At 59.2% G+C, this 56,604-nt stretch carries 53 protein-coding genes, 2 tRNA genes, 3 rRNA genes and 1 riboswitch (2 of these 59 cut by a window edge); of the genes, 16 read left to right on the forward strand and 42 right to left on the reverse strand.

What is annotated here, in order from left to right:
* From EKL02_RS17080 to thiC, 7 genes are all read right to left on the reverse strand, one after another.
* On the reverse strand, positions 1-963 hold the start of the coding sequence (locus EKL02_RS17080; protein ID WP_128903153.1) for a UvrD-helicase domain-containing protein. It extends 1,323 nt beyond the left edge of the window; 963 of the gene's 2,286 nt are visible here — the first part of the coding sequence; its start codon is at positions 961-963; its stop codon lies off the left edge, out of view.
* Positions 964-1,092: 129 nt separating this feature from the next.
* Complete coding sequence (locus EKL02_RS17085; protein ID WP_128903154.1) at positions 1,093-1,635, reverse strand: isochorismatase family protein; 543 nt, start codon at positions 1,633-1,635, stop codon at positions 1,093-1,095.
* A gap of 26 nt (positions 1,636-1,661) precedes the next feature.
* Entirely contained in the window at positions 1,662-2,273 is a 612-nt protein-coding gene (thiE, locus tag EKL02_RS17090; protein WP_128903570.1) for a thiamine phosphate synthase, read from the reverse strand.
* On the reverse strand, positions 2,273-3,067 hold the full coding sequence (locus EKL02_RS17095) for a hydroxymethylpyrimidine/phosphomethylpyrimidine kinase (RefSeq protein WP_128903155.1): 795 nt from the start codon (positions 3,065-3,067) through the stop codon (positions 2,273-2,275). Before EKL02_RS17095 ends, thiE begins: the two co-directional genes overlap by 1 nt.
* Entirely contained in the window at positions 3,064-3,873 is an 810-nt protein-coding gene (locus EKL02_RS17100; RefSeq protein ID WP_128903156.1) for a thiazole synthase, read from the reverse strand. The genes EKL02_RS17095 and EKL02_RS17100 overlap by 4 nt, the downstream gene beginning before the upstream one ends.
* 38 nt (positions 3,874-3,911) lie before the next feature.
* On the reverse strand, positions 3,912-4,112 hold the full coding sequence (gene thiS / locus EKL02_RS17105) for a sulfur carrier protein ThiS (protein ID WP_128903157.1): 201 nt from the start codon (positions 4,110-4,112) through the stop codon (positions 3,912-3,914).
* An 11-nt stretch (positions 4,113-4,123) separates the two neighbouring features.
* Positions 4,124-6,037 carry a phosphomethylpyrimidine synthase ThiC gene (thiC, locus tag EKL02_RS17110; RefSeq protein ID WP_128903158.1) on the reverse strand — a complete coding sequence of 638 codons (1,914 nt, stop codon included), beginning with the start codon at positions 6,035-6,037 and terminating at the stop codon, positions 4,124-4,126.
* A gap of 89 nt (positions 6,038-6,126) precedes the next feature.
* Positions 6,127-6,248, reverse strand: a riboswitch (TPP riboswitch).
* Between the two features lie 92 nt (positions 6,249-6,340).
* Between thiC and EKL02_RS17115 the strand changes: the two genes are divergently transcribed.
* The 3 genes from EKL02_RS17115 (at position 6,341) to EKL02_RS17125 (ending at position 10,563) form a co-directional block, all read left to right on the forward strand.
* A complete protein-coding gene (locus EKL02_RS17115) occupies positions 6,341-9,145 on the forward strand; it encodes a valine--tRNA ligase (RefSeq protein ID WP_128903159.1) in 2,805 nt (934 codons plus the stop codon).
* A gap of 72 nt (positions 9,146-9,217) precedes the next feature.
* Positions 9,218-10,045: a class I SAM-dependent methyltransferase gene (locus EKL02_RS17120; RefSeq protein ID WP_128903160.1), complete on the forward strand. Its 828-nt coding sequence runs from the start codon at positions 9,218-9,220 to the stop codon at positions 10,043-10,045.
* 74 nt (positions 10,046-10,119) lie between these two features.
* Positions 10,120-10,563, forward strand: coding sequence for a DUF2147 domain-containing protein (locus EKL02_RS17125; RefSeq protein ID WP_128903161.1), 444 nt, complete (start codon positions 10,120-10,122; stop codon positions 10,561-10,563).
* Positions 10,564-10,568: 5 nt separating this feature from the next.
* Here the strand turns inward: EKL02_RS17125 and EKL02_RS17130 are convergent, their stop codons facing one another.
* From EKL02_RS17130 to ruvA, 3 genes are all read right to left on the reverse strand, one after another.
* Positions 10,569-11,411 (reverse strand): 4-oxalocrotonate decarboxylase, encoded by an 843-nt coding sequence (locus EKL02_RS17130; RefSeq protein WP_206732419.1) that lies wholly within the window; start codon positions 11,409-11,411, stop codon positions 10,569-10,571.
* A gap of 88 nt (positions 11,412-11,499) precedes the next feature.
* Complete coding sequence (ruvB, locus tag EKL02_RS17135) at positions 11,500-12,552, reverse strand: Holliday junction branch migration DNA helicase RuvB (RefSeq protein WP_128903162.1); 1,053 nt, start codon at positions 12,550-12,552, stop codon at positions 11,500-11,502.
* A 1-nt stretch (position 12,553) separates the two neighbouring features.
* Positions 12,554-13,132 carry a Holliday junction branch migration protein RuvA gene (gene ruvA, locus EKL02_RS17140; RefSeq protein ID WP_128903163.1) on the reverse strand — a complete coding sequence of 193 codons (579 nt, stop codon included), beginning with the start codon at positions 13,130-13,132 and terminating at the stop codon, positions 12,554-12,556.
* 55 nt (positions 13,133-13,187) lie between these two features.
* On the opposite strand from ruvA, the gene EKL02_RS17145 reads away from it, so the two are divergent.
* The gene (locus EKL02_RS17145; RefSeq protein ID WP_128903164.1) at positions 13,188-13,649 is read left to right on the forward strand and encodes a hypothetical protein; all 462 of its coding nucleotides are present in this window, start codon (positions 13,188-13,190) and stop codon (positions 13,647-13,649) included.
* Positions 13,650-13,658: 9 nt separating this feature from the next.
* On the opposite strand, the gene ruvC is transcribed toward EKL02_RS17145, so the two are convergent.
* From ruvC to tyrS, 8 genes are all read right to left on the reverse strand, one after another.
* Entirely contained in the window at positions 13,659-14,201 is a 543-nt protein-coding gene (gene ruvC / locus EKL02_RS17150) for a crossover junction endodeoxyribonuclease RuvC (protein ID WP_128903165.1), read from the reverse strand.
* 41 nt (positions 14,202-14,242) lie between these two features.
* Positions 14,243-15,808 carry a bifunctional phosphoribosylaminoimidazolecarboxamide formyltransferase/IMP cyclohydrolase gene (gene purH / locus EKL02_RS17155; RefSeq protein ID WP_128903166.1) on the reverse strand — a complete coding sequence of 522 codons (1,566 nt, stop codon included), beginning with the start codon at positions 15,806-15,808 and terminating at the stop codon, positions 14,243-14,245.
* A gap of 27 nt (positions 15,809-15,835) precedes the next feature.
* Positions 15,836-16,069: a Fis family transcriptional regulator gene (locus EKL02_RS17160; RefSeq protein WP_128903167.1), complete on the reverse strand. Its 234-nt coding sequence runs from the start codon at positions 16,067-16,069 to the stop codon at positions 15,836-15,838.
* A 31-nt stretch (positions 16,070-16,100) separates the two neighbouring features.
* Positions 16,101-17,117: a tRNA dihydrouridine synthase DusB gene (gene dusB / locus EKL02_RS17165; protein WP_128903168.1), complete on the reverse strand. Its 1,017-nt coding sequence runs from the start codon at positions 17,115-17,117 to the stop codon at positions 16,101-16,103.
* A 114-nt stretch (positions 17,118-17,231) separates the two neighbouring features.
* Complete coding sequence (locus EKL02_RS17170; RefSeq protein WP_128903169.1) at positions 17,232-17,879, reverse strand: histidine phosphatase family protein; 648 nt, start codon at positions 17,877-17,879, stop codon at positions 17,232-17,234.
* A gap of 5 nt (positions 17,880-17,884) precedes the next feature.
* Entirely contained in the window at positions 17,885-18,526 is a 642-nt protein-coding gene (locus EKL02_RS17175) for a YbhB/YbcL family Raf kinase inhibitor-like protein (RefSeq protein WP_128903170.1), read from the reverse strand.
* 159 nt (positions 18,527-18,685) lie between these two features.
* Positions 18,686-19,141, reverse strand: coding sequence for a D-aminoacyl-tRNA deacylase (gene dtd, locus EKL02_RS17180; protein WP_128903171.1), 456 nt, complete (start codon positions 19,139-19,141; stop codon positions 18,686-18,688).
* Between the two features lie 10 nt (positions 19,142-19,151).
* Complete coding sequence (gene tyrS / locus EKL02_RS17185) at positions 19,152-20,390, reverse strand: tyrosine--tRNA ligase (RefSeq protein WP_206732420.1); 1,239 nt, start codon at positions 20,388-20,390, stop codon at positions 19,152-19,154.
* Between the two features lie 158 nt (positions 20,391-20,548).
* Between tyrS and EKL02_RS17190 the strand changes: the two genes are divergently transcribed.
* Together EKL02_RS17190 and EKL02_RS17195 are read left to right on the forward strand one after the other, a co-directional pair.
* Complete coding sequence (locus tag EKL02_RS17190; protein ID WP_128903173.1) at positions 20,549-21,916, forward strand: M23 family metallopeptidase; 1,368 nt, start codon at positions 20,549-20,551, stop codon at positions 21,914-21,916.
* Positions 21,917-22,002: 86 nt separating this feature from the next.
* A complete protein-coding gene (locus EKL02_RS17195; RefSeq protein WP_128903174.1) occupies positions 22,003-23,178 on the forward strand; it encodes an anhydro-N-acetylmuramic acid kinase in 1,176 nt (391 codons plus the stop codon).
* Between the two features lie 105 nt (positions 23,179-23,283).
* On the opposite strand, the gene erpA is transcribed toward EKL02_RS17195, so the two are convergent.
* The 6 genes from erpA to EKL02_RS17225 all read right to left on the reverse strand — a co-directional run bounded on the left by erpA (position 23,284) and on the right by EKL02_RS17225 (position 29,661).
* A complete protein-coding gene (erpA, locus tag EKL02_RS17200; protein WP_128903175.1) occupies positions 23,284-23,634 on the reverse strand; it encodes an iron-sulfur cluster insertion protein ErpA in 351 nt (116 codons plus the stop codon).
* A 58-nt stretch (positions 23,635-23,692) separates the two neighbouring features.
* Positions 23,693-24,100, reverse strand: a complete 408-nt coding sequence (locus tag EKL02_RS17205; protein ID WP_128903176.1) for a polymer-forming cytoskeletal protein — start codon at positions 24,098-24,100, stop codon at positions 23,693-23,695.
* Between the two features lie 22 nt (positions 24,101-24,122).
* Entirely contained in the window at positions 24,123-24,878 is a 756-nt protein-coding gene (locus tag EKL02_RS17210; protein ID WP_241687752.1) for a DUF6776 family protein, read from the reverse strand.
* 24 nt (positions 24,879-24,902) lie between these two features.
* Entirely contained in the window at positions 24,903-25,946 is a 1,044-nt protein-coding gene (gene argC, locus EKL02_RS17215) for an N-acetyl-gamma-glutamyl-phosphate reductase (protein WP_128903177.1), read from the reverse strand.
* Positions 25,947-26,065: 119 nt separating this feature from the next.
* Positions 26,066-28,300 carry a tetratricopeptide repeat protein gene (locus EKL02_RS17220; RefSeq protein WP_128903178.1) on the reverse strand — a complete coding sequence of 745 codons (2,235 nt, stop codon included), beginning with the start codon at positions 28,298-28,300 and terminating at the stop codon, positions 26,066-26,068.
* Positions 28,301-28,518: 218 nt separating this feature from the next.
* Positions 28,519-29,661: a porin gene (locus tag EKL02_RS17225; protein WP_164932060.1), complete on the reverse strand. Its 1,143-nt coding sequence runs from the start codon at positions 29,659-29,661 to the stop codon at positions 28,519-28,521.
* Between the two features lie 253 nt (positions 29,662-29,914).
* On the opposite strand from EKL02_RS17225, the gene coq7 reads away from it, so the two are divergent.
* Positions 29,915-30,541, forward strand: a complete 627-nt coding sequence (coq7, locus tag EKL02_RS17230; RefSeq protein WP_128903180.1) for a 2-polyprenyl-3-methyl-6-methoxy-1,4-benzoquinone monooxygenase — start codon at positions 29,915-29,917, stop codon at positions 30,539-30,541.
* Positions 30,542-30,550: 9 nt separating this feature from the next.
* Here the strand turns inward: coq7 and EKL02_RS17235 are convergent, their stop codons facing one another.
* Positions 30,551-30,994 (reverse strand): OsmC family protein, encoded by a 444-nt coding sequence (locus EKL02_RS17235; protein WP_128903181.1) that lies wholly within the window; start codon positions 30,992-30,994, stop codon positions 30,551-30,553.
* Positions 30,995-31,554: 560 nt separating this feature from the next.
* Between EKL02_RS17235 and rplM the strand changes: the two genes are divergently transcribed.
* Both rplM and rpsI read left to right on the forward strand, forming a co-directional pair.
* A complete protein-coding gene (rplM, locus tag EKL02_RS17240; protein WP_119785718.1) occupies positions 31,555-31,983 on the forward strand; it encodes a 50S ribosomal protein L13 in 429 nt (142 codons plus the stop codon).
* A gap of 9 nt (positions 31,984-31,992) precedes the next feature.
* Entirely contained in the window at positions 31,993-32,385 is a 393-nt protein-coding gene (gene rpsI, locus EKL02_RS17245; protein ID WP_128903182.1) for a 30S ribosomal protein S9, read from the forward strand.
* 52 nt (positions 32,386-32,437) lie between these two features.
* Here the strand turns inward: rpsI and EKL02_RS17250 are convergent, their stop codons facing one another.
* From EKL02_RS17250 to EKL02_RS17265, 4 genes are all read right to left on the reverse strand, one after another.
* Positions 32,438-33,250 carry a DUF3025 domain-containing protein gene (locus EKL02_RS17250; RefSeq protein ID WP_128903183.1) on the reverse strand — a complete coding sequence of 271 codons (813 nt, stop codon included), beginning with the start codon at positions 33,248-33,250 and terminating at the stop codon, positions 32,438-32,440.
* 17 nt (positions 33,251-33,267) lie between these two features.
* Entirely contained in the window at positions 33,268-34,320 is a 1,053-nt protein-coding gene (pyrC, locus tag EKL02_RS17255; protein ID WP_128903184.1) for a dihydroorotase, read from the reverse strand.
* Between the two features lie 45 nt (positions 34,321-34,365).
* A complete protein-coding gene (locus EKL02_RS17260; protein WP_128903185.1) occupies positions 34,366-35,652 on the reverse strand; it encodes a Glu/Leu/Phe/Val dehydrogenase in 1,287 nt (428 codons plus the stop codon).
* A gap of 110 nt (positions 35,653-35,762) precedes the next feature.
* Complete coding sequence (locus tag EKL02_RS17265; RefSeq protein WP_128903186.1) at positions 35,763-37,625, reverse strand: ABC transporter ATP-binding protein/permease; 1,863 nt, start codon at positions 37,623-37,625, stop codon at positions 35,763-35,765.
* Positions 37,626-37,750: 125 nt separating this feature from the next.
* Here EKL02_RS17265 and EKL02_RS17270 point away from each other — a divergent pair, with 125 nt between their 5' ends.
* On the forward strand, positions 37,751-38,182 hold the full coding sequence (locus tag EKL02_RS17270) for an acyl-CoA thioesterase (protein ID WP_128903187.1): 432 nt from the start codon (positions 37,751-37,753) through the stop codon (positions 38,180-38,182).
* A 63-nt stretch (positions 38,183-38,245) separates the two neighbouring features.
* On the opposite strand, the gene EKL02_RS17275 is transcribed toward EKL02_RS17270, so the two are convergent.
* Positions 38,246-39,928, reverse strand: coding sequence for a long-chain-fatty-acid--CoA ligase (locus EKL02_RS17275; RefSeq protein WP_128903188.1), 1,683 nt, complete (start codon positions 39,926-39,928; stop codon positions 38,246-38,248).
* 166 nt (positions 39,929-40,094) lie between these two features.
* The gene (locus EKL02_RS17280; protein WP_241687753.1) at positions 40,095-41,192 is read right to left on the reverse strand and encodes an aminopeptidase; all 1,098 of its coding nucleotides are present in this window, start codon (positions 41,190-41,192) and stop codon (positions 40,095-40,097) included.
* Between the two features lie 251 nt (positions 41,193-41,443).
* Here EKL02_RS17280 and EKL02_RS17285 point away from each other — a divergent pair, with 251 nt between their 5' ends.
* Positions 41,444-42,637 (forward strand): M20 aminoacylase family protein, encoded by a 1,194-nt coding sequence (locus EKL02_RS17285; protein ID WP_128903574.1) that lies wholly within the window; start codon positions 41,444-41,446, stop codon positions 42,635-42,637.
* A 23-nt stretch (positions 42,638-42,660) separates the two neighbouring features.
* Here the strand turns inward: EKL02_RS17285 and EKL02_RS17290 are convergent, their stop codons facing one another.
* Together EKL02_RS17290 and EKL02_RS17295 are read right to left on the reverse strand one after the other, a co-directional pair.
* Complete coding sequence (locus tag EKL02_RS17290; RefSeq protein WP_128903189.1) at positions 42,661-43,437, reverse strand: DUF3047 domain-containing protein; 777 nt, start codon at positions 43,435-43,437, stop codon at positions 42,661-42,663.
* A 37-nt stretch (positions 43,438-43,474) separates the two neighbouring features.
* On the reverse strand, positions 43,475-44,383 hold the full coding sequence (locus tag EKL02_RS17295) for an NAD(P)-dependent oxidoreductase (protein ID WP_241687889.1): 909 nt from the start codon (positions 44,381-44,383) through the stop codon (positions 43,475-43,477).
* 157 nt (positions 44,384-44,540) lie between these two features.
* Between EKL02_RS17295 and glpK the strand changes: the two genes are divergently transcribed.
* Both glpK and EKL02_RS17305 read left to right on the forward strand, forming a co-directional pair.
* Complete coding sequence (gene glpK / locus EKL02_RS17300) at positions 44,541-46,034, forward strand: glycerol kinase GlpK (protein WP_128903191.1); 1,494 nt, start codon at positions 44,541-44,543, stop codon at positions 46,032-46,034.
* Positions 46,035-46,126: 92 nt separating this feature from the next.
* The gene (locus EKL02_RS17305; RefSeq protein WP_164932061.1) at positions 46,127-46,813 is read left to right on the forward strand and encodes an acyloxyacyl hydrolase; all 687 of its coding nucleotides are present in this window, start codon (positions 46,127-46,129) and stop codon (positions 46,811-46,813) included.
* Positions 46,814-47,039: 226 nt separating this feature from the next.
* Here EKL02_RS17305 and rrf read toward each other — a convergent pair.
* The 7 genes from rrf to EKL02_RS17340 form a co-directional block, all read right to left on the reverse strand.
* Positions 47,040-47,152: ribosomal RNA gene (gene rrf, locus EKL02_RS17310) — 5S ribosomal RNA — on the reverse strand.
* A gap of 163 nt (positions 47,153-47,315) precedes the next feature.
* Positions 47,316-50,190: ribosomal RNA gene (locus EKL02_RS17315) — 23S ribosomal RNA — on the reverse strand.
* A 294-nt stretch (positions 50,191-50,484) separates the two neighbouring features.
* Positions 50,485-50,560, reverse strand: a tRNA-Ala gene (locus EKL02_RS17320).
* Between the two features lie 7 nt (positions 50,561-50,567).
* Positions 50,568-50,644: transfer RNA gene (locus EKL02_RS17325), tRNA-Ile, on the reverse strand.
* 104 nt (positions 50,645-50,748) lie between these two features.
* Positions 50,749-52,279 (reverse strand): 16S ribosomal RNA (locus EKL02_RS17330).
* The 16S, 23S and 5S rRNA genes sit together here with 2 tRNA genes alongside, the layout of an rRNA operon.
* 181 nt (positions 52,280-52,460) lie before the next feature.
* Positions 52,461-52,646 (reverse strand): hypothetical protein, encoded by a 186-nt coding sequence (locus tag EKL02_RS17335; protein WP_128903193.1) that lies wholly within the window; start codon positions 52,644-52,646, stop codon positions 52,461-52,463.
* A 20-nt stretch (positions 52,647-52,666) separates the two neighbouring features.
* The gene (locus tag EKL02_RS17340) at positions 52,667-53,443 is read right to left on the reverse strand and encodes an enoyl-CoA hydratase (protein WP_128903194.1); all 777 of its coding nucleotides are present in this window, start codon (positions 53,441-53,443) and stop codon (positions 52,667-52,669) included.
* A gap of 240 nt (positions 53,444-53,683) precedes the next feature.
* On the opposite strand from EKL02_RS17340, the gene EKL02_RS17345 reads away from it, so the two are divergent.
* Positions 53,684-54,082 (forward strand): hemerythrin domain-containing protein, encoded by a 399-nt coding sequence (locus tag EKL02_RS17345; protein ID WP_128903195.1) that lies wholly within the window; start codon positions 53,684-53,686, stop codon positions 54,080-54,082.
* Positions 54,083-54,102: 20 nt separating this feature from the next.
* On the opposite strand, the gene EKL02_RS17350 is transcribed toward EKL02_RS17345, so the two are convergent.
* Positions 54,103-55,278 (reverse strand): murein transglycosylase A, encoded by a 1,176-nt coding sequence (locus tag EKL02_RS17350; protein ID WP_128903196.1) that lies wholly within the window; start codon positions 55,276-55,278, stop codon positions 54,103-54,105.
* Positions 55,279-55,291: 13 nt separating this feature from the next.
* On the opposite strand from EKL02_RS17350, the gene EKL02_RS18310 reads away from it, so the two are divergent.
* The gene (locus tag EKL02_RS18310; RefSeq protein ID WP_164932062.1) at positions 55,292-55,435 is read left to right on the forward strand and encodes a hypothetical protein; all 144 of its coding nucleotides are present in this window, start codon (positions 55,292-55,294) and stop codon (positions 55,433-55,435) included.
* Here EKL02_RS18310 and apaG read toward each other — a convergent pair whose 3' ends face one another.
* On the reverse strand, positions 55,436-55,810 hold the full coding sequence (apaG, locus tag EKL02_RS17355) for a Co2+/Mg2+ efflux protein ApaG (protein WP_128903197.1): 375 nt from the start codon (positions 55,808-55,810) through the stop codon (positions 55,436-55,438).
* Between the two features lie 163 nt (positions 55,811-55,973).
* On the opposite strand from apaG, the gene rpe reads away from it, so the two are divergent.
* Positions 55,974-56,604, forward strand: partial view of a ribulose-phosphate 3-epimerase gene (gene rpe, locus EKL02_RS17360; protein ID WP_128903198.1) — the 5' portion only. It continues 35 nt past the right edge of the window; 631 of the gene's 666 nt are visible here — the first part of the coding sequence; it begins with the start codon at positions 55,974-55,976; its stop codon lies beyond the right edge, outside the window.

Genomic DNA, 56,604 nt, shown 5'->3' on the forward strand with positions numbered 1-56,604 from the left:
GGACGCTTCCTGCACTCGCAATTGCTCGCCATGGCCGGCGTCGGTGCGCAGGTTCTTGCCTAGCCGCTTGCTGTTATTGGCAATCAGGGTATTGGCGCAATCCAGGATATGCCCGTGCGAGCGGTAATTCTGTTCCAGCTTGATCAGGTTTTGCACCTGGAAGTCGCGCTCGAACGCCATCATGTTGCCGACATTGGCGCCGCGGAAGGCGTAGATGCTCTGGTCATCGTCGCCCACCGCAAACACCGCGCCATGCTTGCCGGCCAACAGCTTCAGCCACTTGTATTGCAGGTCGTTGGTATCCTGGAATTCATCGACCAGGATATGCGAAAAGCGGGCCTGGTAATGCTCGCGCAACGGCTGGTTACGGGAAAGCAATTCATAGGTGCGCAACAGCAGTTCGGCAAAATCCACGACCCCTTCGCGCTGGCACTGCTGGTCATACAGTTCATACAACTGCACCAACTTGCGGTTGAAATCGTCATAGGCATCGACTTCGTGCGCACGCAAGCCCTGGTCCTTGGCGCTATTGATGAAATACATCAGATTGCGCGGCGGATATTTCTCATCATCGATATTGTTTGCCTTGAGCAAACGCTTGATGGCCGACAACTGGTCTTGCGAATCGAGAATCTGGAAGGTCTGCGGCAAGGCAGCATCGCGGTAATGCGCGCGCAGCAGGCGGTTGCACAAGCCGTGGAATGTGCCGATCCACATGCCGCGTGTATTGATCGGCAACATGGCCGACAGGCGCGCCTGCATTTCCTTGGCGGCCTTGTTGGTAAATGTCACCGCCAGGATGCCATTCGGCGCCACTTGGCCGGTCTGGATCAGCCAGGCGATGCGGGTCGTCAGCACGCGCGTCTTGCCGGAACCGGCCCCCGCCAGGATCATTGCCGATTGGGCTGGCAGGGTAACGGCGGCGAGTTGCTCGGGATTGAGGTTGTGGAGAAGATTTTGCATCCCGAGATTATAGTCCTGCAGGGATGATGGCGGCGGCTTCCCCCACCGCATTGCAAGCGAAACATCATCTGCAACCGATATTTACCATCGTCAAGTTGCCGCTTGCTCACGCAATACGCGCGGCCTTCGTCAGCGGAGAAATGTGCGATTGATTTCGCGAAACAATTCGGTGCCTGCGCGGTGCAGCCATTCGTAGGCCACCATTTCGCGCGACACGATGCGGCACCCTTCCTGGCGCAGCCGTTCCAGCGCCAGCAAGCGGTTTTCCGCGCGACGGGACCCGACCGCATCGGCCACGACAAAAACCTCCTTGCCAGCCGACAGCAGATCCAGCGCAGTCTGCAAGACGCACACATGCGCTTCCGTGCCGGTCAGGATGATCTGGGGCCGGGAAAAATCCGCCAGTTGCGGCAAGCAGCCATCCGCCACGGCGGAAAAATGGATTTTTTCCACGATGTTGCAAGGAGCGACATGGGCGGCAAGCTCGGGCAGCATGGCGCCCAAGCCGGCAGGATACTGAACGGTTGCGGCGACCGGCACAGACAATCGCTGCGCCAGCCGCAGCAACCACAGGTTATGTTGCGCGACCTGTTCCATCTGGTCGATGGCTGGGGCCAGCCGTTCCTGCAAGTCAATCAACAGCAGCAGCGAACGATGCGCGTCGATCAGCATGGCAGGCTAGTGGAAAGCAGGCAAGGCTATGCCGCAAACAAGCCGGCGAAACGGCGCGCCACGGCCTGAGGGTCGGCGGCCAGATAGACGCTGCTGATCGCGGCCACCATGTCGGCGCCAGCCGCCACAAGCGGCGTGGCATTCTCGACCGTCATGCCGCCGATGACAACCACCGGCAAGGCAATGTCGGCCTGAGACAGGCCAATGATGGACGGCGTCGTGGTCACCGGATATTTCTTCACGCGCGACGGGTAAAATCCGCCAAAGGCGACGTAGCTGGCGCCGGCGGCATGGGCCTTGTGCGCCAGTTGCAGGTCGCCGTAACAGGAAGCGCCGACGATCTTGCCGGGCCCGAGCGCAGCGCGCACTTCGGCCACCGCCGCATCGGTGCCGCCGACATGCACGCCATCGGCATCGAGGGCCAGGCACAGATCGACGAAATCATTGATGACCAGGGGCCGGCCGTACGTGCGGCACAGGGCCAGCAGGCACTCCGCCTGTTCGCGGCGCAAGCCGGCATTCGCCGTCTTGTGGCGGTATTGCACCAGTGCCGCGCCGCCTTTCAGGGCCAGCTCGGTAATCTCCAGCAGTTTTTGCGTGTCGTCCCAATCCGGGGTGACGAGATACAAACCCTTCATCATGCCGCTTTCATATAAGGCCGCGGCCGGCTGGGAATCATTTGGCCGTCGGCGATCGCATACGCGTGTTCCAGGGCCTGGTGGCAGTAGGCCTGGCCATCTTCGATGGCATCGGCCATGGACTTGCCATTCGCCAGCAATGCGGCAATCGCCGAAGCCAGCGTGCAGCCGCTGCCATGGAAAGCGCCCGGCAGGCGCGGCCAGGCCCATGAACGGAACTCGCCGGCCGTAAACCAGCGGTTGACGACCTTGTCGTCATGCGCATGGCCGCCCTTGATGAACACGTGCTGGCAACCCTGCGCCAGCAGCGCATCGGCTTGCGAATCGGTGCGGCGGTCGCCGCCGGAGAGGACGGTGGCTTCCGGCAGGTTGGGCGTGACCAGGGTCGCCAGCGCCATCAGCGGCGCCAGCGTGCCGACCGCATCTTCCAGCGCCAGCGCATCGCCGTGGCCGCTGGCCAGCACCGGGTCCAGCACCACCGGCAAATCGGGGCGGGATTGCCGCAACTGCTGCACGATGGCGGCAATCGCCTCGGCATTGGCACGGTTGCCGACGATGCCGATCTTGATGGCAGCCACCTCGATTTTTTCCATCAGTACCTGCGCCTGCTGCATCAGCAAGGCGGCAGGCACCGGATGCACCGCATACACGCGGTCGTTGTCCTGCACCGTCAGCGATGTCACCACCGACAGCGGGTGCGCGCCGAGCGCGGCAATGGCCTGGACGTCAGCCTGCATGCCGGCGCCGCCGCTCGGATCTGAACCGGAGAACACCAACACGCTGGGGCGAATCATAGGGGACGTCCTTCCATGGGTGAGGAGGGTGCTGCGACAAATTTTTTCGGTATGCGGCCCGCCAGGTACGCGGCGCGGCCGGCTTCGACCGCCAGGCGCATCGCATGCGCCATGCGGATGGGGTCGCGCGCGCCGGCAATCGCCGTATTCATCAGCACGCCGTCGCAACCGAGTTCCATCGCGATGGCCGCATCCGACGCCGTGCCAACGCCGGCATCCACCAGCACGGGCACTTTAGCACGCTCGATGATCAGTGACAGGTTCCAGGGATTCAGGATGCCCATGCCCGAGCCGATCAATGACGCCAGCGGCATGACGGCGGCGCAGCCGATTTCTTCCAGCATTTTCGCCTGAATCGGATCGTCGCTGCAATACACCATCACGTCAAAACCATCCTTGACGAGGATTTCCGCGGCTTTCAGGGTTTCCGGCATGTTGGGGAAGAGGCTTTTTTCATCGCCCAGCACTTCCAGCTTGACCAGCTTGTGACCATTTAACAATTCGCGCGCCAGTTGCAGGGTATAGATGGCATCTTCGGCGTTGTAGCAGCCCGCCGAATTGGGCAGGATGGTGAATTCCGAGGGCGGCACCACGTCCAGCAGGCTGGGGGCGTTGGGGTCCTGGCCGATGTTGACGCGGCGAATCGCCACGGTAATGATGTCGGCGCCGCTGGCCACCGTGGCTGCCCGGGTTTCCGGCAAATCGCGGTATTTGCCGCTGCCCACCAGCAGGCGCGAACGATAGGTCTTGCCGGCAATGGTCAGGCCCGAGTCTTCCTGGAGGGCGCTACGGTCAATTGCATTCATGTCTGTTTTCCTTTAGTACAGCGTGTACTGCAGTCCATTCATCCGCCGCCGATGGCGCGCACGATATCGACGCGGTCGCCGGGCGCAAGCATGCGCTCGCCCCACGACTGGCGCGGCACGATCTGGCGGTTGACCGCCACCGCCAGCGACTTGTTGACCAGGTCGAGGGCGGCGATCAAGTCCTGCACGTTCTGGTTGTCGGCGAGCGCATGCGGCGCGCCGTTCAGTTCGATTTCCATGCGCGCACCACTTACTGCTTGCGGTAGATCTCGGCGCCGTTCTTGACGAATTCCACTGCCTTGACTTCCATGCCTTTCTGCAGCGCCTGCTCGTCCGAGATCCCCTGGGCGGCGGCGTAATCGCGCACATCCTGGGTAATCTTCATGGAGCAGAAGTGCGGGCCGCACATGGAACAGAAATGCGCCACCTTGGCCGAATCCTTGGGCAGGGTCTCGTCATGGAATTCACGCGCCTTGTCCGGGTCCAGACCGATGTTGAACTGGTCTTCCCAGCGGAACTCAAAACGCGCTTTCGACAAGGCATTGTCGCGGATCTGCGCGCCGGGATGGCCCTTGGCGAGATCGGCCGCATGCGCTGCGAGTTTATACGTGATGATGCCTTCCTTGACGTCCGCCTTGTTCGGCAAGCCCAGGTGCTCTTTCGGCGTGACATAGCACAGCATCGCCGTGCCGTACCAGCCGATCATGGCCGCGCCGATGCCGGACGTGATGTGGTCGTAGCCCGGCGCGATATCGGTGGTCAAGGGCCCCAGCGTATAGAACGGCGCTTCGTGGCACTGTTCCAGCTGCAGGTCCATGTTTTCCTTGATCAAGTGCATCGGCACGTGGCCCGGGCCTTCGATCATCACTTGCACGTCGTGCTTCCAGGCGATCTGGGTCAGCTCGCCCAGGGTCTTCAGTTCGCCCAGCTGCGCTTCATCGTTGGCGTCGTAGATGGAACCCGGACGCAAGCCATCGCCCAGCGAGAAGGACACGTCATACGCCTTCATGATTTCGCAGATGTCTTCGAAGTGCGTGTACAGGAAGGATTCCTTGTGGTGCGCCAGGCACCACTTGGCCATGATCGAACCGCCGCGCGAGACGATGCCGGTCATGCGCTTGGCCGTCAGCGGCACGTATTGCAGGCGTACACCGGCATGGATGGTGAAGTAATCGACGCCCTGCTCGGCTTGCTCGATCAAGGTGTCGCGGAAGATTTCCCAGGTCAGATCTTCGGCCTTGCCATTGACCTTTTCCAGCGCCTGGTAAATCGGCACGGTGCCGATCGGCACGGGCGAATTGCGGATGATCCATTCGCGGGTTTCGTGGATGTGCTTGCCGGTGGACAGGTCCATCACGGTATCGCCGCCCCAGCGGATCGCCCAGGTCATTTTCTCGACCTCTTCGCCGATCGACGAGGTCACCGCCGAGTTGCCGATATTGGCATTGATCTTCACCAGGAAGTTGCGGCCGATAATCATCGGCTCGATTTCCGGGTGATTGATATTCATCGGGATGATGGCGCGGCCGCGCGCGACTTCCTCGCGCACGAATTCCGGCGTGATTTCAGCCGGAATGGCGGCGCCGAAATTCTGCCCCGGATGCTGGCGGCCCATCAGGTCGGCCAGCTTGGCACCCAGCGGACCGGACGTCTTCAGGTTTTCCAGGTATTCGCGGCGCTGCATGTTTTCGCGGATGGCGACATATTCCATCTCGGGCGTGACGATGCCCTGGCGCGCATAGTGCATTTGCGACACGTTCTTGCCGGCCTTGGCGCGGCGCGGCTTGCGGTGCAGGTTGAAGCGCAACTCGGCCAGTTTCGCATCGTTCAGGCGCTCGATGCCGTAGGCCGAGCTGGGGCCGGACAATTCCTCGGTATCGTCACGCTCGGCAATCCAGCCGGCGCGCAAGGCTTCCAGACCGGAACGGATATCGATTTTCGCTGCCGGATCGCTGTACGGGCCGGAAGTGTCATAGACGAAGATGGGCGGGTTTTTTTCCGCGCCCATCGATGCCGGCGTATCGCTCTGGCTGATTTCGCGCATCGGCACGCGGATATCCGGGCGCGAGCCCGCAACGTAAATCTTGCGCGAATTCGGCAAGGGCTGGATGGCGGCCTCGTCGACCGTGGCGGTAGCAGCCAGGAATTGGGGATTGGCGTTCATGTCTTCCTTCGCTCTTGCAGGGACGGGGCAGCATGCTGCCCCGCAAATTAATCAAATCGCGAAGGAAAGGTGGAATGTGGTAAAAAAACAATACCTTCCAGCTGCTTCCCTTCGCTGGCATTATCCAGATCAGGTTCGAGGGTATGTCTCACCCGGCCGCGCAGTACGAGCACTTGAACACTGCGGCAAGCCAGGACCCCTAGCATCGACCGATTGCACGGTCTGCGGGAATTATACTCCGCTCGCGGCCATTCGGTGACGCGTCCCTTATAATGTTAGGTTTCGCAAAAGACACTTCAAATCATGGAATTAGCCAAATCTTTCGAGCCCGCCGAAATCGAAAAGCACTGGCGTGCCGAATGGGAACAGCGCGGCTACTACACCGCCACCACGGACGCCGGCAAGCCTGCCTTCAGCATTCAGTTGCCGCCGCCCAATGTGACCGGCACCCTGCACATGGGCCATGCCTTCAACCAGACCATCATGGATGGCCTGACGCGCTATTACCGCATGCGCGGCCACAACACTGCCTGGATCCCCGGCACCGACCATGCCGGCATCGCCACGCAAATCGTGGTCGAGCGCCAGCTCGATGCGCAGAAAGTCACGCGCCATGATCTGGGGCGCGAAAAATTCCTCGAAAAAGTCTGGGAATGGAAAGAGCATTCCGGCTCGACCATCACCGGCCAGATGCGCCGCATGGGCGCCTCGACCGACTGGAGCCGCGAATACTTCACCATGGACGCCAAAATGTCCAAGGCGGTGACCGAAGTCTTCGTGCGCCTGTACGAGCAAGGCCTGATTTACCGCGGCAAGCGCCTGGTCAACTGGGACCCGAAACTGCACACGGCCGTTTCCGATCTCGAAGTGGTGTCGGAAGAAGAAGACGGCTCGATGTGGCATATCCGCTATCCGCTCGTTGATGGTTCCGGCGCACTCACGGTGGCCACCACCCGCCCGGAAACCCTGCTGGGCGACGTTGCCGTTGCGGTCGACCCGACCGATGAGCGTTATGCCCATCTGCTTGGCAAGTTGCTGGAGCTGCCGCTGACCGGCCGCCAGATCCCCATCATTGCCGATGAATATGTCGACAAGGAATTCGGCACCGGTTGCGTCAAGATCACGCCGGCGCATGACTTCAACGATTACGCCGTCGGTCAGCGCCATAACCTCGGGCAAATCAATATCTTTACGCTCGACGCCAAGATCAATGAAAACGGCCCGGAAAAATACCAGGGCCTGGACCGCTTCGAGGCGCGCAAGCAAATTGTCGCCGACCTCGAGGCGCAAGGACTATTGGAAGCAGTCAAGCCGCACAAGCTGATGGTGCCGCGCGGCGACCGCACGGGCGTCGTGATCGAGCCGATGCTGACCGACCAGTGGTTCGTCGCCATGAGCAAGGCCGCGCCGGAAGGCACGCACTTCCCCGGCAAGTCGATCGCCGAAGTGGCGCTGGAAAAAGTCGCCGATGGCTCGGTCAAGTTCATCCCGGAAAACTGGACCACCACCTACAACCAGTGGCTGAACAATATCCAGGACTGGTGCATCTCGCGCCAGCTCTGGTGGGGCCACCAGATTCCCGCCTGGTACGACGACGACGGCAAGATCTACGTCGCCCGCAACGAGGAAGAGGCGAAAGCCCAGGCCGGTGGCAAGACTGTGCGTCGCGACGAGGATGTGCTCGACACCTGGTTCTCCTCGGCGCTGGTGCCCTTCTCTTCGCTGGGCTGGCCGGAAGAAACCCCGGACTACAAGATGTTTTTGCCATCGTCCGTGCTGGTGACGGGCTTTGACATCATTTTCTTCTGGGTGGCGCGCATGGTCATGATGACCACGCACTTCACCGGCCAGGTCCCCTTCGAGACCGTATACGTGCATGGCCTGGTGCGCGACGCCGCCGGCCAGAAAATGTCCAAGTCCAAGGGCAATACGCTGGACCCGATCGATCTGATCGATGGCATCGAACTGGACAAGCTGGTCGGCAAGCGCACCACCGGCCTGATGAACCCGAAGGATGCATCCAAGATTGAAAAGGCGACCCGCAAGGAATTCCCTGCCGGCATCCAGGCGTATGGCACGGATGCCCTGCGCTTCACCATGGCCAGCTATGCCTCGCTGGGCCGCAACATCAACTTCGACCTGAACCGCTGCGAAGGCTACCGCAACTTCTGCAACAAGCTGTGGAATGCCACCCGCTTCGTGCTGATGAATACCGAAGGCAAGGATTGCGGTTTCGATCCTGCCACCTGCCATGAGGGCGCGCGCGATTTCTCCCAAGCCGACCGCTGGATCGTTTCGCTCCTGCAGCGCGTTGAAACCGAAGTGGAAAAAGGCTTTGCCGATTACCGCTTCGATAATATTGCCTCGGCCATTTACAAGTTCATCTGGGATGAATATTGCGACTGGTACCTGGAAGTAGCCAAAGTGCAAATCCAGAATGGCACCGAAGCCCAGCAGCGCGCCACCCGCCGCACGCTCTTGCGCGTGCTGGAAACCATCCTGCGCCTGGCGCACCCGGTGATCCCGTTCATCACCGAGCAACTGTGGCAAACGGTTGCGCCGATGACTGGCCGCACGCTGGATGCGGCTGGCGAATCCATCATGCGCCAGCCCTATCCGCTGGCCAATCCGGAAAAACTGGATGAAACGGCCGAAGCCTGGATGGCGCAATTGAAGTCGCTCACCGATGCCTGCCGCAACTTGCGTGGCGAAATGCAATTGTCGCCGGCCCTGCGCGTGCCGCTGATTATCGAAACCAGCGGCGACCAGGCGCAAGCCCAAGCCTTTGCGCCTTACCTGCAAGCCCTGGCCAAGCTATCGGAAGTCCAGGTCGTCGATAGCCTGCCGCAATCGCCTGCGCCCGTCTCCATCGTCGGCGAGATTAAATTGATGCTGAAAGTGGAAATCGATGTCACCGCAGAGCGTGAAAGGCTGTCTAAGGAAGTCACGCGCCTGGAAGGCGAGATTGCCAAGGTCAATGCAAAACTTGGCAATGAAAGCTTTGTTGCACGCGCACCCGCACAAGTGGTCGCCCAGGAAAAGGAACGCCTGCTCAATTTCAGTGCGACCCTGGAAAAAGTGCGGGAGCAATTAGTCAAGCTGCAATAAGCAAGCGCAGCACGCTACGCCACACACTAAAACGACAGGGGGCAGAATGGCATCGAAAGGCGAGGACTTGCCATGAAACCGATTTCCAGCCTGGCGTTTTATTGTTGTGGCGTGCGCATGCAGGATGCGGCGAGCGCCCACCCCGTCTGCGCGGACCGCTATGCCCGCCTCTTCATGTGCGACTATGGCCGGGGCATCTTCGACCTCTTCAAGGATGAAGAGAATTGCAATGCCAGCATGCTGGTGCGGCATCGCGTCATCGACGAACTCCTGAAGGAAAAACTGCGCACGCATCCCGACAGCTGCATCGTCACCATCGGCGCCGGCTTTGACAGCCGCCCGTATCGCCTGGCCGGCGGCACCTGGTTCGAGCTGGACGAGCCGCAAGTGGTCGCCTGGAAAAACGAGCGCTTGCCCGTGCAGGAATGTGCCAACCCGCTGCAGCGGATTGCCATCGATTTTTCCAGCGAAGCCCTGGCGGACAAGCTGGCGGCCATTGCGCCGGCAGGCCAGGTGACCGTGGTGGTCGAAGGCGTGTATATCTACCTGTCCGAAGCACAAATCCTGGAATCCCTTGCCGCGTTCCAGCTGCGCTTTCCCGACCATCAGGTCATTTGCGACCTGGTCAGCAGCGACATGGTGGCCCATTACGGCCGCAGCCTGCAGGGAAAAATCCAGGCGCTTGGCGCGCGCTTCCAGGCAGTCGAGCGCCCGGAAACCGTGTTCACGCTCAATGGCTACTGCGCCCGCGAAAGCATCTCCGTCATCGAACGTGCCGTCGATTTTGGCATCAACAAGATTCCCAAGCTGATGCTCCCCTTCGTTTTCAACGCCGATGTCATGGGCAATGCCGTCTATGTTTTCGAGCCGGCCGATCCTTACGAAGACCTGGTGATTTAAGTTAAGCATTCGGCGCGTTCGCCGCCTGCTGTTTTTGCTACACTGCTTCTGTAGAAAAATAACAGGAGACACGCATGAAAATCTCTTCGCTTTGGCTATTGGCAGCAGGCTTTGGCACTTGCCTGGCAGCTTGGGCCCAAGCCTCGCCGGCGGGCCTCTGGAAAACAATCGATGATGAAACCGGCAAGCCGCGCGCCCTCGTGCGCATTTCGGAAAGTGGCGGCGAATTCCGCGGCAAGATCGAAAAATTGTTCCGCACGCCCGAACAAGACCCCAACCCGAAATGCGACAAATGCGAAGGCAGCAACAGGGACCAGCCCAAGATCGGCATGACCGTGATCAGCGGCATGCGCCTGGACGGCAGCGAATATACCGGCGGGCAAATCCTGGATACGGAAAGCGGCAAGGTTTACAAAAGCAAGATGTCGCTGCAGGACGACGGCAAGAAACTCAATGTCCGGGGCTATATTGGCATGCCCATGTTTGGCCGTTCCCAGACCTGGTTGCGGGAAGAATAAAAAACTTACACAAACGAAATATTAAGGCCCGGCAAGCTTACGCCAGAAAATGCCGTGATCCAGGTTTGCCCCGGCACCACCGGCGAGGCTTCGGCCCAGGCGCCGGTGCTGATGATTTCCCCGGCGGCCAGCGGCGGCGATTGCGGCTGGGTTTCCAGCAAGCGCTGCAGGCGCTTCAGGGCAAACACCGGGCTGCCCAGCACGCTGCTGCCAAAGCCTGCCGCGCACAGGGTATAACCATCGGCATCGCTGCGCGACAGGGAAACGCTGGCATCTGCCAGCACTTGCACCAGGTGATGGCGCGACGCCTGGGACAGCGATTTCGGTTCGCCGATCAGCAAGGCGCCGTGCAGGCCGAATGCGGCAATCGCATCGGGCAAGGCGAAATCCCATCCGGGATAGGGACAGGTCACGATTTCCAGTCCATGCGCCATCCATTCGATGCAATCGGCCAAGCCATCGAGGCTGGCGTGCGGCTCCGGCGTGCGGCCAAGCTTGAACACAATTTCAGGCTGGATGCGCGGCTGCAAGGCACCGTCCAGGCTCTGGATGCCGTGATTGTCTTCAACGTAGCGCACCGTGCCATCGAACAGGGGCGACCACGAAGGCATGCCTTCCGTGCTTGCCAGCCCATGCTGCTCGTTAAATTTACTATTGGCAAATCCGACCTTGCGGCCAACCCAGGTTTCTCCCTGGGCAGTGCGGATATCGGCAATGGTCTTGGCAATCTCGTAGGCATCGTCGATCGACAGGGCAGCCTGGGCCGACAGGCGCGGCAACAGCCGCCCGCGGTTGCGCGCTTCGAGCAACTGGTGGGCGTAGCGATTGGCCTGGGTGGACATCAACATGGCATGCTCATCCTGGAAAGGGTGCTGGATTGGACTCGTTCCCGCCCAAAGGATTCGATTTTATTCCAGCCCCTGCAGGCTGCCCTGATTAATCCCAGAGTTCGCCGCTGGGATTGGTGCGCGGCGCAGTGGCGCCGAAGTGCGCATAGGCGGCCGGGGTCGCGATGCGCCCGCGCGGCGTGCGCTGCAGAAAGCCTTGCTGGATCAGGTAAGGTTCCAGCACATCCTCGATGGTGTCGCGCTCTTCGCCGATGGCTGCGGCCAGGTTATCCAGACCCACCGGGCCGCCGCCGAACTTGAACAGGACTGCTTCGAGCAGCTTGCGGTCCATCAAGTCGAAACCGACCGGATCGACATCCAGCATTTTCAGTGCGGCATCGGCCATTGCCTGGGTAATTTCACCTGTGCCCTTGACCTCGGCGTAGTCGCGCACGCGGCGCAGCAAGCGGTTGGCGATACGCGGCGTGCCGCGGCTGCGGCGGGCGATTTCAAGTGCGCCGGCATCCTGGATGGGCGCGTTCAGCAAGGCCGAACTGCGGCTGACGATGCGGGCGAGTTGCTCGGGCGTATAGAATTCCAGGCGCGCGACGATGCCGAAACGGTCGCGCAGCGGATTGGTCAGCATGCCCGCGCGAGTGGTGGCGCCCACCAGGGTGAACGGTTGCAGGTCAAGCCGCACCGAGCGCGCTGCCGGCCCTTCGCCGATCATGATATCGATCTGGTAATCCTCCAGCGCCGGATAAAGGATTTCCTCGACGACAGGCGACAGGCGGTGAATTTCATCGATGAACAGCACATCGTTGGCTTCAAGGTTGGTCAGCAGCGCCGCCAGGTCGCCGGCGCGTTCGAGCACGGGGCCGGAGGTCTGGCGCAGGTTGACGCCCATTTCACGCGCAATGATGTGCGCCAGCGTGGTCTTGCCCAAACCGGGCGGGCCGAACAGCAGGGTGTGGTCGAGCGCTTCGCGGCGCTTCCGTGCTGCACTGATGAAGATTTCCAGCTGGTCACGGATTTTTTCCTGGCCGACGTATTCATCCAGGTGCTTCGGCCGCAAGGCGCGTTCGAGCGCTTCCTCGTTGGGCGAGACGGGCGTCGCCGCAATGATGCGTTGCTCCGTGAAATTATCGGTCTGGATCGTCATGTCACCCCTTCGACAAGGCTTTCAGTGCCAGCTTGATGCCTTCGGAAACGCCCGTGCCGGCCGGAACCTGTTTCAGCGCCAGCACGGCTTCTTTTTCCGAATAGCCCAGCGCCAGCAAGGCATTCATGATATCGCTGCCGGCATCGCCCTGCGCTGCCGCGCCGGCGGCGCCCAGGTCGGCGCCCAGCTTGCCCTTTAACTCCAGCAACAGGCGCTCCGCCGTTTTCTTGCCAATGCCCGGCACCCGCGTCAGGCGGCCGGATTCCTGCAGGGTGATGGCCTGCACCAGGTCGGCGACCGACATGCCCGACAGGATCGCCAGGGCGGTGCGCGCGCCGACGCCGGAAATCTTGATCAATTCCTTGAAAACATTGCGTTCCTCGGCACTGGCAAAGCCATACAGCAGGTGCGCATCTTCACGCACGGCCAGGTGGGTCAGCAGCACCACTTTTTCGCCCAGGGCAGGCAAATTGTAGAAGGTGCTCATCGGTACGCCGACTTCGTAACCGACGCCATGACAATCGATCAGTAACTGAGGTGGATTTTTCTCAAGCAAGATTCCAGAAAGACGGCCTATCATATCGCTCTATTTTGCAGTAAATTGCATCCATCATACAGGACAACGAGTCAGTCCCATGCGCATTTCCGCCCATTCCACGCCGCACCGGCACTGGCAAATGTTACCTGCGAGAATCGGTATCTTGCTGGGGATTCTGTGGGCCTTGCCACTGACGCTGCTGGGCGCCTTGCTGCTGATGCTGCCGACTTTATTGCTGCGCGGCCGGATCGACGTGGTCATGCGCCCGACCCCGGCGCTGCTGGTGCGCGGCCCGCTGGCCGACCGCATGCTGGAAGGCCATCCTTTCGGCGCCATGTGCGCCATGGCGATCGGCCATATCGTCATCGCACAGCGACAAGGCCTTACCGCGCGCATCCTTACCCATGAACTGGCCCATGTCAGGCAAGCGGCGCACTGGGGCTTTGCCTTTCCGGTGGTCTACCTCGCGGCAAGCATCTGGGCATTCCTGCATGGCGAGGATGCTTACTGGAATAATTGTTTCGAAGTCGCTGCACGTCGCGCAGAACAGGAAAACTAGTTTCCTGCGTCAGCCGACCAGGCGTCCGCCACGCACCCGCAAGCCGCGCCTGGCCAGCGCCGGCGCCAAGCCGCCAAGCACCTCCAGCACATCGCTGTTATTGGCATGGCAGATCGCCACGCCGAGCGCATCGGCGGCATCGGGTCCGGGCGCGCCCGGCAATTGCAGCAGGCGCTGCACCATATCCTGCACCTGCACCTTCTGCGCCTTGCCATGCCCGACCACGGCCTTCTTGACTTGCAGCGCGGTGTATTCCGCCACCAGCAGGTCGGCCGCCACCAGCGCGCAAATGGCAGCGCCACGCGCCTGCCCGAGCAGGAGCGTCGATTGCGGATTGACGTTGACGAAGACTTTCTCGATCGCCGCGCAGTCGGGGCGATAGGTCTGCACCACTTCACCCAGGCTGGCGAGAATGGTTTTCAGGCGCTGCGGCAAGTCGGCATCCGGCGTCCGGATGGTGCCGGAGGCGATGTAGGTAAGCTTGTTGCCCTGCTTGTGGATCACGCCGAAACCGGTGATCCGCAAGCCAGGGTCGATGCCGAGAATTTTCATATTGCCTGCCCCGGCGCGCGCCGGGGCGAACCCTGCCTCGATCAGTGACGGAAATGGCGGGTGCCGGTATACAGCATCACCACGCCGCGCTCATCTGCTGCGTCGATGACTTCCTGGTCGCGCATGGAGCCGCCCGGATGGATGACGCAGGTCGCACCCGCATCGACCACCACATCGAGGCCGTCGCGGAACGGGAAGAACGCATCCGACGCCACCGCCGAACCCACCAGCGACAGGTTGGCATTGTGCGCCTTGATCGAGGCGATGCGGGCGGAATCGATGCGGCTCATCTGGCCGGCGCCAACGCCCAGCGTCATGCCATTGCCGCAGAAGACGATGGCATTCGACTTGACGAACTTGGCCACGCGCCAGGCGAACATCAGGTCTTGCAATTGCTGCGGGGTCGGCTGCTTCTTGCTCACCACGCGCAATTCCGCCGGCAAGACATTCTTGGCATCGGGCGACTGCACCAGCAAGCCGCCGCCGACGCGCTTGAAGTCATACTGGTTGATGCCCTTGCCGAGCGGGATTTCCAGCAGGCGCACATTGGCCTTGGCGGCGAAAATGTGCTTCGCCTCGGCGCTGAACGAAGGCGCGATCAGCACTTCGACGAACTGCTTGGCAATCGCTTCGGCGGTAAAGCCGTCGAGTTCGCAATTGAAGGCAATGATGCCGCCAAAGGCCGAGGTCGGGTCGGTTTGCAGCGCCTTGCTGTAGGCTTCCAGCGGGAAGGTGCCGACGGCCACGCCGCAGGGATTGGCATGCTTGACGATCACGCAGGCAGTGGCGTCGAAGGTTTTCACGCATTCCCAGGCCGCGTCGGCATCGGCGATATTGTTGTACGACAGTTCCTTGCCCTGCAACTGGACATAGTTGGCCAGCGCGCCGGCCACCGGCTGCGCGTCGCGGTAAAAGGCTGCGGACTGGTGCGGGTTTTCACCGTAACGCATTTCCTGCACTTTCAGGAATTGCTGGTTCAGCGTCGCCGGATAAGGGCTACGGGTGGCGTGCGCCTTGTCGGCGCCGAGCGCCGTGAAGTAATTGGTGATGGCGCCGTCGTATGCCGCGGTATGGGCAAAGACTTTCTTGGCCAGGTCAAACTTGGTCTCATAGCTGACTTCGCCGGCGCCAGCCTTCAGCTCGCCCAGCACGCGGGTGTAGTCGGCGGGGTCGCAGATCACCACCACGTCCTTGTGGTTCTTGGCCGAGGAGCGCAGCATGGCCGGGCCGCCGATATCGATATTCTCGATGGCGTCTTCCAGCGTGCACTGGTCTTTCGCCACGGTTTGCTGGAACGGGTACAGGTTGACCACCACCATGTCGATGGTCGGTATGCCGTGCTGGGCGAGTGCCGCCTGGTGTTCCGGGAAATCGCGGCGCGCCAGGATGCCGCCATGCACCTTGGGGTGCAGGGTCTTGACGCGGCCATCCAGCATTTCCGGGAAACCCGTGTAATCGGCCACTTCGGTGACAGCCAGGCCATTGTCGGCCAGGAGCTTGGCCGTGCCGCCGGTGGACAGGAGCTTGACGCCCATGGCCGAGAGTTCACGCGCAAATTCGAGGACACCAGTCTTGTCGGAGACGGAGAGGAGAGCTTGTTTGATCATGATTGCACTTCAATGGATTGGAAATTTTTAAAGCAGGCCGTGCTGCTGCAACTTCTTGCGCAGCGTATTGCGGTTAATGCCCAGCATTTCGGCCGCCTGCGACTGGTTGCCCTCGGCGCGCGCCATCACCGCCTCAAGAACGGGTTTTTCAACGGTGAATACCACCATCTCATAGACGTTCGTCGGTTGCTGTTCGCCCAGGTCCTTGAAATATTTCTCCAGGCTTTTCCTGACGACGTCTTGTATATTATCTTTGCTCATTATGTACAGATCGAAAATTCGCCACCGCCGCTCAAGCGACAAGCCGGTCGGCAGCCAGGCCATATTGTAACCGCTCGCCATACCCCAATTGCTGCTCAAAAAATGCATCCAGCGCCGCGAGCTGGTCGGGGCACTGGTCCAGCAGGTTCATGCGGCGGCGGAATTCTTCCCCTCCCGGCAGCTCGCGCACATACCAGCCGATGTGCTTGCGCGCCGTGCGCACGCCCAGGTAGTCGCCATAAAACGCATAGTGCGCCTGCAGGTGCTCGGCCATCACCCGCCGCGCTTCAGCCACCGTCGGCGCCGGCAGATAGGCGCCGGTCTGCAGGTAATGGGCGATTTCACGAAAAATCCACGGCCGCCCCTGTGCCGCGCGGCCAATCATCACGGCGTCGGCACCGGTTGCGTCCAGCACGTATTTCGCCTTTTCCGGCGTATCGATATCGCCATTGGCCACCACGGGAATGGCCACGGCCGCCTTGACGGCGGCAATCGTCTCGTACTCCGCCTCGCCGCTGTAGCCGTCGGCGCGCGTGCGGCCATGCAGCGTCAGCATGGCGATGCCGCTGTCTTCGGCCATGCGGGCAATCGTCAGGGCATTCTTGTTGGCACGGTCCCAGCCGGTACGAAATTTCAGGGTCACGGGCACATCGACCGCGCCGACAACCGCCTGCAGGATGTCGCGCACCAGTTGCTCGTCCTGCAACAGCGCCGAGCCGCACCAGTTGTTGCACACCTTCTTGACCGGGCAGCCCATGTTGATATCGATGATCTGGGCGCCGCGCGCGACATTGTGGCGGGCGCACTCGGCCAGCATGGCCGGGTCGGCGCCGGCGATCTGCACCGCCTTGGGCTCCATTTCGCCATCATGGTTGGTGCGGCGCGCGCTTTTCTCGGATTGCCACAGGCGCGGGTTGGACGCTGCCATCTCGGAAACCGCATAGCCGGCCCCCAGCTCTTTGCACAATTGCCGGAATGGCCGGTCGGTCACCCCCGCCATGGGGGCGACAAAGACATTGTTGCGCAATGAATAAGGGCCGATGTTCACGACAGGGGGATGGGCGAAGGGGAATCCGCTATTTTATCCTCAAAACGCCGGCTTTCCGCTTGCTTTCGGCATCGGCGCCCAAACTTGCAACGCCGCCCTGCCTTTCCCGGCCCCTCAGCCGCGGTCCACCTCATCCAGCGCATCCTGCTGCAAATGCGCGACATCGCCCCATGCCAGCACCCGCAAGGTATTGCCATTCCAGTGCAAACGATTGATGCTGGCATTACGGATATCGAAGTCGCGCGGCGCAGACCAGCCGAGTCCCCGGGCTTCCCGGCAGATGCATTCCAGCACGCCGCCGTGCGATACCACGGCAATACGCCGCAACTGGTGGGCGACGGCCAATCCCACGACTGCGCCGACCGCGCGCGCGGCAAATTCACGCAAGGTCTCGGCGACTTGAGCGCCCGCCGGCAAAACGGCATCAAGTTCGCGCCCCCGCCACGCCGCGTACTCACGCGGATACCGTTCCTCGATATCAGCATGGCGCAAACCTTCGAACGCGCCATAGCAGCGCTCGCGCAATCCCGGCTCGATCTGTACTTCGAGAGCACGCCCGGCGGCGATCGCCTGGGCGGTTTGCCGCGCGCGCCCGAGGTCGCTGGAAAAAATCGCATCCAGGGTTTCACCGCGCAAGGCGTGCCCCAGCGCCTGCGCCTGGCGCACGCCCTCGGCGTTCAGTGCAATATCCAGATGCCCCTGCAGGCGGCGCTCGGTATTCCAGTCGGTTTCGCCGTGCCGGATCAATAAAATTTCTGTCATGCAGTTCACTTCACCAGGGCGGGATTCAGGGAATAGGTGCCGGTCCATTGCGCCTGCGCCAGGATGTGTCCGGCCATTGCGGCACGCACCTGGGCACCCGAAAACTTGCCCTCGACCGGCAGCCGCTCGACATCCAGCGCAAACAGGGTGAAGACGTAGCGATGCGCGATGGCATCGTTCCAGGGCGGGCACGGGCCATCGTAACCGCAATAATCGCCCGCCATATCCGGGTCGCCGGCAAACCAGCCGGTATAGTCATTAAGGCCATGCCGCGCCTGCGCAAACGCAGGATTGCCGATCTGCGGCCCCGACTTGCCGCGCGGCGTCACCCCACTGCTGGCAGTACCCGCCTCGATGGCCGTCAGGTGCGCCGGCAAATCGACCAGCACCCAATGGAAAAAATCCACGCGCGGCAGGTCGGCCGGCACCGTGCGCCCTTCCTGGTTGACATCGTCGCCGCGCGAAGGCACATCCGGATCGTGGCAGACCAGCACCAGCGAACGGGTGCCGCCTGGCAATTCGCTCCACGCCAGATGCGGGTTCTTATTCGCCGACAAAGTGACATGCGTCGCCGGGTCGATCACGCAAAAGGCGAATTCGCCAGGAATGACGGCGCCGTCCTGAAAGGAATTGCTCCAGAATTTCATGCGGGGCTCCTGAATTGGGAAGGCCTTGAAGGCTTGTTTTCAAAAAACAACCATACCAAAAATTTGCGTGCGGGGTTTTGCGCCATGCGGTCTAGCGGGAAGATTTACAAAATTCAACTGCTCGAAAAATGCGCGACAAACCGTCGCAGCCCGCCGGTCTCAGCGTACCGGCGGCACCTGCAGCCAGAAGGTCACGGGGCCGTCGTTGACCAGCGCCACCTGCATGTGCGCGCCGAACTGCCCGGTTCGCACCCGGTCTTGCCCAAGCCGTTGCTGCGCCTGGCGCACCGCGTAATCGAACAGACGTCGCCCGTCTTCCGGCGCGGCGGCCGGGGTGAATGACGGGCGCGTGCCGGAACGGGTGTCGGCAGCCAGGGTAAATTGCGGCACCAGCAGCAAGCCGCCGCCCACATCGGCCAGGCTGCGGTTCATGCGGCCGGCGTCGTCATTGAACACGCGGTAAGCCGAAAGCTTGGCCAGCAAGGCATCGGCTTCCTTTTCGCTGTCGCCGCGCTCGGCGCACAGCAATACCAGCAGGCCGGCGCCAATCGCGCCGACAAGCTCGCCGTCGACGCTGACACTGGCTTGCGCCACGCGTTGCAGCAAAGCGATCATGCCGCCTGCCTTACGCCAGCGTGACGCGGGCGAACTTGCGTTTGCCGACCTGGACCACAAAGGTTCCCACATCCACCTTCAAGCCCTTGTCGCTGACAGCGGCGCCATCGATGCGCACGCCGCCCTGCTCGACCATGCGCAAGGCTTCCGAAGTTGAAGCGCACAGGTTGGCTTGCTTTAACAACTGCCCAATGCCCAGCGGGGCGCCGGCCAGGCGCACTTCCGGGATCTCGTCGGGAATGCCGCCTTTTGCCCGATTGTCGAAATCGGCCAGGGCATCGGCTGCCGCCTGCGCCGAATGGAAGCGCGTGACGATTTCCTGCGCCAGCAGCACCTTGATGTCGCGCGGATTGCGCCCTTCTTCCGTCGACTTCTTGAATGCGGCGATTTCTTCCAGCGGCCGGAACGACAGCAATTCGTAATAGCGCCACATCATCGTGTCGGAAATACTCATCACCTTGGCAAACATGGTATTGGCCGGCTCGGTGATGCCAATGTAGTTGCCCTTGGACTTGGACATCTTTTCCACGCCATCCAGGCCTTCCAAGAGCGGCATGGTCAGGATGCACTGCGGTTCCTGGCCGCTTTCCTTTTGCAGCTCGCGGCCCACCAGCAAATTGAATTTCTGGTCGGTGCCGCCGAGTTCCAGGTCCGAACGCAGCGCCACCGAGTCGTAGCCCTGCATCAGCGGATACAGCAATTCATGCACCGAGATCGGCGTGCCGGCCTTCAGGCGCTTGGTGAAATCGTCGCGCTCGAGGATGCGCGCCACCGTGTATTTGGCCGCCAGCTGGATCATGCCGGCCGCGCCCAGCGCGTCACACCATTCGGAGTTGTAGCGGATCTCGGTGCGGTCCTTGTCGAGCACCAGGCTGGCTTGGGCGAAGTAGGTGCGGGCATTTTGCTCGATCTGCTCGCGGGTCAGCGGCGGCCGCGTGATATTGCGCCCGGAAGGATCGCCAATCATCGAGGTGAAATCGCCGATCAGGAAAATCACCTGGTGGCCGAGGTCTTGCAGCTGACGCAGCTTGTTCAGCACCACCGTATGGCCGAGATGCAAGTCAGGCGCGGTCGGGTCGAGGCCCAGCTTGATGCGCAAGGGCTTGCCCGTCTGCTCGGCGCGCACCAGTTTCTGGATGTATTCAGATTCGATGAGCAATTCGTCAATGCCGCGCTTGGTCACCGCCAATGCTTGCTTTACAGCATCAGATAATGCTGGCGTTTGCTGCACTGCAGCAGAATCTTTCATTTCCTTATTACTCATCAATTTCAAATTTTCAGTCATCGGTATAAAGTTTGCTTGAGTATCTTCCCTCGGTCGGTATAATTACCGATCCGCTCAACATTGCCGTTAATCAATAAAAGCAAAAACCAGGGAAAGAAAAACGGTTGATTTTAACTGATTGCATGTTCTCTAGAGATAAATTGATCGACCTTGGCGCACGAGGGAAGGCACTGTTCGGTGTCACCCGCAAGTCGCGCGTCGTGTCTTATTCGGCCCTATTCCTCGCCCTGTGCGCCTTTGGCGCGGCAGGCGTGGCGCCCATGGCGCCCGATGCCGCCGACCTGCCGGTGAAAACCGTTGCGCTCGAACTTGCCCTGCCCGACCTGCAAAGCCAGATCGCGGCGCAAGCCGAGAGCACCGCCTATTACGTTCGCGAAGAGAAGGTCCGTCCCGGCGACAGCCTGGCCACCCTGCTCAAACGCCTGGGCGTGGACGATGCCGCCGCTGCCGAATTCATCAAGAATGACCATGCCGCCTACCAGGTGCTGCAGCTCAAGCCGGGCAAGCAGGTGCAGGTCCAGACCGATGCCGATGGCGAACTGCAATGGCTGCGAACCACCCTGGGCAATGGCCGCGACGCCGCCTCGAACCTGCTGATCGAGCGCGACGGCGCGCACTTCAAGGCAAAACAAACACCCGCGGCACTGGAACAGCGTGTCGAAATGCGCAGCGGCGAAATCCGCTCCTCGCTGTTTGCGGCCACCGACCAGGCACTGATCCCGGACAACGTGGCGCTGCAAATCGTCGAGATGTTTTCCACCGATATTGACTTTGCCTCGGACCTGCGCCGTGGCGACCGTTTCAATGTGGTGTATGAAACGCTCTGGCAAAACGGCGAATATGTCCGGGCTGGACGCGTGCTGGCGGCCGAATTCGTCAACGGCGGCCGCTCGTACCAGGCAGTCTGGTTTGAAGACCCCGCCAGCGGCCAGGGCGGCGGCTATTTTGGTTTCGACGGCAAGTCCCTGAAAAAGGCGTTCCTGAAGTCGCCCCTGGAGTTTTCACGGATTTCCTCCGGGTTTTCGATGCGCAAGCATCCGATTTCGGGCAAATGGAAAGCGCACAAAGGCGTTGACTTCGCCGCCGTCACCGGCACCCCGATCCGTGCCGCAGCCGATGGCGTGGTGCACTTTGCCGGCGTCCAGGGTGGCTATGGCAATGTCGTGGAAATCAAGCACTGGAGTAATTATTCCACCGCCTACGCCCACATGAGCCGCTTCGCCAGCGGCTTGCGCAAAGGAATGAAAGTCAGCCAGGGACAATTGATCGGCTATGTCGGCAGCACCGGCTGGTCCACCGGGCCGCACCTGCACTACGAATTCCGCGTCAGCAACGAAGCACGCGATCCCCTGAAGGTCGACATGCCCACGGCCCAGCCGCTGGCCGGCGGTCAGCTGCAGCGCTTCCGCGGCGTCACATCGGACATGCTGCACCGCTTCGCCCTGCTGAACCCGCAAGACCAGAATACCCGCCTGGCGTCGGCCAAATAATTCGCCTGTGGCATCGCGGCCACGGCCGCGGCAAACCGTTCGTGCTGCAAGGCTTGTAGAATCAAGCCTTCACGAACGGTTTTTTTATGCCCGCACAACTATCCTCCCCGCCCCTCTATATCGGCCTGATGTCCGGCACCAGCCTCGACGGTGTCGATGGCGTACTCACGGCGTTTCCAGACAATTACCGTGGCGGACCGGTCCAGACCCTGGCCAGCGCCTATATCGGCTTCCCGCCTGAACTGCGGCGCGACATGCTGGCGCTGCAGGCGGCCGGAGAAGATGAAATCCACCGCGAAGCGCTGCTCGCCAATGCGCTCGCAGGCTACTATGCCGATTGCGTGTCCAGTCTGCTGGCACAAGCCGATGCCAGGCCAGGCCAGATCACCGCCATCGGCGCCCATGGCCAGACCATCCGCCATCGCCCGGAACTTGGCTATACCCGCCAGACCAATAACCCGGCACTGCTGGCCGAACTGACCGGGATTGACGTGGTTGCCGACATCCGCAGCCGCGATATCGCCGCCGGCGGCCAGGGTGCGCCACTGGTACCGGCGTTCCACCAGGCTGTCTTTGCCGCCCCGCACGGCACGCGGGTGGTCGCCAATATCGGCGGCATCAGCAACATCAGCGTATTGCCGGCAACGGATGCGGCTGTGGCGGCAACAGCGCCTGCGGTAACCGGTTTCGACACTGGCCCCGGCAATGTCCTCATGGATGCCTGGATCAGCCGGCACCGGGGCCAGGCTTATGACAGCAATGGCGACTGGGCAGCCAGCGGCAAGGCGCTGCCAGTGCTGCTGGAAGTCTTGCGCGAGGAAGCTTTTTTCAGGATGGCGCCACCGAAAAGTACCGGGCGGGACCTTTTCCATCTGCCCTGGCTGCAGCAAAAGCTGGCGACGGCCGGCATTACGGCAGCGGCCAGCCGTGCCGAAGATGTGCAAGCGACATTGGCGGCATTCACTGCTTCCACGCTGGCTGATGCCATCGTCGCGCACGCGCCCCAGGCGGAGTCTGTGTATGTCTGTGGTGGCGGAGCCTACAATGCTCACCTCATGCGGCAATTGCAAAACGCCCTGGCGCAACACGACACCGGCATCACTGTCGATTCCACCACGGCATTGGGGATTTCCCCCAACCATGTCGAAGCACTGGCCTTTGCCTGGCTGGCACAACGCTTCTGCCTGCGGCTGCCAGGCAACCTGCCGGCAGTGACAGGCGCCCGCGGCGAGCGGATCCTGGGCGCCCTCTATCCTGCCTGAATCCTGCCGTTAGCAGCTCGCAACTACTGACGCCGGCTCAGCCACAAAATTGCAGGCGCAAAAAAAGCGCAGACTCGTCTGCGCTTTTTTCAGGAACCGGAAAAATCAGGCGGAGAACGACGAACCGCAGCCGCACGTACTGGTAGCACCCGGATTCTTGATGACGAATTGCGCGCCTTCCAGGTCATCCTTGTAATCGATTTCGGCGCCCACCAGGTACTGGTAGCTCATCGAATCGATCAGCAGCTGCACGCCATTCTTGGTCATGGTGGTGTCGTCTTCGTTGACGATTTCATCGAAGGTGAAACCGTACTGGAACCCCGAGCAGCCTCCGCCTTGCACGAATACACGCAATTTGAGGTCAGGATTGCCTTCTTCCTCGATCAACTGCGCAACCTTGGAGGCGGCGCTGTCGGTAAAGATAATGGGGGCGGGCATTTCGGTGATGGCATTCATGGATAGCTCCTACTGAAAACAATACGACAGATATAGCATTATAACCCGATATAAATGCTCAGGTATTCGACCCGATCAGCTTGGTCGGCGCTGCCAGCTTCAAGATCGGCTCTTCCACCTGGTCATGCGTCAGTTTGCCCGATACGAGCGCGCCGCCATGCATTTCCAGGGCCTTGTAATTGACGTCACCGGTAATGCGCGCCTTCGGCTGCAATTCCAGCAACTCGCTGCAATAGACCGGCCCATTGATCTGGCCATTGACCACCAGGTGCGCCGCACGGACCTCGCCTTCGATCACGGCATGTTCGGAGATCACCAGCATGCTGGGGAGGGTGGGGTCGGCGATCACATTCCCACGAACATTGCCATCGATACGCAAACCGCCCTTGAAATGCAGGTCGCCCTCGATCCTGGTGGCTAAACCGATGAGGCTGTCGATGGTGCTTTTGCTTTTGCTGCCAAACATGATGGCACTCCTTTGACAATTTTTACAACTTGGCCGACTGTTGCGCGCGCAACTGGCCTTTTTCGAGAATACGTGCCTGCACGGTTTGCACAATTGCGCCTTCCGGCAAGTTCAGCGTACCTTCCATGCGTTGATAATGCTGAAAGGCAAGCTTGAATCGCTCCCCGTCCCCAGTTTTGGCATCGGGAAAAATGATCATAGCACTTTTCCCTTCACGTACAACGCTCACTGCCAATTGCAAGTTTCCAACAAATTCGCGTCCACCTTTACCGCCTTGCATCACTAACAAGCGATATTTCAGTTGATTTGGCGCAATGGATTCCACTGCCAGGCGCTGGATCGAGATTCCTGCCGCACCAGTGCTGGCAGGCAATAAACGTTCGAAAAAGGCCAGGTCTTCCTTCAGGCGGGCATTTTCGGCCAACAGATTTTTGACTTGCGCCGCCATTTGCTGCTGCGCGGTGCGTTCGATCTGCAACTGGCTTTCCGCGGCGTCCACGCCACCTGAAAAGCGGTCCCGCTCGGTAGTGGCCTGGGCGAGACGCTCGTGCAGGTCGCTGACTTGCGCCGGACTGATGGTATTGCCGCGTCCGGTCAGATTGCGCCCCAGGTCATAGGTCGCTAACGCAATCGCCCCGGCCATACCGAGCACAATAGCCACCAGCAACAAGCGCAAGGGCCAGGGCAGGTGATGACGAATGCTGACACGCGGCGCGGCGACCGACAGGCGCCGCCGCCACAGCTTCAGCCGCAGCGACGGGCCAAACAGGTTTTTCAAACTCATGTATTTGCTACGCGCCGCTTAAGGCAATACGGGCACGTGTGCCAGGCCAGCTTTTTCTTCCAGGCCAAACATGATATTCATGCATTGCACGCCTTGGCCCGCCGCGCCCTTGACGAGATTGTCTTCGACCACCAGGATCACAAGTAAATCGCCGCCGCCCGGACGGTGCACGGCAACGCGCAGCATGTTCGAAGCCCGCACCGAGCGGGTTTCAGGGTGGCTGCCGGCGGGCATCACATCGACGAAACGCTCCCCCTTGAAATGGTTTTCGTACAAGGCCTGGAAATCGGTATCGCGCGCTTCCGGCAGGATCGTCGCATACAGGGTCGAATGGATGCCGCGGATCATTGGCACCAGGTGCGGCACGAACGTCAGGCCGACCTTGCGTTGAGCGATTGCCTGCAAGCCCTGCACGGTTTCCGGCAAATGGCGATGGCCCTTGACGCCGTAAGCCTTGAAATTGTCGGCAGCCTCCGCCAGGAGGGTGGAAATCTCGGCCTTGCGGCCAGCCCCCGATACGCCGGACTTGCAATCGGCAATCAGCGCGGCTTCATTGACCAGGGGCTTGCCCTGCGCCAGCAGCGGCGCAAAACCCAATTGCATGGAAGTGGGATAGCAACCCGGCAAGCCGATCAGGCGTGCCGCCTTAATTGCCGCACGATTAACTTCCGGCAAGCCATACACGGCTTCCTCCAGCAAGTCCGGGCAGGAATGCGGCATGCCATACCATCTTTCAAATTCCGCCGTGTCTTTGAGGCGGAAATCCGCCGCCAGGTCGATCACCTTGACACCGGCCGCCAGCAATTCAGGCGCCTGCGCCATGGCGACGCCGTGCGGGGTGGCGAAAAACACCACGTCGCATTCCGTCAGCTTTGCCTTTTCCGGCGATGAAAAAGCCAGCGACACATGACCGCGCAGTGAAGGAAACATGTCAGCCACCGGCAAACCATCTTCCTTGCGCGACGTGATGGCGGCCAGTTCCACATCCGGATGTGCTGCCAGGATGCGCAGCAATTCCACACCGGTGTAGCCGGTACCACCGACAATGCCAACCTTGATCATAGCTTCCTCACTTTTTAACAAGCCCGTATTTTACGGGAAGTCCGCTGCACGGGCATGACCGGATTGTTACAAGCCGTATCCATCCCGACCGCCGGCCGCGCGCTTTGCCACCTCGGAAATCAGGTGCGTTTCCTTACCCAGAACTGGTACATCCCGGCGAAAATTGCCGGATTTTCTTCTTCCACTGTATCCCAGTTGGCCAGAGAATCACAGGCCGGGTTGTCCGGAAAACGCGCCAGGTAGCGGTTTCGGGTTTCCGGATTAGAAAATTCAAAGCCAAGGAATTCCAGCCCGAGCGCATCCAGGCAATCCCGAATTTCCAGCGGCGAATACACATGCTCCTGGACATGGAAGATCAGGTCGCGGCACGCACTGGTGCTGTAAAAATCCGGACTGATGGCGATCACGCCAATATCGATGCCGGCCTCGCCCTGCATGACGTCGCGCCGGAAGCGGCTGATGCCCTCGCGGGTGGCGGGATAATCTTTTTCGGCCACCAGTTGCCGCAGGGCGCTTACTTCCCGCCGCGCGCGCCGGCTGTACAGGCCGATATTCATATAGCCGTCCGGCCGCAGCAAGCCGGTCAGCACGCGCCAGCCGGCGAGCGGATCGCGCATGTGATGCAAGACGCCGCTGCAGACAATCAGGTCGAACCGGCGCTCGAGCGCACCCAGCTCCAGGATATCGCCGTGGCGGAAATCGATATCGGTCACGCCGAATTCGCGCGTGGCACGCATGGCATACGCCAGGCTGGTCTTGCTGATGTCGACGGCGAGGATACCCGCATGCGCGAAGGATTGCGCAACCTGGAAGGCGTCACTGCCGGTGCCGCAGCCGGCCACAAGAATGTCCGGTGCGGCAGGCAACTGTGCCGTGATATCGCGGTGGGGCAAGCGCTGCCGCAGTGCCTCGTCCAGGGGCAAACCGACACCCGCCACACCGCGCCTTTTCCAGCGCGGATAGGGATTTTCCTCGTACTGCTGGCGCACTGCCTGCGACACTGCGTCGGCCACGCCTGTCAGGCCAGGAATCTCCGCCTTCAACGCATCTTCCTGCAACGGCTGACCCAGTTGCCGCTCTAGCAAGGCCTGCACATGGGCCTGAGCCCAGTCCGCCGGCTTGATCCAGGCTGCAAAGGGTTGCCGATACAGGGGTTGATAACAGCCGGCCAGCGCCAGCATGATTGCAGGCACTGGCTGCGACTGGCCGAAGGCGGCCTCCAGGTGATCGGTAAGCGCGGCAATGTGCGCTTCTTCCACTGCCGTAATGGTGTAAATGTATTCGTTAGCGAAGCACTGCAAGGCAAGGCCGCAGGCAAAGCGTTCCACCACAGGCGCTGCCTCAGCTTGCGGCGTGCGCAGCAATGCCGCAAGCAGGGCTTGGCGGACCAGCGCCAGCAATCGTTCCAGGCGGTAGTCGGTGATCAGCGCCTGCTCCAGCAGTGCCAGCAACAGCGGCATTGCCAGCAGCGGTTGCAAGCTGCCATCCGCCACGGCGGCCTCGATCTGCGTACGGCCATTTTCGGCATCGGCAGCAACCAACAGAAAGCCCTGCGCCAGCGGGTCTGCGCACACCATCGCGGTGGCAAGGCGCTCCAGCTTCTGCGGATCCAGCACCTGCTGGCTGAAAGCGTGCAACAGCAACTCCGGATCCACTAGATTCAGCGCCTCGTCGCTCAGCAATTCCAGGATGCTGGCATAGAGGGACCAGTTTCTCGCCATGCCGGGCTGGATTTTCAGCAGCCGCTGACAGCACAACAAGGCTTTCTTGAGTTCGCCCTGGCCTTGCAGTAGCCGGCCCAGTGCAAGCAGTGCATCTGGATATTCGGGCATGAACGTCAGGGCCTGCTGGAATGACGCGACTGCAGCATCCAGCTTGCCTTGCGCATGCAGGCTGAGTCCCAGGTTGTAATGCGCCTGCGCATAGCCTGGCTTGAGCGCAAGTGCCTGGCTGTAGCAAGCCACGGCATTGTCATGCTGCCCCATGGCGCGCCAAGCTTCGCCCAAGTTGGCATGCGCTTCGGCATATTCCGGCTGCAGCGTGAGCGCCTGACCGATCAAGCCTGCCGCCTCGGCGTGCCTGCCAGTCTGGTGGTGCAGGACGCCCGACAGGTGCAAGGCATCGGCGTTGCCCGGATCGAGCGCCAGGACTTGCCGGTAGATTGGCTCTGCCTGCGCAAAGCGGCCAGCCTGGTGGTATTCCAGTGCAGCCTGCAGTGCATGGGGGATGCCGGCGACGCCGGATAACCCGCCTGCGCCGCCAGGCGCCGCCATTGACTGGCGCTGGGCACAGCATTGCTTGTATTTTTTGCCGCTGCCGCAATAGCAGGGATCGTTGCGACCGATATTGTTCAAGTGGATTCCACGGGAATGGTTTGCCTGGATGGGCGCAGAGGGGCGCGCCGCTCAATTGCAAGGCCGGCGCAAAATGCAGTGGCGGCCATCGCTATTGTAGCGCGTCGCTGCCGGGAAGGATAAGGCGGACAGTGGCCGCGGAAATGAAAAACGGGCGCCGAAGCGCCCGTTTCTTGTCAAACTACGACAATCGCATGTCAGGGCAAAGCCCTGGACAATTAGAAGGTGTGTTTCACGCCCAGTGCGAAGGTCGAAGCGGTTTCGCCAGCCAACAGGCCCGAACCGGTGAACGAAGTACCTGCCAGGAACGGCTGGTAGATGCCACGTGCATCGTTGTCCAGACGGCTGTAGAACACGCCGACGTTGGTGCGCTTGGACAGGGCGTGGTCGTAGCCCAGGGTGTACATCTTGGCGCCAGTGTTGGCGCCAGCGACGGCTGCCAGACCAGCGTGGCCGAGGGACAGATCGCCAGCCTTGGTGACGCTAGCCAGGATGGTGCTGTTGCCGAAAGCGTAGCTGACAGGGATCGACCATGCGGTACGGGACGAATCGCCGCCGCCGACTGCTTCACGCTTTGCGCGGTCAGCGATCAGGCCGACCTTGAAGCCGCCGAACTTGTACGAACCGGTGAAACGCAGTTGCGAGTCATCGGTTGCGCCAGCTGCACGGCCTTCAGCGGTGAAGTCACGGTATGCCAGGCTCAGGGACAGCGGGCCATTGTTGTAGCCGCCTTGCAGGTAGTATTCACGGCCGTCGTTGTACTGGTTACCACCGCCGATGACGCCTTCTGCGCCAGCCGAAGCGGTCGACACGCCAAACGCGCCGTTAAAGCCGCTGATGACCGGAGTACGGTAGGTGATCGAGTTGACGCGACGGGTGATGTCCAGATAGCCACCGCCTTGGTTCATGATCGAGTAGGTAGCGGTCATGCTGGTAGGCATGGAAACCAGGTTACCCGAAGCGGACACGAATTCAGCAGCCAGACCTTGGACCGACATCCAGGAATGCTTACCAACGGTCACTTGACCGAAGCCGCCCTTGAGGCCGACGAAGGTGTCGCCATCAGCCAGGCCAGCGCCGGTTGCGCCGCCGGTCGATTGACGCTGGTCGGTGTTGAAACGGTTTTCAACGTAGAACAGTGCGGACAGGCCGCCACCCAGATCTTCGGTGCCGGTCAGCCAGAAACGCGAATTGTAGTCGTCATCGACGCGCAGTTCGTTGTTGGCAACGCGAGCGGTGCTGCTGACTTTGTAGCTCTTCAGGTTAGCCTGAACCACGCCGCCGATGGAAACGTTGGTTTGAGCTTGTGCGCCGGTAGCGAAAGCGCCCAGAACTGCGAGAGCGAGTAGCGATTTTTTCATTAAAATTTCTCCGAGAGTTGTGAAGCTAAAGTTATTTTCCTGCATCCAGCAAGGCCACTAGTGGAAACGTCCCTGCCGGCACTTCTAATCCCATTGGTCAAGAAGCTATGTGCCATTTCATCAAAATACGGATGCCAGGGCAAAGCAATTTTGGCTTTTATGGCAATATGACGAGAGTTGTGTCGCTTTGCTGCAACAATTCATTTCCAATTGATAAGTCTCTGATAACGCAAGTTGAAAAGGTGTCAACAAAATGAGCGCGCTGGATAAATTCATTATTGGCCTGGATGGCGCACTGCGAACCGTGGCCGGCCTCAGCGCCGCCGGCCGCCCGAACCCTTCGCGGGGATTGGCTGAAAATGAACTTGATGTGACTGAACGCCGCCATAGCGCTGGACTGATGCGCGTAAACCATGTGGGTGAAGTGTGCGCCCAGGCACTTTATGCATCGCAAGGCATGCTTGCCAAAAATGAAACAGTGCGCCAACAACTTGCCCATTCACAACAAGAAGAAGAGGATCACCTGGCCTGGACGGCGCAGCGGTTGCGCGAACTGGATTCACGCCCGAGCCTGCTGAACCCCGTATGGTATGCCGGCGCCTTCACCATCGGCATGGTCGCCGCACGCCTGGGCGATGCCCGCAGCCTGGGCTTCGTCGTGGAGACTGAGCGCCAGGTCGAAGCCCACCTGAACGACCACCTGGATCGCCTGCCGGCCCAGGACATCAAGTCGCGCGCGATCGTCGAGCAAATGCGCCAGGACGAGATAGCCCATGGCGCAGCAGCCAATAACCTGGGGGCAACCCACCTGCCGGCGCCCGTGCGCCTGGCCATGCGTGGCATGGCCAAGGTGATGACATCGACCGCGTATTACCTGTAATTGTGCGTGTCAGGCCGATTCTGAAGGCGCATTATCGTCGACGATCTCGAAGGTATGCGTCATTTCGGCCGTTTTTTCCAGCATGATCGATGCAGAACAGTATTTTTCATGCGATAACTTGATGGCGCGCTCGACCAGGTTTGCTTTGAGGTTGCGGCCCCGGACGATGAAATGAAAGTTAATCCGGGTGAAGACTTTCGGATCCTTCTCGGCGCGCTCGGATTGCAAGGTAACATCGCAGCCGCGAATATCCTGGTGGCTTTTACGCAAGATGAGCACGACGTCGTACGCCGTACATCCTCCCGTGCCTGCCAGCACCAATTCCATCGGGCGCGGGGCCAGATTGCGGCCACCGCCGTCGGGCGCCCCATCCATTGCCACCACATGGCCGGAGCCGGTTTCCGCCAAGAAGGTCATCCCGGACAATCCGGTCCAGCGTACTGTGCATTCCATGATCAATCCACTCCTCAATAAAGTGCCCTTATTGTAACTGTTCTCACAAGCAGCACCGCGACGGCACCCCGCTTGCCAGCTGTCGCAGGGAAGCGAAAAACAACTCTCCCGTGGGAAATTTGCTACACCGCAGCAATAAAAAAATTATTTCAAAAACCTACAAATCATTGAATTTAAATGACAATTTAAATATCACATCAAAAATATCGCACTCGCCCAGCAAAAAGACAGAGAATTTTCTTGCGATGCACAATTCGCTTTACTATACTGGTTTTTATCGATTGTTGATGTTTATGCAAAACAGATGCAATCACGCTTTGTCTCCTCCACCCTTCTCCTTTGGTGTGGATTTCAGCCCGAGGCTTCATCGCTTCGGGTTTTTTTATGCCTGTCAAAAAATCCGTTACGGCATGAGATTTGACGCCAAGCCTTTGAAAAGGCTATAATTTTCGGTTCTTCCATTTGCTCAGGAAGAAAATACAAGGTTGAGTCCGCAAAACGCCTGCTGTTGGCCGCGCGGAACCGCCAATATTGAGCATTCATCCCTTTAGGAAGTCATCATGAAAACCTTTTCCGCAAAAGGCCACGAGGTCCAGCGCGACTGGTTCGTGGTTGACGCGACGGACAAAGTCCTCGGACGTGTTGCCAGCGAAGTGGCACTCCGACTGCGCGGCAAGCACAAACCCGAATTTACTCCGCACGTCGACACGGGCGATTTCATCGTCGTGATCAATGCAGGCAAACTGCGTGTCACCGGCACCAAAGCCCTGAACAAGAAGTACTACCGTCACTCGGGTTACCCGGGCGGTATCTACGAAACCAATTTCGAGAAAATGCAAGCGCGTTTTCCCGGTCGCGCGCTGGAGAAGGCTGTCAAGGGCATGCTGCCCAAGGGCCCGCTCGGCTACGCGATGATCAAGAAGCTCAAAGTGTATGCGGAAGCATCGCACCCGCACGCTGCCCAGCAACCCCAAGCACTCGAACTGTAAGGAACGGACATGATCGGTAACTACAACTACGGAACCGGCCGTCGCAAGAGTGCAGTGGCTCGCGTCTTCATCAAGGCAGGCAGCGGCAAGATCACTGTCAACGGCAAACCCGCTTCCGAATACTTTTCGCGCGAAACCGGCCTGATGGTCATCCGCCAGCCGCTGGAATTGACCAGCAACCTGGAAACGTTCGACATCATGGTCAACGTCCATGGCGGCGGCGAATCCGGCCAGTCGGGTGCTGTGCGTCACGGCATCACCCGCGCCCTGATCGATTACGACGCCACGCTGAAACCGGAACTGTCGAAAGCAGGCTTCGTTACCCGCGATGCACGTGAAGTCGAGCGTAAGAAAGTCGGTCTGCGCAAGGCACGTCGCGCAAAGCAATTCTCCAAGCGTTAATCATCGCGCTTCGGAACATCAAAGCCGCCAGGTTTGCGCCTGGCGGCTTTTTTCATGCCGCGCGCCGTGGCGGACGAAATACCTGGGCATCGGCATAGAACGCCTCGTCCTGCCCCGCCCACCAGCCAGGCACACCCAGCACCGGCAAGGGCGTGAAGTCGCCGGTCGCAAATCCCCCCTGCAATTGCCGCGTCACTGCTTCATCGATCCATGCGCGTTGCTGCGGCGCCGAAAGCGTAAAAAACGCCGGCTGCACCGGCACGCCCCAGGTATGCGCCGTGATGGCCTTGTACGGGGTAACCAGTTTTTCCATGATGGCGTGACCAAACAGGAAGATCTGCACCGAGCGTCCCACGGCACCGCGCTGGTCCAGCAAGGCATCCCGCCAGCGATGCGCGCGCAAGGCGGTTGCCCAGTCCGGATCGGCGCATAACAGCAACGCAGCATTCTCGTCGAAGATCGTCGCCGCATCCCGCAACTTGCCGCGGGTACCCTCCGGACTGCCATCGGCGCCAGCGCAAGCCGACCGGCGGGCAATTTCGGCTGCCTGCAATGCATTCAATTGTTTCTTGATAGTGGGGAATGTCAGCCAGACCAGCGCATTGAAAAAATCATGCAGGTTCTCGCGCGTCGGCACGGCGCCCTCTGCACTGATGAAGGCTTCATAGGCCACGCCGGGAGGCAGTTCGGCTTGCGGCACAAAATGGATCGGCAAGCCACGGTGATTGACCAGCCCGGCCTCACGCGCAGCATTGTCGAGCGCCGCACGCCAGTCTGGCGCCGCCAGGATCGGTTGCGCCGCCGGCAGCAGCGGCGCGAGCCAGGGCTGGCGCCAGTCGATACCCTGCAGGAAAGATGCCGCCATGACGCAGCCTGTTACAGTTATGCCAGCTTCCAGGCCATCGTCTCGCCGGCATTCAGCGGCACCAGGCTCGAATCGCCAAAAGGCAATTCCGCCGGCAGGGTCCAGTCCTCGCGCAATAGCGTCACGCTGCCGCTATTGCGCGGCAAGCCATAAAACGCCGGCCCATTGAAGCTGGCAAAGGCTTCCAGCCTGTCCAGCGCGCCAGCGGCGGCAAAGGCTTGCGCGTACAGTTCCAGCGCATGCAAGGCAGTGTAACAGCCGGCACAACCGCAGGCATGTTCCTTCAATCCCTTCGGATGTGGCGCGGAATCGGTGCCGAGGAAGAATTTTGGATTACCCGACGTTGCGGCTTTGACCAGTGCCTGGCGATGCTCTTCACGCTTCAGGATCGGCAGGCAGTAATAATGCGGACGGATGCCGCCCTTGAAAATTTCATTGCGATTGTATAGCAGGTGATGCGCCGTGATCGTAGCGCCAACGAAGCGGTCAGCCGCTGCGACATACTCGGCGGCGTCGCGCGTGGTGATATGTTCGAACACCACTTTCAATTCCGGCAAGGCGCGGCGCAAGGGCTGCATGACACGCTCGATGAAGACTGCCTCGCGGTCGAATACATCGACCGCCGGATCGGTCACCTCGCCGTGCACCAGCAGCGGCAAGCCGACTTCCTGCATGACTTCCAGGGTCTTGTAGCATTTCGTCAAATCGGTCACGCCGGCGTCCGAGTTGGTAGTGGCACCGGCCGGGTACAGCTTCAGGGCATGGATGAAGCCGCTGTCTTTGGCGCGGCGAATTTCATCGGGCGGGGTATTGTCCGTCAGGTACAACACCATCAGCGGCTCGAATTGCAGCCCTGCCGGCAGCGCCGCCAGGATCCGCGTGCGGTAGGCGCCGGCAAGCTCGGTGGTGGTCACCGGCGGCTTCAGGTTCGGCATGACGATGGCGCGCGCAAACTGGCGCGCCGTATGCGGCAAGACATCGGCAAGCACGGCGCCGTCGCGCAAGTGCAGGTGCCAGTCGTCGGGACGGGTGATGGTAATGCTTTGTGGAAGGTTGGCTGGGGTTGGCATGGCGGCTCGCTGGCTCTTACTGTCGAGCCGCCATTTTACCTTCTATCAGGGGTACAGGCCGCGCATCTCGTGCGCCTGCAAGACGCGGCTGCAGCCAACGATGAATGCGGCCGTGCGCAGCGAGACCTTGCGATCCTCGGCCAGTTGCCAGACGGCGGCGAAGGCTTCGCGCATGATGCGCGTCAGGCGCTGGTTGATTTCATCCTCGGTCCAGAAAAAACTGGAAAAATCCTGCACCCATTCGAAATAGCTGACGGTCACGCCACCGGCGTTGGCGATCACGTCGGGCACGATCAGCACGCCCTTGTCATGCAGGATATCGTCCGCGGCAGGCGTCGTCGGACCATTGGCGCCTTCGACAATGATGCTGGCGCGGATGGCCTGGGCATTGGAAGCGGTGATCTGCTGCTCCAGCGCCGCAGGCACGAGGATATCGCAATCGGTTGCCCAGAACGCATCCTGCTCTTGCACGGCGTCGGCGCCGGCGAAACCGGCCACCGTACCGCATTCGCCCACGTGCGCCAGCAGCGCGCCGATATCCAGTCCGCTCTCGCGCACCACGGTGCCGGCATGGTCCTGCACGGCGACGACCTTCGCGCCGGCCTCGGTAAACAGGCGCGCAGCGACGCTGCCTACATTGCCGAAGCCCTGGATGGCAATGCGCGCACCCTGGATTTCCAATCCGCGCCGGGTGGCGGCTTCGCAGGCCACCACGTAGAGGCCCCGACCGGTGGCGGCCTGGCGACCGAGGCTGCCGCCGAGCGACACCGGCTTGCCCGTCACCACGCCCGACACCGTGTTGCCGGCATTCATGGAATAGGTATCCATCATCCACGCCATGACCTGTTCGTTGGTATTGACGTCCGGCGCCGGAATATCCTTGGTCGGGCCGATGATGATGCCGATCTCGCTGGTGTAGCGTCGCGTCATGCGCTCGAGTTCGCCGCGCGAGAGCGTTTTCGGATCGACCCGGATGCCGCCCTTGGCGCCGCCATACGGCACATTGACGGCAGCATTCTTGACCGTCATCCAGGCCGACAGCGCCATCACTTCCGACAGGGTGACGCTCTGGTGAAAACGCACGCCGCCCTTGCCAGGACCACGCGCGGTATTGTGCTGCACCCGGTATCCCTCAAAATGCGCAATCGAGCCATCGTCGCGCCGGATCGGCACATCGACTGCGAGGATCAGCTTGGGGCGCTTCAGGGTTTCCACCAGCGGCGCCAGCGTGCCGAGGTAGGGTGTGACACGATCGATCTGCTCGAGATAGACCCCCCACGGGCCGATGTCGTGCTGCGTCAGGTAACTGGGGATTTGATGGGAAGCAGGCATGCGTCTTCTCCGTGATCGGCTGGTTTGGTCTGGAACCCGGCACTGCAATCAGGAACCATCTTAGCAAGGAACTGGCCGCCTTGGCCTGCCCTGCCACCGACTTACGACATTTATGCCACAGCGTCTGTCGCATCCAGGGTGTCGACTTCGCCGGCATCCGCCTCCGGCGCCTTGCGCGCCTGCTGCCGGGCCCACATTTGCGCATAGGCCCCCTGCGCCGCCAGCAAGCTGGCGTGCGTGCCCCGCTCGACGATCCTGCCATGCTCCAGCACCAGGATCTGGGCAGCATCGGCAATGGTCGACAGGCGATGTGCAATCACCAGCGTGGTCCGGTTCCTGGCGATTTCATGCAATTGCTCCTGGATCGCCTGTTCGGACTTGGTGTCGAGCGCCGAAGTCGCCTCGTCGAAAATCAGGATCGGCGGATTTTTCAGCAAGGTGCGCGCAATCGCCACGCGCTGCTTTTCGCCGCCCGACAATTTCAGGCCGCGCTCGCCCACCATGGTGTCGTATCCCTCCGGCAGCGACACGATGAAGTCATGAATCGCCGCGGCCCTTGCGGCAGCAATGATTTCCTCCTTCGAGGCGCCCGGCTTACCGTAGGCAATGTTGTATTCGATCGTGTCATTGAACAGCACCGTATCCTGCGGCACGATGCCGATGGCCTGGCGCAGCGAAGCTTGCGTGACGTCGCGCAACTCCTGGCCATCGATGCTGATGCGCCCGGACTGAACGTCATAGAAACGGAACAGCAGGCGTGACAAGGTCGATTTGCCGGAGCCGCTGTGGCCGACCACGGCGGTGGTGGTGCCGGCGGCGATGGTGAAATCGACATCGAAGAGAATCTGCCGGTTCTTTTCGTAATGGAAATCGACATGTTCGAAACGCACTTCGGCGCCGACGACCGCCAGCGGCCGGGCATGCGGGGCATCGGCCACTTCGCGGTCCTGTTCGAGCAGGCGGAACAGGCGCTCCATATCGGCCATGCTTTGCTTGATCTCGCGGTAAATCACGCCGAGGAAATTCAGGGGAATGTACAACTGGATCATGAAGGCATTCACCAGCACCAGGTCGCCCAGGCTCATGCTGCCGTCGATCACGCCGCTGGTGGCACGCCACAGGATCAGGGTGACGGCCGCGGCAATGATCAGCGACTGCCCCGTATTCAGAAGCGATAGCGACGTCTGCGACTTGACCGCGGCGTTTTCATAACGCTGGTAGTCCTGGTCGTAGCGGCGGGCTTCCACGTCCTCGTTGCCGAAGTACTTGACCGTTTCATAATTGATGAGGGAATCGATGGCCCGGGTATTGGCTTTCGAATCCAGCTCGTTCATGTTGCGGCGAAAATTCGTCCGCCATTCCGTCACCAGCACGGTGAAGGCGATATAGGTGACCAATGCTGTGGCGGTAATCACGGAAAACCAGATATCGTATTGCACCGCCAGGTAGCCGATCACGAGGCTGATTTCGATCAGGGTCGGCAGGATGGAAAACAGCGTATAGGACACCAGGGAAGATACGCCGCGCGTGCCGCGCTCGATATCGCGCGTCATGCCCCCGGTCTGGCGGTTCAGGTGGAAGCGCAGCGACAGCGAATGCAGGTGACGGAACACTTTCAGGGCGATGGTGCGCACCGCGCGCTGCGTCACCCGGGCAAACACGAATTCACGCAATTCGGTAAACAAGGTCGTGGACAGGCGCAGCAAGCCGTACGCCAGCAACAGGCCAATCGGCATGATCATCAGCGCGCGCGCCTGGTCCACGCCGGGCGTGAGGTGGTCAACCAGTTGCTTCAGCACCAGCGGCACACCGACATTGGCCAGCTTGGCGCCGACCAGGAAAACCAGCGCCAGCATCACCCTTCCCTTGTAGGCCCACAGGTAAGGCACCAGCGTTTTGATGGTGGCCCAATCCCTGCGCTGGTGGCCGGGGGGCATGGTCGGAGCAGGTTCGGAATTGGCGTGGCGTCGCATGGGAAGAAAGAAAATCCGGTCAGAATGGTTTATGCTTGGACAGTTGAAGCAATTTCAGCTCCCATTCTATCAACCCCCTGCCCATGGGGTGTCGCGATGAAAAACGGATGATTTAAAACAACGAAATGCCAAGCGAACACCATACCTCACTGCCCGCCGGGAAAATGCCGGAGCTGCGCGTCATGCCCCGGCCCTCCGACGTCAACATCAATGGCGACATCTTCGGCGGCTGGATCATGGCGCAAGTCGATATTGCCGGCTCGCTGCCGGCCATGCGGCGCGCCAACGGCCGGGTCGCCACCATCGCCGTCAACTCCTTTGTCTTCAAACACCCGGTGTTCATTGGCGACGTGCTGACGTTTTATGCCGACATCGTCAAGGTGGGCAGGACATCGCTGACGGTCAACGTCGAAGTCTATGCCGAGCGCAACCAGATGCAGGCCGAAACCGTCAAGGTGACGGAAGCGACCCTGACGTACGTCGCCACAGATCATGAGCGCAAGCCGCGCCCCGTGCCGGCACTGGATGAACTGAGCACGCCCCAGCCGCACCCCTGAAAAAAAACTGCCTGGCAGGCAGGCGGTTTTGGAGACGTCGGGCGTTGCCCCGGGGACGTGAGCTCAAACTGTTTTTTGTTCGTCGCGCAACTCCCGCCGCAAAATCTTTCCTACATTGGTTTTTGGCAGCGTATCGCGGAACTCGATATATTTCGGCCGCTTGTACCCCGTGAACTGCTGCTTGCAGTATTCCATCAGTTGCTCGACCGTGAGCGATGGATCCTTGCGCACCACGTACAGCTTGACCGCCTCGCCGGAATGCGCATCCGCCACGCCCACACAGGCGCATTCCAGCACGCCCGGATGCTCCGCCACCACGCCCTCGATTTCATTCGGGTACACATTGAACCCGGATACCAGGATCATGTCTTTCTTGCGATCGACAATGCGCACATAACCACGTTCATCCATGACGCCGATATCGCCCGTCTTGAAAAAACCGTCAGGCGTCATGACCTTGGCGGTTTCATCCGGCCGCTTCCAGTATCCCGCCATGACTTGCGGGCCGCGCACGGCGATTTCGCCAGGCTGCCCCAACGGCACGGGCTTGCCATCCTCATCCAGGATGGTCAGTTCCGTGGAAGGCAGGGGCAAGCCGATGGTCCCGGTGAATTCCTTGGCATCGGCCAGGTTGCAGCTGACGACCGGCGAGGTTTCCGACAAGCCGTAACCTTCCGCGATCGGACAGCCCGTCACATTGAACCAGCGGTCCGCGACGGCTTTTTGTACAGCCATGCCGCCGCCCACGCTGATCTTCAGCGTTGAAAAATCAAGCTTGGCAAATTCCGCATTGTTCAGCAAGCCATTGAACAAGGTATTTACTGCCGGGATCATATTGAAGGGATACTTTGCCAGGGTCTTGATAAAGCCTGGAATGTCGCGCGGATTGGCAATCAGGATATTGACCGCACCCACGCGCGTGCCCAACAGGAAACAGCTTGTCAATGCAAAGATATGGTAAAGCGGCAATGCACAGATCATGCTGATTTGCTCCACCTTCGGCGCCTTGTTAAGACCCGGCCCTAGCCAGAGATCGCATTGCAAGGCATTGGCCAGCACGTTGCGATGCAACAGGGTTGCCCCCTTGGAAATACCTGTCGTACCCCCGGTATATTGCAGAAAGGCGATGTCGTCCTGCGTCACGGTCACTGGCCGCCAACTCATGCGCGCCGCATCGGACAATACCTTGCTAAAAGTAACAGCCCCTGGCAAATGATAGGCCGGCACCATTTTCTTGACATGGCGCACCACGAAATTGACCAGTAGGCCCTTCATCCCGCCTAACAACTCGCCCATGCTGGCCACCACGACATGCCTGACCTGGGTTTTGCCAATGACTTGCTGCAGAATATGCGCAAAATTTTCCAGGATGATGATTGCTTCGGCACCCGAGTCGACCAGTTGATGTTCCAGTTCGCGCGGCGTGTACAAAGGATTGACATTGACCACGATGTAACCTGCCCGCAATGCCGCAGCCATCGCCACCGGATATTGCAAGACATTGGGCATCATGATGGCAACGCGCGCGCCTTTCTGCAGCCCCCGGGCTTGCAGCCATGCCCCCATCTTCCTTGACATGGCATCGACTTGCGCATACGTGATCGCCTTGTCCATGCTGACAAAGGCATTACGCTTCGCATACTTCTTGAATGACTCTTCCAGCAAGTGGGCCAGGGAATCATACTGCCCCAGATCGATCTCGGCGGGAATTTCAGGTGGATAGGATTTTAGCCAGAACTTGTCCATGTCAGCGCCCTTGTCTCTCTTATAGGTATCATGCTTGGTGAGGCAATTCCTGAACAAATTGCATTTGTTCAAATATGATCCTATCGGGCGACGCCCTCAGGTGCAAGTGTTTAAGGCAATAACGAATGATTCTCTTGTTCGCAACGGCCTATTGCAATGCAACACATCAATTGTGCACCTGGTTTTCCGCATCGTCGGTCAGTGCGGCCTGCACGGGTGCCACCCCAAGAGCGGCCAGGCGCTGGTGGCGTTGCTGCGGCTCCAATGCAGAAATGCTGCGCACTGCCGCATAAAAATTTCCCAGGTCGGACTCCTGCTGCAGCAGCGTGCGAAAGCCCGGCACCAGGTCATGATAAGTTGCCACCAATGCCAGGTGCGCATTGTTCAGCGGTTCGGCAAACCATCGGTCGTATCCTGCATAGCCACCCCAGCGCTGCTTTAATTCGCCATAGGCAACTTGCATGGACTGGAAGATTTCCGCCTTGCGGGCGATTTTCCGGGCATCGCTTGCGCGACTGGCGTAATTGCTTTCGAGCGCCTCCCGGGTCGTGAGCAATAGCGCCAGAAAATCCTGCTTGCGGGCGGCGTGGAGGCGATAAGCCGCCCGCATTTTCTCGTCGCCGTGCGCCTTGATCCAGCGCTCGACTCCCAACTCCTCGACCGCCACCGCGAACGATTCATTAAAGCGCGAATCGCCCGGTGCATACGCGACCTGATGCGCCAGCTCGTGGAACATCAGGCGCGCCAGTTCGGCTTCCGGATATTGCACGAATGTCGACAGCACCGGATCGTCGAACCAGCCTAGCGTGGAATAGGCGGGAACGCCGGAGACATGCACGTCGTAATTCTGGCTGCGCAGTTCCGCCGCATAGGCCTGGGCCTCTTCCTGGCTGTAATAACCCCGGTAATTGACACACCCGGCAATAGGAAAACACCATTGCGAGGCTTGCAGGGAAAGCGCGGGGGTTGCCACGACATTCCACAGGACATAGGGCCGCTGCAAGTCGGCGTAGGAAGTGAACGTGCCATTGTCAGGCAAGTGCAATTCTTTGGAGGCAAAACGGCGAATTTCCTTGACCTTGGCGAGTTGGCCTTTCAGCTTCCCTGCCACTGCCGGATCAGCCAGCCAGTCATCGATTGCCCGGGCCTGGGCCATCAAGGAAAACTGGCCTTGCGCCGCCTGCACGTAATATCCCAGCTGGGCACAGCCCCCCATCAGGACTGCCGCCCCGAACGCCATGCCAATCCGCCATTTCTTGCCCATATCCCGCATTGCTCCAGACGACACTATCAAAAAAACAGCACGCTCTCTCTACGGCTGCTTTCACGCCATTGTAATGAGCTTTGCCCCGATGAAAAGTTCATCCCGCAAGAAACTCTATCCGCAGTCATGTCAAAAGTGCAGCCTGCGGGAGACGGTACAGTAGCGTAATATATCTGGAAATCACACAAGGACCCGGAAGCGGATGCCCAAGTCCGCCGATGACCATGCCACCTGCTGCCCCGGCCACCGCCATGAAATTGATCGATTCCATACTCCAGTCCCAGAACGAGCTGCTGCAAATACGGCAAGACATCCACGCCCACCCGGAACTCGCTTTCGAGGAACAGCGCACGGCCGACGTCGTGGCACAAAAACTCGGCGAATGGGGCATCCCGGTATTGCGCGGTCTTGGCGGCACCGGCGTCGTCGGCATTCTCAAGAATGGCGCAAGCCAGCGTGCGCTCGGCCTGCGCGCCGACATGGATGCGTTACCGGTCCAGGAAATCAACCGCTTCGCGCATGCTTCCCGCCATCCCGGCAAGATGCACGCCTGTGGCCATGATGGCCACACCGCGATGTTGCTGGGCGCTGCCCGCCATCTGGCGCAGCATCGCGATTTCGATGGCACCATCTACCTGATTTTCCAGCCAGCGGAAGAAGGCGGCGGCGGCGCCCGCCGCATGATCGAAGACGGCTTGTTCGAACAATGCCCGATGGATGCCGTGTTCGGCATGCATAACTGGCCCGGCATGCCTGCCGGCCGCTTCGGCGTGGTGCCGGGCCCGATGATGGCCTCGTCGAACGAATTCGAAGTCATCGTGCGCGGCAAGGGTGCCCATGCCGCGCAACCGCACAAGGCAATCGACCCGGTCATGGTGGCCATCCAGATCGCCCAAAGCTGGCAAACGATCGTTTCGCGCAATTGCAATCCCTTCGATGCCGCCGTGCTGAGCGTCACCCAGATTCACGCCGGCAGCGCCACCAATGTCATCCCCGACGACGCCCGCCTGATCGGCACCGTGCGCACCTTCCGCACAGCCACGCTCGACATGATCGAAGCGCGCATGGAGCAGATCGCGGCGAATACGGCGGCCGCCTTCGAAGCGCAAGTCGACTTCCATTTCCAGCGCAACTACCCCGCGCTGATCAACGATGCAGGTGAAACTGCCTTCGCGGTCGAAGTGCTGCAGTCGGTGGCCGGCATCGACAATGTCGACACCGACATCGAACCGACCATGGGTGCGGAAGACTTTGCCTTCATGCTGCAGGAAAAACCGGGGTGCTATGTCTTTCTTGGCAATGGCGAAGGCCAGCACCGCGCCGCAGGCCACGGGCTGGGTCCCTGCAACCTGCACAACCCCAGTTACGATTTCAACGATGCCCTGCTGCCGGTAGGCGCCAGCTATTGGGTTCACCTGGCGCACGCCTGGCTGGCACGGGTCTAAAACCCGACACCGGCAGGCAAACGCTAGCGATTCTGCGACAGCAGGCGAATGTCGCCATACCAGGTTTCCACCGACTCCCCGGTGAAGTCGCTATCGGTGAGAATTCCCACGCCAATCAGGCGGCCCGGCTTTTCGCCGTAAGCACGCTCGAAATCCTCGATGATGTTGCGCTCAAATTCGCGCCACTTGCCGACACTGTCCGTGCCGTTCTCCACTACCACGTGGCGAATCCGGCTCGAGCGCTTGCTATGTCTGATCGTGCCAGCCGGCTCCTTGCCATGCCACTCGTACATCAGGGTCGCGTAAGGAAACTCGTGTCCGGTGATCAGCTTGGCTGTTTCAAACAGGATTTGTTCGGAAAACGACAACGACTCCTTGTCGCCGTCGAAGCCGAGGATAATGCGGGCGGGCGTATCTTCCATCAGTTCCTGGGCATGCGCGATGCTCTCGCCCAAAGTACCTATCTTCCACTGCCAGCGCAGCAGCGGCTGCTCTTGCGGATCGATGCTGACACGCTGCATCAGGCCTGAAGATGCATTGGATGAAAATGCGCGCAGCACGGTCCGGTCCCGTTCGGCCACCAGACTGTAGTCAGTACGGTTCTTGTGCTTGAAAATCACCATCGGCATCCAGCCGTTCGGCAGTCCGCCGGCCGGACCGGAGGAGAACATCGAAAGCGGAGCAACCCCCTGCGTGTCCTGCTCTGCCTTGACGCTTTCGGCACGCTGTTCCGCCGGCGGGCCAAAGGCACAGCCGGCGACGGCCAGCGACGCGGCCAATAAAGTACAAATACGCTTCATAAGTTCATACGTCCTGCAGAGCGGGATGAAAAAAGGCTTAAGGCAACTGGTCAGGGGCACAACCGACCCGTGCCCCTGGATTGATGCGTTCCAGCGCCAGCAGCGCGGCAGACTGGTCGGCATGCGGCAGCGATTCCAGAATGCTGCGGTAACGCTCGGTTACCAGTTCCGTGACAGGCAACCTGACACCGGCGGCCGCAGCGGCAACCAGAACGTTTTCCAGATCCTTGGCCTGGCTCTTGACCTGGCCACCCGGAAGAAAGTTACGCTCCAACATCCGCTGCCCGTGCACTTCCAGGATACGGCTCTCGGCAAACCCTCCCCGGATTGCCGCGCGCACGGCGACCGGATCGGCGCCGCCAGCCTGGGCCAGCAGCAGTGCTTCGGCAATAATATTCAATGTGCCGCCGACAATCAACTGGTTGCACAGCTTGGCCAACTGGCCGCAGCCGGCCGGCCCGACGCGCGTCGGGCGGCCCAGCACCTGCAGCAACGCCTCTACGCGGGCAAAGTCCGATTCGGCGCCGCCGGCCATGATCGCCAGCGTTCCCGCCTCGGCTCCCAACACCCCGCCCGACACAGGCGCGTCGATAAAGCCGATCCCTCGCTCCTGCAGCCAGGCATGCATGGCCTCAGCTTCGGCTTGCTTTGTCGAACTCATGTCGACTACCAGCGCTCCGGTACGCAAGCCCGCTGCTGCCTGGCCGACGACGTCGGCGACCGCCCTGCCGTCTTCGAGCATGGTAATGACCACATCGGCTTGTGCCGCCGCATCTGCCGCCGTCCCCGCAATCGTCGCGCCCAAAGACTGCAGTGCGCTTGCCTTGGCGGCGCTGCGGTTCCAGGCAACAAGGGTGTGGCCTGCCTGGAGCAGACGCGTTGCCATTGGCTTGCCCATCAGGCCAATTCCCAGAAACGCTACACGTACCGGCGCTGTTGCTGCCATCATCAATTTCCTCTTTTAACCGGGTTGAACTGCAAATTGCTGCAGTATCATCACAAAAAGCCTGCCCGCTGTCGATAGCCGCAAGGCTGGCATGCCGCAGGCGCGCTTTGAGTTGTTGGGGCCAGCACACAATGTCAATCCTGAATGGGGACCTTTCATGTCGCAATACATACTCGCGCTTGACCAGGGAACAACCAGTTCACGCGCCATCCTATTCGACCATGAAGGCAAAGTACGCGGCTGCGCACAACAGGAGTTCCGCCAGATTTTCCCGCAACCCGGATGGGTGGAACACGATCCCACGGAGATCTGGGAAACGCAACTGGCAGTTGCCCGCCAGGTCATCCATGAAAGCGCAATAGCGCCAGGCGCCATTGCGGCCATCGGCATTAGCAACCAGCGAGAAACCACCGTCATCTGGGACCGCGCCACAGGCCTGCCGATCGCGAATGCGATTGTATGGCAAGACCGCCGCACCGCTTCCGCCTGTGATCAGCTCCAGCAGAGCGGCTTTGCGGATCTGGTACAACGCAAGACCGGCCTGGTACTCGATGCCTATTTTTCCGCCACCAAAATCGGATGGCTGCTCGACAATGTCGCCGGTGCCCGCGCCCGTGCCGAACGCGGCGAACTCGCGTTCGGCACGATCGATTCATGGCTGGCATTCAAACTGACCGGCGCACACGTCACCGACATCAGCAATGCTTCCCGCACGATGCTGCTCGACCTGCACAGCTTGCAATGGGATGATGAATTGCTTGGCCTGTTCCGGATACCGCGCGCGCTCTTGCCAGCCATCGTTCCCTGCAATGGCAGAATCGGCCCCTGCCATCCCGACTGGCTGGGTGCGCCAGTGATGCTCGCGGGACTGGCAGGCGACCAGCAAGCTGCCACGTTCGGCCAGGCCTGCCATCAGCCTGGCATGGCGAAAAACACCTATGGCACAGGATGCTTCCTCCTGATGAACACCGGCAGCACCGCGATCAGTTCGAAGAACCGCTTGTTAACCACGGTCGGATGGACGCTCGAGGGTCCTCATGGCGGTACTGACTACATGCTTGAAGGCAGTGTCTTCATGGCAGGCGCCACCGTGCAGTGGCTGCGCGACGGCTTGCAGATGATCCGCCATGCTGCAGACGTGGAAGCGTTGGCGGCATCCGTTCCAGATACAGGGGGCGTCGTGCTGGTGCCCGCGTTTACCGGACTTGGCGCGCCATACTGGGATCCGTATGCCCGTGGCACGCTTGCGGGAATGACGCGCGGCACAAACAGGGCGCATATCGCACGGGCGGCACTGGAAAGCATTGCCTATCAAACGGCGGATGTGCTGCAAGCGATGCAGGCCGATTCCGCCCCACCGCTGAGTGAACTGCGCGTGGACGGCGGCGCTTCACGCAACAACTTATTAATGCAATTTCAGGCGGATATCCTTGGGGTTCCCGTCGTGCGGCCAACCGTGACGGAAACAACTGCGCTCGGGGCCGCCTATCTTGCGGGTCTTTCGGTCGGTTTCTGGTCATCGCGCGAAGAGATCGCTCACCACTGGACCATGGATCGCCGTTTTGAGCCATCGATGGCCGCGTCCGAACGAGAACATTTAATTTCCCGTTGGAAACGCGCTGTCGAATGTGCGATGAAGTGGGCGTTATGACAATACTTGACGGGGTTTATGCCCTGGATCATGGTGCTGATCTCTTAATCGGATTATTTTTTTATTTGTAAATTTTTAATTCTTTCTCTATCGTGAAGAACGTGCAGGAAAATTACCATTTGCAAATATGTTTAATTTTCCGCAAGAACTTAACGCGTGGCTTTACCCATACTATTTCCAGAACACTATTTTTGGGAGGGGAAATGGCTAGTCAATGTCACCGCCGCAAGCAATGGTTCAGCTATTGCGCCGTGCCGTGCAGTTTTTTTGCACTTTGCCTATTCCTGATCGCTTCGCCGGCCCAAGCCCAGGCGAGTTCATTGTATGAATTGGCTCCCGCCGCCACCAACAAGCTCGGTCGGCTTGGTTTCCAGTTGAAATGGCAAGCGCACTGGTATCAGGGTAATAGCAACTATCTGAGCGGGTATTGGGATGCTTCGCTCGCGCGAGCATTTTCTCCAGGCCAGCAAAATTTAGCTGGGGTTGGCCCGAGCGGCCCAGATCAGGGCCTGGCGGCTGTACTGCGCTATCAGCGTAACGATGGCACCGGATTTTACGCTGAGGCAGGAACGGGCCCCCGCTATCAAGCAAACAGCTTCGATTTGGCGGGACGAGCCCAAGGCAGCCGCCTGGCGGTGAACGCATTGGCCGGCGTCGGGTTCGTGTGGAAAAATGGTGTTGATCTCGGCTTCAAAGCCGTTCACGTTACACGTGGTCAAGGCAAAGATGGCAACGAACCTAGCAATGTTGTCGGCATTGACCTGAAATATCGCTGGTAATCTTACAAGACTCCTGGGCTACTTAAATCGCACTCTGGATTCTTGAACTAAAAAACGGGCGCTGCGGCGCCTGTTTTTTATTTGTCGTGACACGCAAGCAAGGGGATGCGCGGCGCAACAACACACGGCCTGTGCCGCAAGCGCAGGCAAGATGCATTGTTAAAACCGTTGCTGCAAAGCGAAACGCCCCACGCTCTTTCGAGGGTGGGGCGTTTCTGGGTAAATAGCCTGACGATGACCTACTTTCACACTGGTTGCAGCACTATCATCGGCGCGAAGTCGTTTCACGGTCCTGTTCGGGATGGGAAGGGGTGGTACCAACTTGCTATGGTCATCAGGCATAACTTGTAGTGTCGCTTGTGGTCCCCGTTACTTTGGGGATCGCAAACAACGCAATCTGGGAAGAAGCAATAGTTTAGGGTACAACTTAATTGGCGGTTGTGATTGCCAGAATCGATCATGGCATCCACAGCTTACTCATCAACTATAACATCAAGGTTATAGGGACAAGCCGCACGGGCAATTAGTACTGGTTAGCTTAATGCATTACTGCACTTCCACACCCAGCCTATCAACGTCCTGGTCTCGAACGACCCTTTAGGGGAGTTAAACTCCCGGGAAGTCTCATCTTAAGGCAAGTTTCCCGCTTAGATGCTTTCAGCGGTTATCTCTTCCGAACTTAGCTACCCGGCAATGCCACTGGCGTGACAACCGGTACACCAGAGGTTCGTCCACTCCGGTCCTCTCGTACTAGGAGCAGCCCCCTTCAAACTTCCAACGCCCACGGCAGATAGGGACCAAACTGTCTCACGACGTTTTAAACCCAGCTCACGTACCACTTTAAATGGCGAACAGCCATACCCTTGGGACCGGCTACAGCCCCAGGATGTGATGAGCCGACATCGAGGTGCCAAACTCCCCCGTCGATATGAACTCTTGGGAGGAATCAGCCTGTTATCCCCAGAGTACCTTTTATCCGTTGAGCGATGGCCCTTCCATACAGAACCACCGGATCACTATGTCCTACTTTCGTACCTGCTCGACTTGTCAGTCTCGCAGTTAAGCACGCTTATGCCATTGCACTATTAGCACGATGTCCGACCGTACCTAGCGTACCTTCGAACTCCTCCGTTACACTTTGGGAGGAGACCGCCCCAGTCAAACTGCCTACCATGCACTGTCCCCGACCCGGATAACGGGCCAAGGTTAGAACCTCAAACAAACCAGGGTGGTATTTCAAGGTTGGCTCCACGAGAGCTAGCGCCCCCGCTTCAAAGCCTCCCACCTATCCTACACAGATTGGTTCAAAGTCCAATGCAAAGCTACAGTAAAGGTTCATGGGGTCTTTCCGTCTAGCCGCGGGTAGATTGCATCATCACAAACATTTCAACTTCGCTGAGTCTCGGGAGGAGACAGTGTGGCCATCGTTACGCCATTCGTGCAGGTCGGAACTTACCCGACAAGGAATTTCGCTACCTTAGGACCGTTATAGTTACGGCCGCCGTTTACTGGGACTTCAATCAAGAGCTTGCACCCCATCATTTAATCTTCCAGCACCGGGCAGGCGTCACACCCTATACGTCCACTTTCGTGTTTGCAGAGTGCTGTGTTTTTATTAAACAGTCGCAGCCACCATTTTATTGCAACCCTTTCATCCTCCTGGCGCGGGCCAGTCAAACTACTAGGGCGTACCTTATCCCGAAGTTACGGTACCAATTTGCCGAGTTCCTTCTCCCGAGTTCTCTCAAGCGCCTTAGAATACTCATCTCGCCCACCTGTGTCGGTTTGCGGTACGGTCTCGTATGACTGAAGCTTAGAGGCTTTTCTTGGAACCACTTCCGATTGCTTCGCGGCACAAGGCCACTCGTCGCACACCCTTGAATTACGCCCCCGGATTTGCCTAAGGGCCTTCTCTGATGCACAAACCGACTATTCCAACAGTCGGACAACCTTCCGCGATCCGTCCCCCCATCGCATCATACGACGGTGCAGGAATATTAACCTGCTTCCCATCAGCTACGCATCTCTGCCTCGCCTTAGGGGCCGACTCACCCTGCTCCGATGAACGTTGAACAGGAAACCTTGGGCTTACGGCGTGGGAGCTTTTCACTCCCATTATCGCTACTCATGTCAGCATTCGCACTTCTGATACCTCCAGCATCCTTTACAAGACACCTTCGCAGGCTTACAGAACGCTCTCCTACCATATGCTTACGCATATCCGCAGCTTCGGTGACTGGCTTAGCCCCGTTACATCTTCCGCGCAGGACGACTCGATCAGTGAGCTATTACGCTTTCTTTAAAGGATGGCTGCTTCTAAGCCAACCTCCTGACTGTTTTAGCCTTCCCACTTCGTTTTCCACTTAGCCAATCTTTGGGACCTTAGCTGGCGGTCTGGGTTGTTTCCCTCTTGACGCCGGACGTTAGCACCCGACGTCTGTCTCCCTTGCTCGCACTCATCGGTATTCGGAGTTTGCAATGGTTTGGTAAGTCGCGATGACCCCCTAGCCATAACAGTGCTCTACCCCCGATGGTGATACAAGAGGCACTACCTAAATAGTTTTCGGAGAGAACCAGCTATTTCCAAGTTTGTTTAGCCTTTCACCCCTACCCACAGCTCATCCCCTAATTTTTCAACATTAGTGGGTTCGGACCTCCAGTACCTGTTACGGCACCTTCATCCTGGCCATGAGTAGATCACTTGGTTTCGGGTCTACACCCAGCGACTGTCGCCCTATTCGGACTCGATTTCTCTGCGCCTCCCCTATTCGGTTAAGCTCGCCACTGAATGTAAGTCGCTGACCCATTATACAAAAGGTACGCAGTCACGGAACAAGTCCGCTCCTACTGTTTGTATGCACACGGTTTCAGGATCTATTTCACTCCCCTCCCGGGGTTCTTTTCGCCTTTCCCTCACGGTACTGGTTCACTATCGGTCGATTACGAGTATTTAGCCTTGGAGGATGGTCCCCCCATGTTCAGACAGGATTTCACGTGTCCCGCCCTACTTGTCGCAAACTTAGTTCCACACTAATGATTTCGTGTAAGGGGCTATCACCCTCTATGGCCGCACTTTCCAGAGCGTTCCACTATCAAAAATGCTAAATCTTGCAGGCTCTTCCCATTTCGCTCGCCACTACTTTGGGAATCTCGGTTGATTTCTTTTCCTGTAGCTACTTAGATGTTTCAGTTCGCCACGTTCGCCTCCACACACCTATGTATTCAGTGTGGGATACCCTAAAAGGGTGGGTTTCCCCATTCGGAAATCTGCGGATCAAAGCTCGTTTGCTAGCTCCCCGCAGCTTATCGCAAGCTACTACGTCCTTCATCGCCTGTAATCGCCAAGGCATCCACCATGTGCACTTATTCACTTGTCCCTATAACGTTGACCTCTCTTCCGAGAGACGCTATAGAGTTATTCTGAGTATGTCGCGTTTGCCGTAATCCAGTCATTCTCGCTTTTTATGGCCAGAACACTTTCATACTTGATGATTGATACAATCACAACCCACCAGCACTCATTCATACTTGCGTACAAACTTGTACTGATAAATTTCTTTACTATTACTTCTTCCAGATTGTTAAAGAACAAAACAGCCAATGGTCTCTTAAAAACCAAACCATAGTCCCATCGCTACTTGCACGACTGACTGTGGTTTGACCTTTGAAACTGGTGGAGGTTGACGGGATCGAACCGACGACCCCCTGCTTGCAAAGCAGGTGCTCTCCCAGCTGAGCTAAACCCCCGTAATCCTGGTGGGTCTGGTTGGGCTCGAACCAACGACCCCCGCGTTATCAACACGGTGCTCTAACCAGCTGAGCTACAGACCCGCTTGATCAGACCTCAATCGCATCAACTTCGGATGCACTGTTTTCTGTTCTCTTTAAATAACAGACCGATAAGTGTGGACACTTGACTTGCGTGCAAACTCTAGAAAGGAGGTGATCCAGCCGCACCTTCCGATACGGCTACCTTGTTACGACTTCACCCCAGTCACGAACCCTGCCGTGGTAATCGCCCTCCTTGCGGTTAAGCTAACTACTTCTGGCAGAACCCGCTCCCATGGTGTGACGGGCGGTGTGTACAAGACCCGGGAACGTATTCACCGCGACATGCTGATCCGCGATTACTAGCGATTCCAACTTCATGGAGTCGAGTTGCAGACTCCAATCCGGACTACGATACACTTTCTGGGATTAGCTCCCCCTCGCGGGTTGGCGGCCCTCTGTATGTACCATTGTATGACGTGTGAAGCCCTACCCATAAGGGCCATGAGGACTTGACGTCATCCCCACCTTCCTCCGGTTTGTCACCGGCAGTCTCATTAGAGTGCCCTTTCGTAGCAACTAATGACAAGGGTTGCGCTCGTTGCGGGACTTAACCCAACATCTCACGACACGAGCTGACGACAGCCATGCAGCACCTGTGTTACGGTTCTCTTTCGAGCACCCCCGCCTCTCAGCAGGGTTCCGTACATGTCAAGGGTAGGTAAGGTTTTTCGCGTTGCATCGAATTAATCCACATCATCCACCGCTTGTGCGGGTCCCCGTCAATTCCTTTGAGTTTTAATCTTGCGACCGTACTCCCCAGGCGGTCAACTTCACGCGTTAGCTGCGTTACCAAGTCAATTAAGACCCGACAACTAGTTGACATCGTTTAGGGCGTGGACTACCAGGGTATCTAATCCTGTTTGCTCCCCACGCTTTCGTGCATGAGCGTCAGTGTTATCCCAGGGGGCTGCCTTCGCCATCGGTGTTCCTCCACATATCTACGCATTTCACTGCTACACGTGGAATTCTACCCCCCTCTGACACACTCTAGCCGTGCAGTCTTCATCGCAATTCCCAGGTTGAGCCCGGGGATTTCACGACAAACTTACACAACCGCCTGCGCACGCTTTACGCCCAGTAATTCCGATTAACGCTTGCACCCTACGTATTACCGCGGCTGCTGGCACGTAGTTAGCCGGTGCTTATTCTTCAGGTACCGTCATTAGCACAGGATATTAGCCCGCACCGTTTCTTCCCTGACAAAAGAGCTTTACAACCCGAAGGCCTTCTTCACTCACGCGGCATTGCTGGATCAGGCTTGCGCCCATTGTCCAAAATTCCCCACTGCTGCCTCCCGTAGGAGTCTGGACCGTGTCTCAGTTCCAGTGTGGCTGGTCGTCCTCTCAGACCAGCTACTGATCGTCGCCTTGGTAGGCTTTTACCCTACCAACTAGCTAATCAGATATCGGCCGCTCCACGAGCATGAGGTCTTGCGATCCCCCACTTTCATCCTTAGATCGTATGCGGTATTAGCGTAACTTTCGCTACGTTATCCCCCACTCCAGGGCACGTTCCGATATATTACTCACCCGTTCGCCACTCGCCACCAGGGTTGCCCCCGTGCTGCCGTTCGACTTGCATGTGTAAGGCATGCCGCCAGCGTTCAATCTGAGCCAGGATCAAACTCTTCAGTTTAATCTCTGTTACTTGCCATTTCTGGCAGATCCCGAAGGATCGTCGCTCACTCAAAATACTGACAGATTAAGTTCTTGCGAACTTACCTATTTTCTTTACTTGTGAGCACTTGATATTTTTTAAGTCATCTGCCAGGCGAACCCGGCAGTGCACTCCATCAAGCGCCCACACTTATCGGCTGTTAATTTTTAAAGAACTTGTTCTGCTCCGCCGTGTTATCAGCGTCGCTGCGAATCGTTGTGTTCGTCAGCAGCAGAGAAACGAGATTATGAAGGACAGTCTCTGTTTCGTCAACATCTTTTTCAGCATTGCTATTTTGAAAAATTTGTCTGAGACCACCTTCCGGCGCATGTTCTTTACAGTTCATGCGCCGAGCCCGCTAGTGTACTACTTATTGACGAATGTGGGGGGACGTTTTTCAATAAAAGCTTTCATCCCCTCTTTCTGGTCGTCCGTAGCAAACGTTGCATGGAACAGGCGCCGCTCGAATTGCACGCCTTCTGCCAGGGTGGTTTCGTATGCACGGTTGACCGATTCCTTGGCCATCATGACGATCGGCAACGACATGCCAGCGATGACCGCGGCTGCTCCCATCGCTTCTTCCAGCAGTTTTTCTGGCGCGACGATGCGCGATACGAGACCTGCGCGCTCTGCTTCGGCTGCGTCCATCATGCGGGCGGTGAGGCACATGTCCATGGCCTTGGCCTTGGAGACGGCGCGCGGCAGGCGCTGAGTGCCGCCTGCACCCGGAATGATGCCCAGCTTGATTTCCGGCTGACCAAATTTTGCATTGTCAGCGGCGATGATGAAATCGCACATCATCGCCAGCTCGCAACCACCACCCAGGGCAAATCCAGCCACTGCCGCGATCACGGGCTTGCGGATGCTGCGGATGGCTTCCCAGTTGCGGGTGATGTAATCCCCCTTATACGCATCCATGTAACTGTAATTGGCCATGGCGCCAATGTCGGCGCCGGCGGCGAATGCCTTCTCGCTGCCAGTCAGGACGATGCAGCCGATTGCATCATCGGCGTCGAACGCCTGCAAGGCTGCGCCCAGCTCATCCATCAAGTCGTCATTCAGTGCATTCAGCGCTTTCGGCCGGTTCAAGCGAATCAAGCCGACGCGTCCCTGCACTTCCACAAGAATATTGGCGTATTCCATTAGTCCCCCATTGATTAACAAAATTTGAATTATGAAATTGTAGACCGTTGTGCCACACGAATCGAATTTTCAGCATCTCGCCGACAGAAAGCGACGCATTGGTTTGCGACCTCGCAAATCACGACTCTTGCCAAACTTTTAACATCAGTAGATGAACAGTGAACGTAATGACACTCCCTGGCTCAAACACCATTACTTGCCCTACATCCCTAAACTTTAGCTCACACCATCCTGCGATCCATGCCACTCCAATTCTGGCTGTCAAAAATTTCATCGGGTGCCACTTACATGGACGCCCTGCATCAAGATGCCGTAAAAGTGCTCCTGCACTTATCGACGGCGGTCGATAGAGAGTTTCACGAAGGATATAACCTGCTTTTACGCAAAGTAGAGCGGGTCTTCCGTGCCGAAGAACAGTGGATGGAAGAAATAAGCTTTCCCGAATTGCCGCATCACCGTGAGCAACATGCTCAGCTGCTGAGGACGCTCTATCATGGCCAATCGCACATCAACAAAGGCGATACGCAGTTCGGTCGCAACATCGTGGAAAAATTGCTCCCTGAATGGTTGATCTTGCATGGTTCCACCATGGATAGCGCACTCTCCCGGCAGTTACGCATAACAACGCTTGCAATCTAGCGTTGCTATACCGGGGCCTGTCATTTCACAGCCGGCAGTTTCGGCAGCAATACCCACATGCGGCCGGGCTGCTTCATTTTTCCCGCGCTCTCCCCTGCGGCATGACCAAATCCCCAGAAAAAATCCGCGCGCACTGCGCCCCGGATCGCCCCTCCCGTATCCTGCGCCAGCATCAGACGCTGCAGCGGCCGCGCAGAATTGGGTTGGGTAGTCGACAAAAATACCGGCGCGCCCATGGGAATGAATTGCGGATCTACCGCGATCGAACGCTGGGAAGTCAGGGGCACGCCCTGGGAGCCTTTCGGCCCCAGTTGCGGATCAGGCAGTTTTTCTTCTCTAAAGAAAACATAGCTGGGATTCGCATTCAGCACTTCCTGACGCCGCGCAGGGTTTGCCGCGACCCAGGCCTTGATGCTCTGCGCCGAGGCTTGCGCAAGGGTCATTTCCCCCTTGTCGACCAGATAGCGGCCAATTGACTTGTAGGGATGACCGTTTTGTTCGGCATAGGCCAGGCGCACGGTTTCCTTGCTGTCAGTCAGTTCGATGCGGCCAGAACCCTGCACCTGCATGAAGAAAGCTTCGACTGGATCATCCACCCAGACCAGTTCCTTGCCGGCCAATGCATTGGCTTGTTCCATGTCGCCGCGCGATGGGTACGGCACGACCTTGCGACCGGCCAGCTTGCCGCGCAGGCGCATGTTTTTCAGTTCGGGATAGAGTGTGGCCATGTCAATCACCAGCAAATCGTCCGGCACACCATGCAAGGGGGTCTGGTACGGGCCGCCACGTTTGCGGGCGCCGCGCAGCAGGGGTTCGTAATATCCCGTCACCAGCCCCTCTTCGCTGCCATCGGCGTTGGCAACCCGATGCGGCACGAAGAAACTTTCCAGGAACGTGCGCATGGCCCGGGTCTCGGTCGCATTGACCGTGCGGGCGATTTCACACGGCTCTTTCCAGTCCGGCTTTTTTATCAGGACCTGGCACGAGCTCAGCAGCGCAGGCCAGGCGGCACGCAAGTCATCCTCCTGCCAGCCGGGCAAATCGGCGAAAGCAACGGGTTTCAGGGTTTCGGCGGGCGCCGGCTTGACCGGCTCCGGTGGTACCGGACGCGTTTCGGGCGGGACGGTGGTACAGGCCAGCATGCCGAAGGCGACGCAAAACGCGGATACGAGTAAACTGAGGCGATTATTCTTCATGATGGGTTAAACGATGTGGCTGTTGCTGCTGGAGGCTGGGGTAGCCTTGTTTTTGCTGGTATTTATCGTATGGTGGACGCTGCCTTCGGGGCAAAAGCCACCGCCTCCCGCGCAAAGCCGGGAAGATCAGGCAGCGCCGAAAGACCCGGAGTCCTGATCAGTGCAAAGTCCGCGGCAAGGATAAAACAAATTCGGGAATCTTGACGGTGAATTGCTCGCCGTCTTCGGCAACGCAAAAGTATTCACCCACCATGGAACCCTGCGGCGTCTTGAGGGTGGCGCCGCTGGTGTACTCGAATTGCTCGCCGGGTGGCAGCAAGGGCTGCTGGCCAACGACGCCAAGACCGCGCACTTCCTCGATGTGGTTGGTAGCGTCGGTGATGGTCCAGTGACGGGAAATCAGCTGGGCTGCCACCGTGCCGGTATTCTTGATCGTGATCGCATAGGCGAACACATATTTCAAATGGTCGGGCTCGGACTGGTCTTCCAGGTAACGCGTGCGCACCGACACCGTCATTTCATAAGCTGCCATACATTCCTCGGTTGTCCGCCTCATGCACTTCTAGCAAGTTCGGCGGGTTTGCGATGCAAATCATGCAAATCCAATGGACGATTGCACACCAAATTCCGCCATGATGCAAGGAATTATCGCAAGCTCGGCGGTAAAATAGCGGATTCTCCGGAAGATCATAACCATGCCCAATTACCGTATTGCTCCCAGCATCCTGTCAGCCGACTTTGCCCGTCTGGGCGAGGAAGTCAGGAACGTTGTCGCCGCCGGCGCCGACATCATCCATTTCGATGTCATGGATAACCACTATGTGCCGAACCTGACCGTCGGCCCGCTGGTCTGCCAGGCGATCCGCCCCCACGTGGACGTACCGATCGACGTGCACCTGATGGTCAAGCCGGTGGACCGCATCATTCCCGACTTCGCCAAGGCGGGCGCCAACATCATCACTTTCCATCCGGAAGCCTCGGAGCATCTCGACCGCAGCCTGCAGCTGATCCGCGACCAGGGGTGCAAGGCTGGGTTGGTGTTCAATCCGGGCACGCCGCTGCACTACCTCGACCATGTCATGGACAAGCTCGACATTATCCTGATCATGTCGGTCAATCCGGGCTTTGGCGGCCAATCCTTCATTCCGCATGCCCTGAACAAGATTGCCGCCGTGCGCCGGCTGATCGATGAATCCGGCCGCGACATCATGCTGGAAGTCGATGGCGGCATCAAGGTCGAGAACATTGCAGAGGCTGCGCGTGCCGGCGCCGATACCTTCGTGGCCGGTTCCGCCATCTTCGGCAAGGCCGATTACAAGGCGGTTA

This window comes from Janthinobacterium sp. 17J80-10 (assembly GCF_004114795.1).
In the GTDB taxonomy this organism is placed as follows: Bacteria; Pseudomonadota; Gammaproteobacteria; order Burkholderiales; family Burkholderiaceae_D; genus Paucimonas.

Bases quoted from the DNA above. Each gene is read 5' to 3' on its own strand.
- EKL02_RS17260 (WP_128903185.1), bottom strand. From the start codon at position 35,652: ATGCCTGCTTCCCATCAAATCCCCAGTTACCTGACGCAGCACGACATC.
- EKL02_RS17345 (WP_128903195.1), top strand. From the start codon at position 53,684: ATGCCACTCCAATTCTGGCTGTCAAAAATTTCATCGGGTGCCACTTAC.
- pyrC (WP_128903184.1), bottom strand. From the start codon at position 34,320: ATGCCAACCCCAGCCAACCTTCCACAAAGCATTACCATCACCCGTCCC.
- thiS (WP_128903157.1), bottom strand. From the start codon at position 4,112: ATGGAAATCGAACTGAACGGCGCGCCGCATGCGCTCGCCGACAACCAG.
- EKL02_RS17335 (WP_128903193.1), bottom strand. From the start codon at position 52,646: ATGAACTGTAAAGAACATGCGCCGGAAGGTGGTCTCAGACAAATTTTT.
- EKL02_RS17295 (WP_241687889.1), bottom strand. From the start codon at position 44,383: ATGGCAGCAACAGCGCCGGTACGTGTAGCGTTTCTGGGAATTGGCCTG.
- thiC (WP_128903158.1), bottom strand. From the start codon at position 6,037: ATGAACGCCAATCCCCAATTCCTGGCTGCTACCGCCACGGTCGACGAG.
- EKL02_RS17205 (WP_128903176.1), bottom strand. From the start codon at position 24,100: ATGTTTGGCAGCAAAAGCAAAAGCACCATCGACAGCCTCATCGGTTTA.
- EKL02_RS17235 (WP_128903181.1), bottom strand. From the start codon at position 30,994: ATGGAATGCACAGTACGCTGGACCGGATTGTCCGGGATGACCTTCTTG.
- EKL02_RS17170 (WP_128903169.1), bottom strand. From the start codon at position 17,879: ATGACAGAAATTTTATTGATCCGGCACGGCGAAACCGACTGGAATACC.
- EKL02_RS17285 (WP_128903574.1), top strand. From the start codon at position 41,444: ATGAAATTGATCGATTCCATACTCCAGTCCCAGAACGAGCTGCTGCAA.
- EKL02_RS17250 (WP_128903183.1), bottom strand. From the start codon at position 33,250: ATGGCGGCATCTTTCCTGCAGGGTATCGACTGGCGCCAGCCCTGGCTC.
- EKL02_RS17340 (WP_128903194.1), bottom strand. From the start codon at position 53,443: ATGGAATACGCCAATATTCTTGTGGAAGTGCAGGGACGCGTCGGCTTG.
- EKL02_RS17225 (WP_164932060.1), bottom strand. From the start codon at position 29,661: ATGAAAAAATCGCTACTCGCTCTCGCAGTTCTGGGCGCTTTCGCTACC.
- EKL02_RS17190 (WP_128903173.1), top strand. From the start codon at position 20,549: ATGTTCTCTAGAGATAAATTGATCGACCTTGGCGCACGAGGGAAGGCA.
- EKL02_RS17125 (WP_128903161.1), top strand. From the start codon at position 10,120: ATGAAAATCTCTTCGCTTTGGCTATTGGCAGCAGGCTTTGGCACTTGC.
- EKL02_RS17145 (WP_128903164.1), top strand. From the start codon at position 13,188: ATGCGCATTTCCGCCCATTCCACGCCGCACCGGCACTGGCAAATGTTA.
- coq7 (WP_128903180.1), top strand. From the start codon at position 29,915: ATGAGCGCGCTGGATAAATTCATTATTGGCCTGGATGGCGCACTGCGA.
- ruvA (WP_128903163.1), bottom strand. From the start codon at position 13,132: ATGATAGGCCGTCTTTCTGGAATCTTGCTTGAGAAAAATCCACCTCAG.
- dtd (WP_128903171.1), bottom strand. From the start codon at position 19,141: ATGATCGCTTTGCTGCAACGCGTGGCGCAAGCCAGTGTCAGCGTCGAC.
- EKL02_RS17175 (WP_128903170.1), bottom strand. From the start codon at position 18,526: ATGAAATTCTGGAGCAATTCCTTTCAGGACGGCGCCGTCATTCCTGGC.
- thiE (WP_128903570.1), bottom strand. From the start codon at position 2,273: ATGAAGGGTTTGTATCTCGTCACCCCGGATTGGGACGACACGCAAAAA.
- EKL02_RS17195 (WP_128903174.1), top strand. From the start codon at position 22,003: ATGCCCGCACAACTATCCTCCCCGCCCCTCTATATCGGCCTGATGTCC.
- EKL02_RS17290 (WP_128903189.1), bottom strand. From the start codon at position 43,437: ATGAAGCGTATTTGTACTTTATTGGCCGCGTCGCTGGCCGTCGCCGGC.
- erpA (WP_128903175.1), bottom strand. From the start codon at position 23,634: ATGAATGCCATCACCGAAATGCCCGCCCCCATTATCTTTACCGACAGC.
- EKL02_RS17275 (WP_128903188.1), bottom strand. From the start codon at position 39,928: ATGGACAAGTTCTGGCTAAAATCCTATCCACCTGAAATTCCCGCCGAG.
- EKL02_RS17100 (WP_128903156.1), bottom strand. From the start codon at position 3,873: ATGAATGCAATTGACCGTAGCGCCCTCCAGGAAGACTCGGGCCTGACC.
- EKL02_RS17130 (WP_206732419.1), bottom strand. From the start codon at position 11,411: ATGTTGATGTCCACCCAGGCCAATCGCTACGCCCACCAGTTGCTCGAA.
- EKL02_RS17085 (WP_128903154.1), bottom strand. From the start codon at position 1,635: ATGCTGATCGACGCGCATCGTTCGCTGCTGCTGTTGATTGACTTGCAG.
- argC (WP_128903177.1), bottom strand. From the start codon at position 25,946: ATGATCAAGGTTGGCATTGTCGGTGGTACCGGCTACACCGGTGTGGAA.
- tyrS (WP_206732420.1), bottom strand. From the start codon at position 20,390: ATGAAAGATTCTGCTGCAGTGCAGCAAACGCCAGCATTATCTGATGCT.
- EKL02_RS17280 (WP_241687753.1), bottom strand. From the start codon at position 41,192: ATGGGCAAGAAATGGCGGATTGGCATGGCGTTCGGGGCGGCAGTCCTG.
- EKL02_RS17115 (WP_128903159.1), top strand. From the start codon at position 6,341: ATGGAATTAGCCAAATCTTTCGAGCCCGCCGAAATCGAAAAGCACTGG.
- EKL02_RS17160 (WP_128903167.1), bottom strand. From the start codon at position 16,069: ATGAGCAAAGATAATATACAAGACGTCGTCAGGAAAAGCCTGGAGAAA.
- glpK (WP_128903191.1), top strand. From the start codon at position 44,541: ATGTCGCAATACATACTCGCGCTTGACCAGGGAACAACCAGTTCACGC.
- purH (WP_128903166.1), bottom strand. From the start codon at position 15,808: ATGATCAAACAAGCTCTCCTCTCCGTCTCCGACAAGACTGGTGTCCTC.
- EKL02_RS17270 (WP_128903187.1), top strand. From the start codon at position 37,751: ATGCCAAGCGAACACCATACCTCACTGCCCGCCGGGAAAATGCCGGAG.
- EKL02_RS17095 (WP_128903155.1), bottom strand. From the start codon at position 3,067: ATGATTCGCCCCAGCGTGTTGGTGTTCTCCGGTTCAGATCCGAGCGGC.
- rpsI (WP_128903182.1), top strand. From the start codon at position 31,993: ATGATCGGTAACTACAACTACGGAACCGGCCGTCGCAAGAGTGCAGTG.
- ruvC (WP_128903165.1), bottom strand. From the start codon at position 14,201: ATGAAAATTCTCGGCATCGACCCTGGCTTGCGGATCACCGGTTTCGGC.
- apaG (WP_128903197.1), bottom strand. From the start codon at position 55,810: ATGGCAGCTTATGAAATGACGGTGTCGGTGCGCACGCGTTACCTGGAA.
- EKL02_RS17265 (WP_128903186.1), bottom strand. From the start codon at position 37,625: ATGCGACGCCACGCCAATTCCGAACCTGCTCCGACCATGCCCCCCGGC.
- EKL02_RS18310 (WP_164932062.1), top strand. From the start codon at position 55,292: ATGTGGCTGTTGCTGCTGGAGGCTGGGGTAGCCTTGTTTTTGCTGGTA.
- ruvB (WP_128903162.1), bottom strand. From the start codon at position 12,552: ATGACGATCCAGACCGATAATTTCACGGAGCAACGCATCATTGCGGCG.
- EKL02_RS17120 (WP_128903160.1), top strand. From the start codon at position 9,218: ATGAAACCGATTTCCAGCCTGGCGTTTTATTGTTGTGGCGTGCGCATG.
- EKL02_RS17350 (WP_128903196.1), bottom strand. From the start codon at position 55,278: ATGAAGAATAATCGCCTCAGTTTACTCGTATCCGCGTTTTGCGTCGCC.
- rplM (WP_119785718.1), top strand. From the start codon at position 31,555: ATGAAAACCTTTTCCGCAAAAGGCCACGAGGTCCAGCGCGACTGGTTC.